Consider the following 40421-nt stretch of genomic DNA (forward strand, 5'->3'; position numbering starts at 1 on the left):
GATTGACCAGATACGATTTGCTGCCCGAGATATCGGAGCGAAACACCTCGCGTGGCCGATCGAGCGCGTCCTCGTTCAGCTCGGTGCTGACGGGCAAGGCCGTCTGGTCACCATCGACCGGAAAGGCCATCGCGACGCGTCCATGCGAGGAGACAACAACGAGGCCGAATGCGGCCGCGGTGATGCAAAGACGAAGGAAATTCATCGCGATTGAGCCTCCAGCGTCGGCCGCTGCAATCCCAGCTTCAGCGACGCGGCCTGCAGCGCGACCACCAGCTCTTCGCTGGCGCGTCGCAGCGCGCGAACATCGACATGCGGCAGATCGGGGGCCGCGACAATGATCTTGAGCTGCTCGATGCGCTCCGTCACCTGCTTCGCGACCCTCGCGTCTGTTACCTTGAGGGCATCGGCAAAGATGGTCCGATAGGCAAAGTCGATGCCCACGACATTGTTGCGCATGTCGCCAAGCGAGGTGCCGCTGATCCGGGATTCACCGCCATCCGCCTTGCTCTCCCCCACCTCGTAGGCAAGTCGCACGGTACCGTCGAGCAGCCCTTGCGGCGTCAACGGTATGGTGGCCAGCTTCCGGTGGAGCTCGCCGAGATTCTTGATCAGAACATCGGTATCGTTCTCGACATCGGTCCGGCCGGCACCGAACAATTTAGCCTCGATGGCGTGGAACCCGCTATCAGCATTGGGCCAGGCATCAATCAGCGTATCGAGCTCAGGAACAAAGCCGGCCGTGAAGACCTCCGAGCGCTCCCAGCCGCCACGGGCCGAGAGCCAGGCCTTCTTTGCTCCCGCCAGATCCTTCGCGGAGACATGCTCCCGCAATTCCTTGATGCCAGCCAGCGCCGACCCGATTCCCGCGATCATGTACGGGCGATAGCGCTCGGCCGCATCGTCGAGCGGAGTGCCACTTGCCCGCCCCATGCCACTCGCAATGGCGAACGCAACAAGGCACGGCACCACGCTTTTCTTCATCGATACCCCCAAGGTCGCGGAGTGCAGCGTCGTCCGCGACGCCGCGTCCAACGGTCGCAGCAATATTGTCGGCGTGTTATGCCGTTTTGTGACGGTATCGCTTTGCTTCCGGACTTCTCCGTAAATAACAACATTTTTCTGCCGAGCAATCTTCTCAAGCGCCATCAGGAGAAACACGCACGCGCGTCGATGACAAAATAATTTCTTCAAGCAAAATTCATACTCTCGCGATGACGCCAGATGTGGTTGATCGGCGCCGGGCTTCCACCCTTCTTCAGAGAACGATATGACGGCCGACACCACACCGCCTCTGTTCGCAGCATTCTTCGCAGCGCTGAGCCTGCTATGCGGCAGCCTTGCGCTGATCGATCTTCGCCGCGGCATTATTCCGGATGCGCTCAACCTTGCGGTCGGCGCCCTTGGTCTGGCCAAGACCGTCATCGCAAGCGGCGCCATGGCAGGCGTCGAGACCGCCGCAGAGGCGATCGTCGTCGGAGCTATTTTTTGGCTATTTCGTCAGCTCTATTTCGCTGTGAGGAAGATTCAAGGACTCGGGCTCGGCGACGTCAAATTTCTCGCGGCAGCCACGCCGTGGGTCGGCCTCACAGGCATTCCCGTGCTGATCCTGATCGCCGCGCTCTCGGCGCTGATCGCGATCGGCGGCGCGCGACTGGCCGGACAAAACCTGACGCGGCAGACCTCGCTGCCGTTCGGTCCATTCCTCGCCCTTGGCCTGCTGTCGGCCGTAGCCGCACAGCAATGGTTTGGCTTCAACTAAAAGTCCGCCGACTCTTGGCCGGCGGACTCGTCATGTCACCAATGAAGGTTGTCAGTGATCCCAGCCACCGCCGTCGCCGTCATGACCGTGATGGCCACCATGGCCACCGTCGTCGAAGTCGAAGAAGTCGAACAGGTCGCTGAGCGCCGGGCTATTTACCGGAACGTAGGGATTGTTCGGCGCGGCAAACGGGTTCGGGTAATTGTCACGGCTGCGGTTGGTGATCGGCTGCAGACGCCAGTTCCGCTCGATGAATTTGATGATCGAGACGTGATCAGCATATTCATGCGAGATATGGCCCTGCCTGGCATAAGGAGAGACCACGATCAGCGGGATACGGGTGCCGTCGCCGAAATAATCGAGTGGCTGCACATAGCCCGAGTCGAAGTAGCCGCCACCTTCATCGAAGGTGATGAAGATTGCCGTATCCTTGGCATAATCAGAGGCCTCGACCTGGTCGACGATCTTCTTTGCGAAGCCCTCGAACAGATTGAGCTTGGAGGACGACGGGTGACCGTCGGTGAAGCCGCTCGGCTTGACGATCGAGACGGCCGGCAGGCTGTGCTTGGAGATGTCCGTGTACAGGTCGACCGAATCCTTGATATGGGCAGCGACCTGCTCCGGATGCGACATGATTGACGTGTCGTACTGGAACGGATTGCAGATGTTGCAGTATTCGTCAGCGGTGGGACCAGCTACGCCCCAGTTGAGCTGGTACGGATCGTTGACGTAGTTGTTCCACTGGTCGCCATAGTACTTCCACGAGATGCTCTTCTCGTTCAGGCTGTCGCCGATGCTCTTGCGGGTCGACGGCGGGATCGTGAACGGCGTGTTGGACGGGTTGGTGTCGGTGTAGGCATTCTTGCCGTTGCCGAAATAGCCCGGGTTGTAGTTGTTCAACAGATAGTAATGGCCCGGTTCGCAGTTCGGATTGATCCGCAGCGTCTTCAGATAATTGACGATCGGCTTGACGCCGGGCTGGTTCGTATCCGAGCAGTCGCTGTAGGAGCCGCCGCCGGAGACCGGGTTCGTGGAAAAGGGCGGCGGATAGCCGCCATTGCCGCCGGCGCCGTAACCGTCCTCGGTGTACCAGTTGTTGGTGCCCATCGCCGGGTTCGGGTTCTCAATCGTATGGACGATGCCGGCATCGGGTGTGCCGCCAAACACCTGCACACCATTCGGCGGCGCAATCGCGTTGCCGTAGTGGTCGCTGAAATAGATCATGTCGGCATGGCCGAACATGATGTGGTTGGCTCCCGTGCCGCCGTTGACGGACTGGTGGAAATTGTCGCTCATCGCATATTGCTTCACCAGGCTCGTGAAGTAAGGCACGTCGCCCTTCTGCACATTGTAGAAGCCAAGTGCGGTCGACCCCTCGCCCGTGGTCGTCGCGGTCGGCGAATATTCGGTCGAGAAATTGGAAGGCTGCGCCGTGCCATTGGTGCCGGCGCCGACGGTCACTTCGACCCAGGCGAACAAATTGCCGTTGCAGCCCGACGGATTGTCGCGGCTGGCGGCCGAGGTATTGCAGTTCAGCTGCTGCCACATCTGATAGAAGCGATGCACCGGGCTTGCCGCGTAGGCGTCATAGGGCATGACGTCGCCGTTGGTGAGCTGGAACGGGCCGGCCGGCAGCGCACTGACATTGCTGATGCGCTGGTCGGGGGTCTTCGACGACTGACCGGTGCCGCCGGTCAAGAGATACTGGTAGTAATCGGCGGGCAGCCCGGATTCGGACTGCTGCGCCAATGCAAGAGACGCCTCACAGGTCGTGATCGGCGAACTGCCGCATTGGTTCGGGATGTAGGAGACCTTGGGGCCGCCGACCAGCGGGGCCGGCAACTGATCCTTGGGAAAGCTCTGCTTCGGCGGACTCAGCAGGAACGCATCGTTTGAACCGGTATCGGTGGCCGAGAGCTGATGAGCCTTCTCGAAATTCGGACCTGGGACGGCGTTCTTTTCGTGATCGAGCTTGACGATGCCCTGCGAGAGCAGGTTCATCACGCTCTCGCCCGGCCGGTCAGGCACGTAGGTGGCGAACACGTGATCGAAGCTGCGGTTCTCGCCGATGATGACGATCACGTGCTTGATCGGCGTCCTGGTCTCCTCCCCGCCGTGATGTCCCCACTCCTGCGCGAGGGCGGGACCGGCGATGAATTGACCCAGCGCCAGCGCGCTGAGCGTTAGGCGGCAACCGTGCAGCCAACGTGATTTGTGCCTGTTGTGCATCAAAGCTCTCCTTTGGTCTTCTGGTTAGGCGGCGTAGTCGAAGTCGCAGTATTCCCTGGCACTACCGTGATCCGCCCCATCATGCCGCCGTCCTCATGTTCGAGGACGTGACAGTGGTAGACGAAGGTGCCGACGATGCCGGGATCGCGAAAATCCATCCGCAGGCGCACGCTGGGATATTTCAGCATCCGGCCGTTGTAGTAGGGAACGTTGACGGTATCGCGCAGGAAGGGCTCGTTGACCGCGATGCCGGACCAGTCGAGTAACTGGAAGTGAAGCTGATGGATGTGAAAATCATGCAGCTCCATCGAGTGGTTCTCGATGATCCAGTCCTCGACATCGCCTTGCTTCACCACAATGTCCGGGACATCCGATTGCGGATCGAACGGCTTTGGCGTGTTTCCGTCGATGGTCATGAAGAATTTGGTCGGACTGTTCGGGTCATCGGGATTTTCCGGCTGCTCGGAAAAGAACAGTTTCCTTGCGCGCACCGGTGCAACGTCGCCGACCCACGGCCTCTCCGGCGGCGGCAACGGCTCGGCACGCGTGGACAGTGCAGCCTGCGGCTCGCCGGCATCGGCTGCGCTCGTGATCGCCATCAGCGCACGGTTCGGATCGTTCTCGCCGGCAGGCCCGGTGTCGACGGCACGCGTCACCAGCAGTGCCGGCACTCCGGCCGGCGGGCCCTCAACGATGAATTCGGCGCGCGAGCCGGGCGGCAGGCCGATATGCTTGACCCATTGTACCGGCGGGGACGGGCTGCCTTGGAACCGTAACGGTACGCCATCGATGCCGACGACGCCGATCGGTTGCGGCGCGCGGCCGACCAGCAAAGCCAAATCGAGATACGTGATCGCGGAAGCGTTCAGCACCCGCCAAAGCTGCCGCTCGCCCGGCTTCATCGACAGCGCCGCCGGTGGATAGTTCGGATACGGCACCGGCACAAAATTGATCGACAGGTCTTTCGACGGCTTGCCGAAGCCAGTGCCGGAGTTGGCGACGTCACCGTCATTGTCGAGCTGGCTCTTCGTCATCACGGGCTCGGATTTCGATGGCGACGCGTCGGGATTGACGAGATCCTGGTCGCGGATCACGAGCACGCGCTCAGGTAACCCGGCGAGCGACGGATCGGCGCGTTCGATGCCTTCGATGATCAGGGCGCCAGAGGCACCGCCGAGCACTTGGGTCTTGCTGAAGCCGTGAAGGTGCGGGTGATACCAATAGAGGCCGGGCGGCGCGTCGTCCGGAACGCGCAGGCGATATTCGAACGGCTTGTCGTCCGGCTGGATCGAGGTCTTCAGCACATCGTCCTGGTGGCAGACCGGCGGCACGTTCAGTCCGTGGAAGTGCAGATTGGTCGAAACCGGTGTCATCGCGCCGCTATCGCAGGGGTCCGCTTTCACTTTTGTCGTGCAGATCGGCGCGCCGGCGAGCGCCCGGTCGATCGCAGGCGTCGCGGTATCGAGGTCAACAAGGTCGTTCTTGAAATGGATGACCAATTGCTCGCCTGGCTTCAGGCGCAGGGTCGGCGATGGTTTGCCGTCCGACGTCAAATAGCAGTAACGGACCGTTCCGTCGGGCAGCTTCTCATCGTGGACGCTGAGATCGGTTTCGAGCACGCCGTCACGGCTGCGCAATTCCGCCGGTTCCACGACAGCGCTTCCAGGCTGGGGTCGGGTGCAAACGTCCTGCGGCGTGCGTTGCAGCTCCGGCAAGCCGGTTGCGCCAAGCCAAGCGGTCATGGCACTCGCTGCAAGCCCGAGGCACGCGGCGACGATGACACAAGAGATAGTCGAATAACGTCGAAGCACGCCGTCCCGCCAATGCGCTGCCGTCAGCCGTGCGAGACCGCGCTGACGCCAACCACGGCTCCAACCCGAATTCTTGCGACTGCGGTCGTTGACAAGTGTTTTTGTCTGACGAGGTCAACGCTACATGCGCGTTGTTGCGGTATTCTGGCAGGTTTCTAACAACCAAATGACAGTGGATTGCGACATATCGGCACGGAACTTTTCTCAACGCAGCTGACGAGTATCTCGCGCCCCTCAGCGAGGACCAGCTGCAATTCAAGACGCAGTTCGAAGTCTCAATGCCGCCTCAACTCGGCCTGCGGCGTCGAGCCGTCGGCATTGACGGGTGTCAGCACCACCTGATCGCTCGCTCGTCCGCCGGGTGGCGGCAATGTCAGCGTCGCCGCCTGCCGATCCATCTCCATTATGACCTCGCGGCCGCCGATCGTGCGCAGCTTCCATCCCTGATAGTCTTCGCCGAGCTTCAATCGAAGCGGCTGCTTGGTCGACTGATCGAGAAAAATGCCAAAGCTCTCTTCGTCGCTCGCGATGGTTCCGACCAGCGACAATGGCGGCGGCTGGACTGCCTTGCTCCGGGGCGGCGGGGGTGGCGGCGCAGGGGCCGGCTCCGAGGCGGCCACCGGAGGCGGCGGCCGGCGCGACGGGGAGAACACCGGACGATCGCGCGTGCCCGGCAATCGCGTGAGCGGAATCGCCCACAGCGGGTTGGCGCTCAACGGACGTTCCGGCTCCGGCGGCGGCGTGACAACGCGAACGGATGTCACCGGTGCGCTCGACGACGGCGTGAGCGGTCCGCCCAACCGCGTCTCCTCAGCGATCCCGGCGTCGAGGGCATCGGTCGTGATCGCAGCGGCCGCTGCCGCGTGAAGCGATAGCACGAGCGCCACGGAAACGATCACCACGGAACGCATCATTTGGCGCCTCGCCATTGTCCTGATACGCCGAGCAGAACCCGCAATTTGCCGGGCTGCGCGCCGGACGCGGAGGTTGCGCTCTGGACCACCAACTGGTCGATGAACAAGAACGGCATCCCCGCCTCGAGATCGTAGAGCAGTTGCTGCAACTGAGCCTGCTGGACCTCGCAGCTCGCGATCATGCTGAGGAATCCGGGCTTGCTCGACGGACTCTGGACGTCTAGCTGCGTGGAAAGCACATTGCCGCCGTATTTCGTCACCGCGCTCGCCACCCGCTGCAACAGCGTCGCGCCAGCGACCGTGACGGTCGCGCCCTCCAGATAGGCCGAGCCTGGCGGCATCGCCTCGCCGGGCGCGGTGGCAGCCGCGCCGTGGCCGTCGAGCTGTTCGAGCATGCTTGCCGAAGCCGTGACCTCGCCGCGCCGCTCGATGAGGTCGGCGATCGACGTCACGACGGTGACGAGCAACACGATGACGAGACTGGCATAGGCCGCCCCCGCCAGGACCGGCGAGGACGTGACGAGCCTTGCTGGCGCGGACAGGATGCTCATGTGCCGGATCCGAAATAGGCGGTGAGATGAGCTTCGATGTGGAAGCGCTCACCGGGCTCGTTGGTCGCATGCGTGGTCGGCGCGAAGAAGGTGACGCGGGTGAACTGTGGCGACTGTTCCATCAATCGGACCAGCGAGGGCGCATCCTGGGTCATCCCGGCGACCTGGACCTTGTCGCCTTCGATGCGAAGTTCGGTGACGTAAGTGGAGTCGGGCAACGCCTTCGAGATCGCCTCCAGCACCATCACGCTGGATGGCGTGGTCTGCTTGCGCTTGGCGAGCAGACCGAGCCCTGAGACGGAGCCGTTGGCACCGAGCCGCAGCGAGGCGCGTCGCTGCGAGATGCGCTGCTGCAAATCGCCGAGTTCCGATTGCAGTGAGCCACCGAAATAGGCACCAGCCAGCAGCGAGGCGCCCGCGGCGAGCGCGGTCGACAACAGGATCGCGCGCAGCAGGCGGGGCACGTTGACCGCGGCTCCAACCACGCTGCGCAGCGGCTTGTCGACGAGCTTGATCGGTGCGGAGGCATCGGCCGGCGCCAGGATCGCAACTGACGCGGCGTCGACCTTCTCGGCGAACTCGATCACGGGAGCGATTTTCAGCTTCGAGGTCGCCGCAACGATCACATCGATCCGGTCGTTCGCAACTGATACCGGCGAACTCCAGCCGAACACGGCATCATCGACAGACCACGGCGTCAGGCGATCGACCTGCGCCCGGATCATGCCGTCGAGGAAATCGGCAGCCTTGCTCGGGAAATCGAGCGGATGCGTCATGACGTGGGCCGGCTGCAACAGCACTTCTATGCGACCTCCCCGGAGCGCCGCGTTCCACTCCGCCGACAGCGACGGCTGCGGCTTGCCGCTGTCGAGGCGGAAGGAAACATCGGACAGGCCAGCTCCGCCCTTCGTGGCGATCAGGCTCGCCGTGAGCGCGCCGTCATCCGCTTCGACAAGTCGTATCCGCTGCGCGCGCACGAAACGGTCGGCCACGATGTCGACGGCACGGCTTACCGCATCGATCCACCCGACGAGAAACTGCTTTGCGTCCGACATCAACGCCATCAGGACCTCCGGCGCACGGGCCGCGCCTCGGCCGGCTCGACATCGTCCTGCCACGACAGCAGGCGGTAGGGCTCGCGCTTGTCGCCGAGCGCGATCACGACTTCGGAGGTGGAGCGGCGGCCGTTGGCAAAATCGATCGTCGCCGCGATGCGGTAGCACGGGCTCTTTGCTGCCGGTGCAGCGCTTTTTGGGGAAGCGGACGGGTCGGCAGCGGCGAGCGAGCCGCCCGGCGAGGCGATCCCCCCGCCGAACGGAGCCATGTTCGCATGAGAATTCTTTGCGAAGGCCGCGACCACTTCCGGTGCCGCGATGGTGGCATCGATATCCGACGACCCGTTGAAAACGGTCACAAACGGCAAAGCGCGATCGACCAGAACAGGCGAAAGGCCGGCGACCAGCGCCAGCTCATTGACATGCGTGAACAACGACTGGCGCGGCGAATAACCCAATGCCGCGTAGCGCGCCCCCTCTTCATCGGTGCTGTCCGGCGTGGGCCGGCTGCGCCAGCCGACGACACGCTCCGCAACCTCATTGGCCGCATCCTTGCTGGCACCAAGTCCCGCGAAGAGGGCGGCGAGCACGTCCTTCGACGCGAAATTCAGATCGATCCGGGCTGCCTCGGACGTGAAGGTGACATCGACATTGGCGTCGTCCATCCGGAAATGAAACGTCCCCTGCGCCGGCCTGGTATCGCTACCCGCCAGGGTTAGCTGATAGGCGGTGAGCTCGACGCTAGCCGACACCAATGCTTCATTCTGCAAGGCGGTGTCGCTGATCGCCATCGCGCGCGCGGATTGCGACAGATAGAGCCCAAAAATCATCGCCAGCGACGCCAGCGCGATGAGAAGCCAGAGCACCGCGACAATCACGAAGCCGCGCTGCGGATCCTCGCCGGAAGACCGCCTCATGGCTAACCTCCCTGCCCGGCAGCGACGGTCCGGGCGGCGATGTCGGCTGCATTCGGCTGGTCGGCCTTGTCGTTGCAGTTGCCATCCGGCCGCGTACAGTCGCTTGGAACCTGAGCGTGGATCGATGCGATGGTCGACACCTGCAGCACGCGCTGGCTCCCTGCATCGCGGACAGTCACCTTGATCATGATCGGCAATCGCCCGGCGTCGCGCCAAGTGCTTTTCCAGTCCCGATCCGGTCCCGCATAGGCAAAGGACAGCCGAAACGGCGCGCGCAGCAGCACCACCGGATCACCAAAATGCAACTGCTCGGACAGTGTCGAACCGATCGGCAGCGGCGCAAATCGCGTGCGCGAGCGGATCGTGGCGAATCCGAGCCGGTCGGTCGTTTCGCCAAGTCGCACGACATCGAGTCCCTGCCCGATATTCGGACCAATCGCCGCACGCACGAAGGTGACCGACAGCTCCGATCCGACGAACAGCGGACGGCGAGACTCACGATTGGCGGGGACATATTCGGCGGCGGCAAGGTCGGCCGCGATGTGTTGCAACGCGGTCCCGATCGCTTCGTCGCGCTGGATCCGGCCGAGGCCGCGATTCCAGTTCGGCAACCATTGTGCCGCGACGCTGACAAGCGCCGACAGCACAAGACTCATCAGGGCGAGCGCGACGATGGCTTCGATCAGCGTGAAGCCGCGTTCCCCTGCGCGCGAGCCGGTCTCCGCCACGGTCATTCGGACGCCCTCTTCATCAGGCGGACCGTACGAATGTCCGAGGTCACCCCGCTGGGCGACTTGACGCGAACCCTGACGAGCTCGGGTACCCAAGCCACGACGGAATCGGGAACCGTCCAGTCGCCGCCAAGCGGAGTGACGTCGACCGTCCAGCGATAGCCATCCACTTGCCCCGACGATGTTCCCTGCTGAAGCTCCTCGCGCGGCGGCATCGCCGCGGCCATCGCCGTGCGCATCGCCTGCGTCAACGCGACATGCGCCCCGATGGCGCGGACACCGCGCACATTGCTCGCCATCACCGATCCGATCGCGACGATCACGACGGCCACCAGCGCCAGCGCCACCAGCACCTCGAGGAGCGTGAAGCCGGCGTCGCGCCGCTCAGTTGATGCCGATGTCGCGGGATACAATCTCGACCCTCCCGGTCAGCCAGTTGACGCGAACTTCATAGGCCGCATCGAAGCGCGCCAGCGCGATGGTGCCGCCGCACGACATGCCATCTGCGAAGAAGCGAATGGTCGATAGCGCCGCCTGCCGGTGACAGGTCTGCGGCAGCACCGCCTCGAAATGCACGTCATCCGGAATGCGGATCGCCGCCTGCGAGGCGCCGGACCTGATCGTGCGCCCGCCCGCATCGACCAGCGCAGCAATGCTGATGTGGCGCTGGATCGCAGCATCGCGGTCCGCCATCAACAATGTCGCCGCCTGCAAGGCATAGGCCTGCAGGCGCGAGCGCGACGTTTCATGCGGAATGAACGGCAGAAAGACGGCCGAAAGCAGCGCGATGATCGCGAGCACGCAAACCATCTCGAGCAACGTGAAGCCTTGTTCTGCCGACTCATTCATTTTTGGCGGACAGATTTTCGAGCGAGATGTCGGCGGCAGTCCCGCTGCCGCCTTCCTGGCCGTCAGATCCGTAGGAGACGATGTCATAGGGGCCACGCTCGCCCGGCGAGCGATAGACGTAGACATGGCTCCAGGGATCGTTCGGAACGCCGCCGCCCTTCAGGTAAGGCCCATTCCAGGCGGCCACGCCCGAAGTCGGCCGTACCAGCGCGGTCAATCCCTCCGCGCTCGACGGATACCGGCCGGCGTCGAGATAGTAGAGATCGAGGGCGGTGACAAAGCTCTGCAGCTGGATCCGCGCGGCCTTGACCTTGGATTCGCTGAGATAGTTGAGGACGCGCGGGCCGATCAGCCCCATGATCAGGCCGATAATCGCGATCACCACCAGCATTTCGACCAGGGTGAAGCCGGCCTGGCTTTCAAGCCGCCTGCCTCCGAGCTCGAGCCGGCTCTGCCCCCTGCTTGCGATGATGTACCGGCCGATGCCCTTGAGCGATATCATGATGTACCAACCTTTGGTCTAACCGACCAGTTGAGTGACCGACAGCAGCGCGGTCATGACCGACACGATCAGGCCCCCCACGACCGTGCTGATACAGATGATGGCGAGCGGTCCGACGATGCCGACGACGCGATCGAGACTGCGCTGCAGCTTGGCTTCATAGAATTCTGCGACGCGGCCAGCCAGTGTCGGCAACTGGCCGGTCTCCTCGCCGAGCCGCAGCATACGCACTGCCATCGGCGGCAGGCTGTTGGCGACCGCAAGTGCATCAGACAGCTTTCCGCCGTGGCGGACACGATCAGCCGCCGCGCTCCAGCCTTGCTCATTTCCGGTCACGGCCATGATGTCGACCAGGATGCGCAACGTCTCGGTCAGATTGACGCCGCTGCCGAGCAGGACGCCGAGATTCCGGCAAAACAGGCTGCTCCGATGGAACTGGAAAATGCCGCCGACGCCGGGCAGACTCGACAATCCGCTCAAGATCGCAGCCCGCACGCCAGGCCGCCGCAACAGCCACCAGCCGCCGGCGATGATCGCCGCGGTCGCCAGCAATGCCGGCGTCGCATTTGCATGCAGGAACTCCGACAGCTTGATAAAGCTGCTCAGCGTCGTATCCGACTTGCTTCCGAAATCCTGCAGCACCGACGAGAATTGCGGCAGCACGAACAGGATAAAAAACAGCATGACCCCGGCCGAGGCGACCAGCACAAAAGCCGGATATTGCATCGCATCCGTGAGCTTGCGCCGCATCTGCTCCGATCGTGCCCGCTCTGCGCCGAGCATTTCCAGAACCTGATCCAGCGTGCCGGAAATCTCACCAACGCGGACCAGCGCGGCATACATCGGCGGAAACAACGCCGCGTGGCCGGCGATGGCATCGGCCAGGCTTTCGCCCGAGAGCAGCGAGGCCCGGATCTTGCTGACCACCGGACGTAACCGCCCGACATCGGCATCGCCTGTCATCAGCTCAAGTGCATCGTCGAGCCGGGCGCCAGCCTTCAGCAACAGCGCGAGGTCCCGGGTGAAAGTGGTGATCTCGGCAGCGCTCGGGCGGCCGAACAGACCGTAGGCAGCCAAACTCGAGGGCGAGCGCTTGTTCTCGACGGTCTCGATCGGCAACAGCCGTAGATATTCGATGCGACGCGCAACCTCGGCTGCGGTCGTCGCCGAGATCGTGCCATTCACAATCTCGCCGTTCTGTGTCAGGGCCCGGTAGCGGAACTCAGGCACGCGATCACCGCAAGGTTGTGACACGGAGGATTTCGGCAGGCGACGTCAATCCCGCGCGGCATTTGGCGATACCGTCGTCGAGCATCGTGGTCATGCCGCCGCGGATCGCCAATGTGTCGATCTTCAGACCATCGGTCTTCTCGCCGATCAGCTCGCGAAGCTCGTCGGTCAGCTCCAGAACCTCGAAGACGCCGAGACGGCCACGATAGCCGGTGCCCGCGCAACGGTCGCAGCCGCAGGGCTCGTGGATCACGTCGCCGCAGTGGAAGCCGAACGCGGTCAATCGAGGATCCTCGGTGAAGTCGGCATCGGCAAGGACGCGCGTCGTTTTGCACCGCTCGCATAGTTGACGCACCAGGCGCTGCGCAACGACCGCGCGCAAGACCGAGCGCAGGAGATAACCTTCGACGCCAAGATCGAGCAGGCGCGGCACCGCAGCCGCAGCAGTTTCGGTATGCAGCGTGGTGAGCACCAAATGTCCGGTCAGCGCGGCATGTACCGCCACATGCGCGGTCTCGGAATCGCGGACTTCGCCGACCATGATCACATCAGGGTCCTGGCGAACGAAGGAACGCAGCGCCGCCGCGAAGGTCAGTCCGATCGCCGGCTTGACCTGCGCCTGGTTGATGCCGGGGATCTCGTATTCGACGGGATCTTCCACGGTGAGGATTTTCCGGATCGGCTCGTTGAGAATCGACAGCACGGTGGCAAGGGTCGTGGTCTTTCCGCTACCGGTCGGGCCGGTGACGATGATCATGCCGTGCGGCAGTTTCAACAGCCGGCGCAGCCGCGCTTCGTCAGGCGGCGAAAATCCCAGCTTCTCGACGACCAGGAGGCCACGATCCTTGGGCAGGATGCGGATCACGGCCGCCTCCCCGTGCTGCATCGGCATGATCGCAACGCGGATATCGACGTCGACGCGGCCGACCCTCAAGCGCGCGGCACCATCCTGCGGCAGGCGGCGTTCGGCGATGTTGAGATTGGCTACAATCTTGATGCGGGAAATCACCGCCTGCGGCAACACATTCGCCGGTGCCGAGACCTGCCGCAGCAAACCATCGATGCGCATGCGTACCGCGAAGCCCTTGTGAAACGGTTCGATGTGAATGTCGCTGGCACGCAATTCGACCGCCTTTTCAAGCAGATCGTTGACAGCCCGCACCACCGGCGCGCCGCTTGCGAGATCGCGAAGACTTTCGATGTCGTCTTCGCGGAACTGCGCCGGCAAAGCATCGCCCGGAACCGCCTCGTGCTGGTCCAGACGCTGGTCGAGAACGACCGCAAGGTCCTCGAAGGTTGCAACCTTGATCGCAACTCCCTTGCCGAGCACGATCTGCGCCGCGCGCTGTGCGGATTGATTGGTCGGGTCGGCGACTGCGAGCACGACGTCGCCCTGTGGCGACCGATAGGGGAACACCAGGGTCTCCCGCAGGAAGCGCGGCGAGAATGATGCCGCCAGCGACACGGCAGACATCATGTCCTGCAGTGCGACCCGGTCGAGACCGTGGAACCGCGCAGCCTGCTCGGCGAATTCACCTGCCGGCAGGTCCACCAGTTCCCATAGCTTGGCCTGCCGCTGGTCGGCATCACCTTGACCGGTGGAATCGTCGCGTCCGTCAACCGCCGTCAAATGCCTGCCCTGACGGAGATACTCCACGAACTCCGAGGACAAGTCGCTGGCCATCCGTTGTTCCGGTCGCAAAAACTTTCAACCGGCTCGTCACGAGATCGCTGAAGGCGATGCGCGCGGGGCCAGCACTGCGACGTTATTGACCTGAACTATGACAGCTGTACGAAGCTGCTCGTGCAACAGCCGCTCAAAAAAGTTCAGCGGATAGATGTGTCGGACGAGCGTGTTCTGGAATCAACGCACGCCGACGGACTGTCATCTAATCAAGCGACCAATTTATTTCTGTCATGTTCGATCGCTAAGTATTCATTCTCGGACGGGTGACACAAGCAGATCGACGCAACGATCTGCGAGCACCGGCGGTCGGAATGGCGAAGTCTTATGGTACGCGTCGACAGGCTTGGCCATCATCGAATCACGCGCCGCAGCGTCGGTGCCGCCTTTGTTCTGTCGTCGCTGGTTCTATTGGCGTCGTGCAATTCCGCGACCGTCGGTTCGAGCGTCGACAATTCGCAGCTCGATATCGCGGACAAGGTCCGTTCGATCGATCTCATGCCGCGCCAACCGCAACCGGTCGGCCCCGTGGCCGCTGCATCCGGCAGCAATCGCGCTGGCACCGGCGCGATCTACGAAGGGGCTGAAGTCACCGCGGTATCCGATAGTCGCCCGCAGCCATCGTCGAGCGGCAACGGCTTCGACCTGAACTTCGAGAACGCGCCGGTTGCGACGGTCGCGAAGGTCGTGCTCGGGGACATCCTGGGCGTCGGCTACACCATTGATCCGCGGGTGCAGGGCACGGTCAGCCTGGTTTCCGTCCGGCCCGTGCCGAAATCCGACATTATATTTGTGCTGGAGGGCGCATTGCGGCTGAGCGGCGTCGTGCTGCTGCACGATGCGTCCGGCTACCGGCTCACGCCGCTTGGCGATGCGGTCGGCGCCGGCCGGGTCGATGCCGCCGCCGCCAACCCCGAGCCCGGATACGGCGTGTCGGTTGTGCCGTTGCAATATGTCTCGGCGTCGACCCTGTTGAAGCTGATGGACAGCTTTGCCACCCGCGCCGGAACGGTGCGGGCGGACACCACGCGCAATTTGCTTCTGATCCAGGGCACCGGCGCCGAGCGACGTACCGCGGTCGACACGGCGCTGAGCTTCGATGTCGACTGGATGCGCGGCCAATCGGTCGGCATCTTCCCGGTCGCGAGCGGTCCGCCGGCGCCGATCATTGCGGAACTGGAGAAGATCGTGGATTCCGGCGAGAACGGTCTCAGTCAGAACGTGATCAAATTCGAGCCGATCACCCGCCTCAACGCCGTCATGGTGGTCAGCAAGCGCCCGGACATGTTGCGCACCGCCGAGACCTGGATCAAGCGGCTGGATCGCGCCGACACTGCGCGGACCACTGTTCATGTCTATCGTGTCAAATACGGCGATGCCCGCCAGATCGCACGCGTCTTGACCGACATGTTCCTCGGCGGCTCGGGCGCATCGAGCCTGCTCGACAGCGCTGACAATCAGGTCGCACCGGGATCGGGCACGTCGGCCACGTCGAGCGCCGATCGCCTGTCGCTGACCGCAGGCAATTCCGCCTCAACGAACGGCTTCGCCGGACGCGGCACGACCGGGAGCGGAACCACATCTGGTTTGGGCTCGCAAGGCACGAACGGCGCGCAGGGCACCCAGGGCGCAAATCCCGGCGGCGGCGGCAACAGCGGAGCGCTCGACGCCGGCCGTGGTGCGACGTCCGGCAATGGCCAATCCATGCTGCAGGATGTCAGGATCACCCCCGACACCACCAACAACAAGCTGTTGATCTACGCCGATCAGGCCAACTACCGCATTATCGAATCGACCCTGCTGCAGCTCGATCAACCGCAGCTGCAGGTCGCGATCGACGCCACCATCGCCGAAGTGACGCTCAACAATTCGCTGTCCTACGGCGTCCAGGCCTACATCACCGGGCAAAATCTGGGATTGAAGCCAAACTCCGGATCGATCCTCAACACCCAGGCGACAACGGCGCCCGCGACCACTACCGACGCCACCACGGGCCTCGCCTCGGTCGCGGGCTCGCTCACCAACGCCTTCATCAACCAGAGTTTTCCGGGTTTCAATTTCCTGGTCGGTAACGCGACGCAGCCGAGCCTCATCCTCGATGCGCTGCATGCCGTGACCAGTGTGAAGGTATTGTCAAACCCGTCGCTGGTCGTGGTCGACAACCAGGTGGCGACGCTGCAGGTCGGCGACGTCGTGCCGGTTTCCACCGGCAGCGCCACCGTGCTGACGACCAGCAACACCGTGGTCAACACCATCGACTATCGCAACACCGGCATCATCCTGCGTGTCGCGCCACGCGTCAGCGCCAATGGCACGGTGCGACTCGATATCGAGCAGGAGATCAGCAACGTACCTCAGACGTCGTCCAGCACACCCAATTTGACGCCGACCATCTCGGAGCGGCGGGTCAAGAGCCAGGTCTCGGTCGCCAACGGCCAGACCGTGCTGCTCGCCGGCCTGATCAGCGAGCAGCAGAGCGGCGTGCGCAATACGATCCCCGTACTCGACCAGATTCCCGGCCTTGGTGATGCCTTCGGTCACCAGTCCAACAGCACCCAGCGAACCGAGCTGATCATCTTCATCCGGCCGCAAATCATCCGAGACGGCACGGACGCGCATCTCGTCTCCGAAGAGCTTCGGTCCAAACTGCGCGGAACCATCGCCACCACGACGAGCAATGCCCCGGTCACGACCAGCTTCCATTGAGGCCGGTGTCGTGGCCTCGCTCCGCTCCACCGTCTGGCGCAATCTGCCAGCTGCGGCGACGGTCGTGCTCGCTATCATCAGCGGCCCATCGGCGCACGCCGATGCGCTGAGCCGCGGCACGGCGGCGTTCGACCGCGGCGAATATGTCCGCGCCGCGCAGGATCTGTCACCGCTGGCCGCGCGGGGAAATCCAGGAGCGCTCGGCCGGCTCGGCTTCATGTACGAGCACGGTTTTGGTGTCCCGCAGGCCTATCAGGCCGCTTTCGATCTCTATTGCCGGGGCGCCGCCCGGGGCGATCCATTCGCCCAAGCCATGCTGGGACTGATGTACGACAAAGGTCACGGCGTGCATCAGGACGTAATCCAGGCCTACAAATGGCTCAACCTGGCAGCGGCACGGTCGCAAGGCCGCGCGCGGGAGGCCTATTTGAGGTTTCGCGATGCGGTCGCCTCAAAGATGACGCGCGATGAAATCGTCGTCGGACAGCGCCTCGCCGGCCGCCTAAGCGGACAATGACCTTCAGACGCTGCGCCTGTCGGAATGGCTCTCTCGAGGGGATCCCAAGCTGTTAAAAAGCTTGGTGGGCGCACCAGGGCTCGAACCTGGGACCCGCTGATTAAGAGACAGCTACGGATCGAGAACAATCAATGGCTTAGCGGTCGCATCCCGGGTCTTATCCGGCACCGCATGGGCATTCGTCGCACTATGGTCCTTGCACTGCCTGACATCTGAACACCTGCTCTATCGGCTCAGTCGCCGACATCTCGAACTCGGCCTAGAAAGACACTTGAATCGGCTCAAAAGATGCTCGCGCCGCCCGCCTGAATCAGTTTCTCCGCTGGCCTGCATCTCCTGTCACGTTGGCTCGCGGCGCTCGGCGCCGATCTTCTTTGCTCAGGCTCTGCCGCTTGACGCTGGCGGACGAGGCGACCGGGCGGCTAAGGAGATTCCGCTGACCGCCTACGCGCCGCTCGCGCAAGGCCAGGCAGCAAACGACGCCACGCTCGCCGCCATCGGTCGCAAACATGGTGCGACCGCGGCGCAGATAGCGATCGCCTGGCTGTTGGACCAGCAGGATGTCATCGCGATCCCCAAGGCGGCCCGGCCGGAAAGCCAGAAAGCCAATCTCGGCGCGCTCGCCATTGCCCTGGGCGACGAAGATCGCGCCGCGATCGCGGCGCTGCCGAAAGACCAGCGCTTCGTCCGGCCGCCGGTTCGCGCCGGAATGGGATGCCGTCGCGTGAGTGCTCCAAAATACTCCGCGCTCAGTTGGTCTGCGTGGAAACCGCGGTCTTGGCATGCAAGTTGACCATGAGCAGGGCCGCGGCGAACGTTCCGAAAGCGATGAGTCCCCACTGAAGGATCGTCGGACTTTCGCGGCTGATCAACAATGTAATGAGCGCCGCCACCGCGGGTGTCACGGCGGGCATAAAGGACGCAGTCACAAGTCCGAGGATCCTGGCCGCATAGAGGAAGCCGATCCACGAAAACACGCCCGCGATGAAACCTTGGCAAGCTATTTGCTCCAGAAGGAGCGTCCAAGGGATGGCGCTTAAGCGGCTAAGGCCGCCGGCGAGGACGTAGTAGGGTCCGAAAGTCGCCAGCGAGGCGGAAGAGACGATCGTCATGGCCGTGATCGGATCGACGTGCCACCTGCACGAAAGGGCAGCGAAGGTCGCCGCCGCAAATCCGCCCGCAGCGAACAGCGCTATCCCTACGGCCGCCTCGGGCGAACCGTCGACCAGAGACGTGAACGCCAGTACGGCGAGGCGCGCAGTCAAAGCCAGCATCGCGACCGTCCGCAACAAGCCGAGTCTCTCGGAAAGCACGAGCCGAGCGAGTACGATACTGCAGACGGTCAGCGCGGCAACTTCGATAAGGATTCCGCTGGAGAAAGGCGCTTTTCGGCCGCCGCTGATGACGCAAATGCCGAGCAAGGGGCCGCCGACCAATGCCAGCGTCACGGCGACGGACGCTTTTGTCTTAGCTATGCGCCCGGATCGCTTGGTCGCGTAATAAAGAACGAGAAGGATCGGAGCGGCGACGGCATACCTGATGAAAAGCAGGTCGAACGGCTCGAAGCCGACGGAGAAGCCATGATGGGCTGCCGCCAATCCGACGCCCCAACCAAGCGCTGCCAATGCTCCATAGAGAAGTCCGAAGGGAACGGCGGCGCTGCGCTGCGGCTCGTGATAGCAACTGGCTAGGACGGAAGCTAACGATGGCATTCCGAGCCGCCTAAACTTGCTCGCGCTGTACGCCGTGACCGGCGCGCAGCTTACCAGGGCAGGATTTCGCCGTGGCGATCGGTAAAGCGAAGCCCCGGGACCCCTGCATTGCGCTCGACCATGTCGACCACCAGCGGGATGCTATCCGAGATACCGAGAGTTGCTTCATCGCCGCCCATGTCCGTCCGCACCCAGCCGGGCGCGACCAGCAAAAGAGCGCGCGGATCGTTCGGATGCCGCGCGGAGAAGGCCTTCATTAGCATGTTTAGCGCGGCTTTGCTGGAACTGTAGAGTTCCCAAAAGCCGACGCAGTTACCGATACTGCCAATCTCGGACGACAACGCCGCGATCACGCCGTTCTCGGGGACCAGGTTCTCCAAGGCTTCGATCACACGCATGGGACTCAGCGCGTTGGTCAGCATCATATCGAGGAAATCGTGATCGCTGACTGCGATCGGCGTCAATTCGTTCGCTTTGCAGATGCCGGCATTGACAAATAGCGTGTCCAGCCTTCGACCAGCGAGTCGCTTCTTCAGCGCCCTTATTGAGGCAAGTTGGACAATGTCGACATTCTCGATTTCGAGTGACGCGGGATAGAGCTGGTGCAATTCATCGAGTCCTGCGGACTTGCCCCGCGAAGTGGCGATGACATGCCAGCCTCGGGCGCAGTATTCATCAGCCAAGGCTAAACCGAGGCCGCGTGAAGCGGCAATGATAGCGACGGTTTTCTTGGCGGCCATTTTAAGTGTCCTGTTCGTTGTTACTCTTCCGGTTCCGACGCCGAATTGAGGGAGACCCCGCCGCCGACAAGATCAGGAACCGGGTAAACGGAAGCCTGATCGCCGTTGCGACGACAGCCGACGCCTCGATAGATGCGAGGCCGAAGGCAGTTTTGCCATCGAGCCAAGCTTCTTCTGTCTAGGCCGCCAGGATTTTCTCCGGTGTGATCGGAAGATCGCGGATACGGAGGCCGATCGCGTCGTAAACGGCATTGCCGACCGCGGCTGCCACGCCCGTCGCACCGAGTTCACCGATGCCCTTGGCGCCGAGCGGGCCCGAGTTGGCGTCAAATTCATCGACGAATCCCACATCGATGTCAGGCGGGATGTCGGCGTTGACCGGGAGTGCAACGCCCGCCAGATCCTTCGCGAGCCAGCGACCGAGTGTAGGCTCGAAGTGGCTCGCCTCCATGGCCGCCATGCCCCAGCCCCACACAATGCCGCCGATCATCTGGGAGCGCGCTGTCCTTGGGTTGATAATCCGTCCGGCGCTGTAGACGCCGGTTGCCCGGCGCAACCGCAACAGACCGAGCTCCTGATCGACGCCGACCTCGACGAAGATCGCACCGAAGGTGCGAGCCGGAAACGCCGACGAGCCCATATCGACGAATGCGCCGCCCGGAAGATCGAAAGCGCCGTCGGATGTGAGCTCCGATACGCCGGCCTCGCCGAGTACTTCCCGAATGGTGCGGGCTTCGTTGCCACGCATGATCCGGGCATCCCGCATGGTGACGTCCTCGGCCGGCCAGCCTGTGAGCCGCGCGAGCTTGGCGCGCACCCCAAGGGCCGCGTGCTGGACGGCTGCGCCCGTGCTGATGGTGGTTCCTGAACCGTAGGTCGGACCCGAATAGGGCAGATCGGAGTCACCCGCGACCGCTAAGATCTGCTTCGGGTCGAGCCCGAGAACCTCTGCGGCTATTTGCGGGAAGATGGTCGCAGGACCGGTGCCGATGTCGCAGAAGCTTGACTCGATCCGCGCTGTGCCGTCCGCTTTCAGGCAGACGCGTGCGGTCGAATGGAAACGCGCCTGACCTTGGCTGCAATCGGCCATCCCGCAGCCAATTCGCCAATGGCCGTCCCGCGTGCCACCCTTAACCCGCGTCCGCCAACCGAAGCGACGAGCACCTTCTTCATATGCCTCCCGCAGTTTCTTGGATGACCAGGGCTTGCCGCTTTCCGGATCAGTCTCGGCGTAGTTGATGAGACGCAAGTCGAGCGGATCCATGTTCAACGTGCGCGCCAGTTCGTCCATGGCTGAACCGAGCGCCCAAGAACCTGGGCCGTCCCAAGGGGAGCGCATGAAAGTGGGCAAAGTAATGTTGCCACGGCGGATGCGTTGGCTGGTGGCAATGTTGTCGCAGGCATAGAAAGTACGTCCGGGAACTGCGCCGAACTCGACATAATCCTCCGTGACGCCGGTGATGTTGGTGGCGGCGTGGCTGACACCGAGCAGCTTGCCGTCGGCGCCGGCGCCCAAACGCACGTCATGCACCATCTGGGGCTGCGGTCCCACCATGCCGTACATTTGCTGCCGCGAGAGCACGAGCTTCACCGGTCGACGCACGACCTTCGCGGCCATCGCCGCCAGGATTTCATGCGGCCAGACAAACGCTTTGGCGCCGAAGCCACCACCGGTATGCGGAGAGACAACGCGGACCGATGTCGCCGGCAGACCAAATACGGCGGCCATGACATTCTGTACCGCCGGCAGATGCTGAACGGCGTCGTAAACAGTGAGATGATCTCCTTTCCAGGCTGCGATAGTGGCGGAAGGCTCCATCGGGTTGGCGTGTCGGGAGGGCTGCGTGTAAGCCGCGCCAGCCTTGACGGGGGCTGCAGCTATGGCTGCCGGCGCGTCACCCTTGTTGAACTCGAGCGCATTCGACATCGAATAGCTGCCCTTCTTCGGGTCGGCCGACACGACGGCAGCCGTCTCGGGCACGATGAATGCGGCGCGCTCATAGCTAACCCTCACGATCGTGGCTGCGGCCTCCGCTGCTTCGAGGCTCTCGCTTACGACGATCGCAACTGGCTGCCCCTCATGGACGATAGTGTCGCTCTGCATCGGTATGAAGCGGGTGGCGAGCGGCGGCACCGTGATCTTGTCGAGATCGGCATGAATCCGCGGCATGTCGGCGGCGACCAGAACACGGGTTACGCCCGGAATGGCAAGCGCCGCCCGTGTGTCGATCGCGCTGACGCGCCCGGCTGGAACGGTAGATGCCACCAAAACGGCATAGAGCTGTCCGACCTGATTCTGATCGCCGGCATAGCGCGCGGTGCCTGTGACCTTCACGAAGCCGTCGGCACGCGCGATCGGTTGTCCCAAGTTACCCATCATGCCCTCGCTGCGAGTTCGATCGTGCGCAGCGCGGCGTTGCGCGCCAGCTTGATCTTGTAGGTGTTGGAGGAGAGCGGCCGCGCATCGGCGAAGCCCGCGTCGACGGCCGCCTCAATAGCAGGAGATCCGAGTTTCTGACCGGCGAGACGTCGCTCCGTCTCTTCGAGGCGCCACGGCTGCATGGCCACTGAGCCGAGCGCGATGCGTGCCCGCCGGATCACGTCACCTTCGAGATCCAGGGCGACGGCCGCCGAAACGGTGGCGTATTCGTAGCTTTCCCGTTCTCGTATCTTGAGATAGGCGGATTTCGGCGCCGGTCGACCGATTTCGATTCCGACGATCAGCTCGCCGTGGTGCAGGACGCTGTGCGCCGTCGGATCCTCACCCGGCAACACATTGAATTTGCGAGCCGCGAGCCTCCGCCCGCCGTTCTTATCTTCCGTGATAAAGTCGGCGTCCAACACAGCAAGCGCGACTGGTGGATCGGCCGGGTGGACCGCAACGCAATCCTTGGTCCATCCGAAAATCGCGTGTTTCTCGTTGAAGCCGTGTAGCGCACCACAGCCCGAGCCCGGAGCGCGCTTGTTGCAAGGCGTCGGCTCGTCGGCGCGGAAATAAGGACAGCGGACGCGCTGCAGCGGATTGCCGCCGACCGTGGCCAGATTGCGGATCTGCGCCGACGCGGATTTGAGGATGGCTTCCGAAAGGACCGGATAGGAGGCGCGGATGAGTGGGTGCTGGGCGGCGTCATTCAGCTTCGTCAACGCGCCGATGCGGACGCCGCCATTCGGTAAGGCTTTGACACCCTCCATGCCGGGAATGCGGGTGATATCGACGATCCGCGCCGGCTCGACGATGCCGATCCGCGTCCAGTTGAGCAGTTCGGTCCCACCGGCCAGCACCATCGTGTCCGGCAGAGCGGCAAGCGCAATCGCGTCAGCGCGCGAGGTCGCCTGCGCATAGCTAAAATCGCGCATCACGCTTTCTCCCTGGCAGCGGCTTCCACAGCAGCGGCGATCTGAGGATAGGCGGAGCAACGGCAGATGTTGCCGCTCATCCATTCGCGGATTTCCGCGTTCGAGCCGGTGTGGCCCTCGGCGATGCAGCCCACCGCCGACATGATCTGCCCGCAGGTACAGAATCCGCACTGGAACGCGTCGTGATCGATGAAAGCCTGTTGGACCGGATGGAGGCGCGGTCCGTCAGACAATCCTTCGATTGTCGTGACCTTGCGGCCGGCCGCCGCCACCGCCAGCACGAGGCAGGCGTTGACGCGCCGGCCGTCCAGCAGCACAGTGCAGGCTCCGCATTCGCCGCGGTTGCAGCCCTTCTTGGTTCCGGTGAGTTGCAGCCGCTCCCGCAGCATGTCGAGCAGCGTGACACGAGGTGGCAACTCAAGCTGATGGTCCACCCCGTTAATTTCGACATGCACCATGGCAAGTGCCTCGAACTGCTTCGAGGTGGATCCGGCCGCGCCGGCCGAGTCCACCGGAACAACGGCCGCCCCGGCCGCAGCTATGGCGCTGTTCCGCATGAGATCGCGGCGCGAGATCGTTGGTTGGTGCTTAGACATCTTGCTTTCCTATGGTGTTTGGGTCGGATCACTTCGCAACGGTTCGAGCTGCGTCGTCTTCCGCCAATGCCAGACCTGGCGGATTTCTATTGCGCCTTTTCATGTTCAGCGATGCCCACGGATTTGTAGTCATAGGTGGGATAGAATTCGGTGCGGTACGGCCCCCACGCGGTATCCTCGAGCACCCGGTTGACTTCGCGGATCCGGTTCGCTGGAAATCGCAAGATGACGATCTGGCCGACACCCATGACGACGTCCCAACTGACCACTTCGACGCCGGGCGGCGGGAATTGCTTGTAGAATCCCTGCTTGGCGAGTTGAGCGTTCAATTCCGAGAGCGGCCGTGATTGATCGTGTCGAAGGAAAACGGTCAAAAGAACCGCATTTTCCGGCATGGCCGTCGCACTGCCGGCCAGTGGCGCCGAAACGCCCTGAGCCCAGGCCGTCCGGATCACGCAGGTGGCGATGGCAGCGGCAATCGCAATGCATGCCAATGTCCGTCTCATTCATTTCTCCTTTCGAGTCGACCAGCGATGCATTGCAGAACGAGCCTCAGGGGCAAGCTCCCTCGGCCTATCCAAAGTCGTTACTTGATGGCCTGAGGATTGATCGGAGAACCGGCACCACCAGGAAGGTGAAGCGGGGGAGCCGAGAAGAAGAACTCATAGACGCGATCGGCGGCGCAATCCTCAGCGAGTTCTTTCAGATAGAAAATCTCGCCCATCGAGATGCCGATCGAAGGGATCACCACCCAGTGCCAGGGCTGGTTCGCCTCACTGGTTTCATTGGGTCTGACTTCGCAGCCCCAGGTATCGCTGCAGATCGCCGCGATGTCCTTGTTCTTCAGCCAGAAGCAGGTTTCGAAAGCAAAGCCAGGGGCTGGCCCGCCGGCATAGCCCGTCCAGTCGCCGGCAGCGATGCATCGTTCCTGATGCCCTGTGCGCAAGATCACGAAATCGCCCTTGCGGATTTCGACACCCTGTGCCGCGGCGCAGCTGTCGAGGTCGGCGCAAGTGACAGCATAGCCGTCGTCGAGCGAAGGCACGCCCTTGAAGCGCGCGACGTCGAGCAGCACGCCTCGCCCGACCATCTTGTCGCGAACATGCTCGATGCCGAGCTTCTTCGCGCCCTTCACATCGACGAGCCGCGCCTCGTACCCGTTGTACATTTTGTCGTCGAGAAAAACGTGGCAGAGCGCGTCCCATTGGGTCGATGCCTGGCAGGGCATGTTGATCGCATCGTCGGCATAGCGGAGATAGGGAAAGGGCTCGTCCTGAGTCCCCGCCGCAGCGTCGGTGCCGGTCGCCAGCATGGTGTGGATCGGATTCCACCGCCCGCCGAACAGGCCAGACTGAATCGGCTCCTTGAGCGAAAGCCCCAGAGAAAAGACCTTGCCTTTGCGAACCAGGCCCGCCGCGCCGACGATGTCGGCCGACGTGACGTTGTTCAGCGTGCCGATCTGGTCGTCATCGTCCCACCGGCCCCAATTGGAGATTTTTTTAGCTGCATCGAGGATGTCCTGGCGCGTAAGTCCGGTCTTCATGGTGCGGTCCTTTCACTAAGGCTTATTCGGCAGTCCAACCGCCGTCGATCAGCATCGAACTTCCGGTCATGAGGGATGAGGCATCGCTGGCGAGAAAGACGATAGCGCCCGTGAGGTCATCGACCTGTCCGATGCGTCCAAGCTTGATTTTGTCGAGCACCGACTGTCGGAAGGTGGCGTCGCGGAAGAAGGGCTCGGTCAGCGGCGTCTCGATATAGGTGGGGCACAGTGTGTTCACCCGGATCCCGTGCGGAGCGAGATCGATGGCCATCGCCTTCGTAAATCCCTCCATCGCCCATTTGCTGGCGCAATAAAGCGAGCGACGCGCACCACCGACGTGGCCCATCTGGGACGACATGTTGATGATCGATCCGCGGCGACCCGCATTGATCAGGCCGCGGGCGACGCTCTGCGCGACGAAATAGGTGGCACGAACATTGAGGGCCATCACAGTGTCGAAATCCGAGATCGACACGTCGGTGAAGAAATCGGGCCGATTGGTGCCCGCATTATTGACGAGAATGTCGACTGGCGGCCGTTCGGCGAGCACCTTGGCGACGGCGTCCGGATCGGTGACGTCCAGCGTCAACGCTTCCGCGGTACCGCGTGCCGCGCGGATCGCAGCGGCCGCGGCCTCGATCTCGTCGGTGGTACGGGCGCACAAGAGGACGTGCGCGCCGGCATGCGCCAAGGCGGCGGCCGCGGCTAGGCCAATCCCCCGGCCCGCTCCGGTGACGAGCGCGCGTCGCCCATCGAGCCGGAACGACGGCGGAGCCGGGAGCACGACTTGTGGGGCGGTGCTCACAGCGCGGCCACCTTTGAACCATAGAGAGATGAATTCGGAGCGGCGGGCACGGCATTGTCGTCGTCAAGGGAGAGCACCACGTCTTTCGTTTCCGGCGCGAAGAAGAAGCACACGCACAAGACCAGACCGCATCCAGCGAGAAGCAGGAATGCCGGCAGAATGGCCGCCTCCGTTGCTTTGGCGGAGACCAGATTGTTGGAACCGGCGATCAAGGCGAGGCAAAGGGGCCCAAGAATTTTGCCTAACCCATTCGCTCCTTGGGCAAACCCCGAGCCGCGCGCAGCTAAGCGCGTCGGGAAAATCTCGGCCATGTACGGGCTGAGGGTGCAGAAGCCTCCGTCGTAAAAGATGGCGCCTGCTGCGAGAGCCAAGACGAAGACGGGGACGCCCTGCACGAAAACGTCATGGAAGAGTGCCGCGCAGCTCAGAAAGACGGCGATGCCGAAGCCGAGAATGCGGCCAGACCACACCCGCCCGATCCTTGCCGGCAGATAGGAGAACATGGCGCGGCCGAGAAGGCCTGCGAGCGATATCCACACGAAGTACTTTGCGGCGGCTGCGACGTCGATCTTGAGGAGCATGGAGGTGATGGTTGGTCCCCACAGATAGACCCCATAACCGGCCGTGCTGATCGTCAGCCAGATCAAGAACGTGAACCAAAAGCGGCCTGGACGAACATAAAGCTCTGCCAGCGACGCGGAGGGCTGCCGGACACTGACGTCCACGTCGGCAGGAACGTCCGACAGGTCGCGGCCGGCGAGGATGGCAATCGACCGTCGCGCGGCGTCCGTCCGACCCCGAGCAAGCAGCCACCGCGGAGACTCTGGCATCAAGAGCGCAAACGGTACGCACAGCAGCAATGGCAGAAGACCAAAGGCGGCCACCCCGCGCCAACCCAAAACATGCATCAAGCTGGCGCTGGTCAGCGCGGCCAGCAGCGTACCGACGGACGGCAGCATGATCGGCCAGCCGAGCAGCTTCAAGCGCATCGGCGTCGGCGTGATCTCGACGATCATAACGAGTTGAAGCGCCCCGATGCCGCCCAGTCCGGCGCCCACCACCACGCGCAGCACCGAGAAGATCGGCCAGCTACCATCGGGCACGAAGGCGAGCGCTCCCGCGCCCAGCGCGCAAGTAATCGTCGCCGCGATCAATACCGGCTTGCGGCCGATCTTGTCGCCCAAGGCACCAAACAACAGCGAGCCGAAGATCGAACCCAGGCCGCCACTCAAGAGCATGATCGAGGATTCAAGGTAGGTCAGATGCCAACCGGGGCCGAGTGAGGCGACAAGGAAGCCGACGATGTAGAAATCGAAGAAGTCGAGAGACCAGCCTGCACACAACGTCGCGAAACTGGCCCAGTATCGCGATGACGGTCCGACCTCGTCATAGAATTTCAACATCGTAGGGGCGTTCATCGTACAACTCCCTTCAGGCGCCTCGCGGCATTCGCGCCTGGGCGCAACAACCTTTTTCTTTTCTATTGCCTGTCATGCGGAGCCTGCCGCTCCGCGCGTTTCGTTATCCGGAAGTGGCGGATCGCGGTTCGACCGCCTTGCCGTAGGGCACGTTCCGTCCGCCGTAACGGCGCACACGAATGTTCGCCTGCTCGCCGTGCCCGACAAATCCTTCGAGAGCGCATAGTCGGCTGCAATATTCGCCGATCATCGCCGAGGCAGCATCGGTGGTGACCCGTTGGTACGTGCAGGTCTTGAGGAACTTCCCGACCCAAAGCCCGCCGGTGTAGTTTGCGGCCTTCATGGTCGGCAGCGTATGATTGGTCCCGATCACCTTGTCGCCGAACGCAACGTTGGTGCGCGGCCCAAGAAACAGCGCGCCGTAGTTGGTCATGTTGTCGAGGAAGTAGTTGGGATCCTTCGTCATGACCTGGACGTGCTCGGAGGAGATTTCGTCCGCGATCTTCACCATCTCGTCGTAGCTGTCGGCGACGATGACTTCGCCGTAGTCTTCCCAGGACTTGCGGGCAATTTCGGCGGTCGGCAGGATCTGAAGGATTCGTTCGATCTCGGCCATCGTGTCGCGCGCCAGTGCTGCCGAATTCGTCAGCAGGATTGCCGGCGAGTTGGGGCCATGTTCCGCCTGGCCGAGCAGATCCGTGGCGCAAATCTCGCCGTCCACGCTCTCGTCCGCGATCACTAGGGTTTCGGTCGGCCCGGCGAAGAGGTCGATGCCGACGCGACCAAACAGTTGGCGCTTGGCATCCGCCACGAACGCGTTCCCCGGCCCGACCAGCATGTTTACCGACGCGATGGTCTCGGTGCCGATCGCCATCGCCCCGACGGCCTGGATGCCGCCCAGACAGTAGATCTCGTCAGCTCCAGCTAGATGTTGCGCGGCGACGATGGCCGGCGCCGGTTTGCCGTGAAATGGGGGCGCACAGGTAATGACCCGAGCGACACCGGCGACCTTGGCCGTGAGGACCGACATGTGCGCCGAAGCGAGGAGCGGATACTTGCCTCCGGGTACGTAACATCCGACGGCGTTGATGGGGATGTTTTTGTGACCCAGCACGACGCCGGGCAACGTCTCCACCTCCACGTCCTTCATGCTGTCGCGTTGAATCTGCGCGAAGTTGCGGACCTGCTCCTGCGCGAAGCGGATATCGTCGAGATCGCGCTGGGACATCTCGGAGAGGCAGTCACCGATCTCCTTTTTGGTCAGGCGGTAGTCCTTGCGGTCCCACTTGTCGAACTTTATCGAGAGCTCGCGCACGGCCGCATCGCCTTTGGTCGCGATGTCCGACAGGATGCCTTCGACCGTCGTACGTACCTTCGCGTCGTCTTCCGCGCGCAAGGCCGCGTCGCGTCCGCGCTTCAAATGTTGAGCCATGATCCGTCTCCTGCTTCGGAAATCACTTGACCGGGATGATCGGCAAGAGGAGGTAGTTTTCGCCACCTCCGCCGATATGGATGCGCGTCTCTCCGTTGAAGCGATCCATCGTGCGGTCGCGCGGATCGTCGTGCAGGAAGGGGCCGCAGCCGGTGAACTCGTTCTTCATGTTGGAGAGCCGGCCGCCGCTGCCACCGGAGTAGACGTAGTCACGACCGCGCACGCTCAAACCGACGCGGTAGCCCTTGGGGACGACGATGCAGGTCGGCCAAAGCTCGATATCGAGTTCGTAGGTCTTGCCGGGTTCGAGGGGCTGCACCTCATTATGAGGATGGTACGGCCGATAGGGCAGGCTCTTGGCCGGATCGAGCTTCCGGTGAGAGGCGCGAAGCCATCCTTGTGCGATCGGTGTATGCGGATCGAGCGCGCCCCGGAACGCGATTTCCTTCATGTCTGGCGCGAAGAGCCGCACGACCAGGAACAGATCAGCGTCTGTCGTGCTTGAAGACACCTGAAGCCGCGCTGCGATCGGCCCTGTGATCTCCGTCTCCGATTCCATCGGATCGGTCAGGAACGTGACGCCGTCGCCGAGAGCCCGGAAAGCGATGTCGATTGAGCCGCCCGGTTCTGCTTGCGCGAGGCCATAGGCTTCGCTTTGCAGGTGGAATTTCGTCCACTGCGTGCGCGGAATCGGCCACGCCTCCTCGAAACGTTGGACGAACTTCTCGCCGGGGCTGCGAACCTGCAACTGCACTTTGGGCTGCTTGTCCCAGCCGTTATCTTCGCCCTTCAGAAAATAGTCGAAGAACCGGCGTTGCAATTCGACGCCATAGTCCGTGTAGAAGTGGGTCCAGTGCTCGATGCCGTGCACCTCGAGCCACTTCTGCTCTGAGGCGGCGTTGACGAAACCCTCGAAGTTGCCGCGCGGATGGAGGCCCTGGCCTCCCCAATTACCCGCGGAAAGCAACGGCACCTTGACCTTCGACAGGTCAGCCGACCGCTCGCGGTGGTAGTCGTCGTCGAGCGGATGTTCGAACAGTTCGCGCCACATGTCGATGCGATTGGCGCCGAGTTCCTCGTCCGTCAGCGTGGGCGGGCCCGAAACCAGCTCACCATTGAGCCGGCTCTTGTGGCCGCGCGTGCCGAGCCCATGCTGCACGACTTTCAACTGCATGTCGTACCAGTTCTGGGCGAAGGTGCAGTAGATGCCGCCGTGATAGATGTAATCGCGGTAGTGGTCGGTCATCCCCTCCCACAGGCAGATGGCCGCCAGATGTTTCGGCTGAAGCCCGGCGACTTGCCATTGGTTGATCGCATAATACGAGATGCCGTTCAGTCCGACCTTGCCGTTCGACCACGGCTGCACCCCGCCCCACTCAATGCAGGCCGCGTAATCCCTGGTCTCGCGAGAGGCGCGAGGATCCATCACGCCCGGTGAACGGCCCGCGCCACGGCTGTCGACGCGCACGACCACATAACCGTGCGGCACCCATTTTTCGGGATCGACGACCTCCCAAGCTTGGTAGCGGTTGCTGCTGTTGGCGAGCACATCGGGAAACTCATCGACCATCTTTCGCCAGGCGGTGACGTAGCCGTCCTCGAAGTGAAGCAGCTTGGCATAGGGGCCGTAGCTCATGATCACCGGATAGCGCTCCTCGGCGATGGGCCGGTACACGTCGGCGCGAAGCGCCAGGCCATCGTCCATCGGAAGCGGCACATCCCAGTCGATGCGCATGCCGTCGCGGGTTTCGCTGCGGATCGGGCCGGCGAGTTCGGGCGTGGCGATGATCTGCTGGTTCATAGGAATTTCCTCCAATGCGACGCGGGCTGGCCGGGACGAGATCGGCCTCTTGCGGGCGATTTCCGCAGCATCATGAGCCAAAAATTTGGGGCGTCAACATTTATTTGGGTAAAACTATATAATTTGGAAATTATTATCAACTTTGGGAATCGAAGCCGCTGGCGTAAGGGTGAGCAATGCGCAAGTTGATGGACAACCAGAAGACCCAAGCCGAGACATTGGCGAACGCCATTCGTCAGGAAATCGTCAGAGGTGTGCTCAAACCCGGCGATCGTCTCGGCATGGTCGCGCTTCAGGAGCGGTACGAGACCGGGATTAGTCCTTTGCGCGAGGCGCTCTCGCGGCTGACCACGCTGGGATTGGTCACGGCCGAAGGACAGCGGGGATTCCGCGTCGCCCAGGTTTCCGCGACCGACCTCATGGATCTGATGAAGACGATGGTCTGGGTGGAGACCACGGCGCTGCGCGCGGCGATCGCGCACGGCGACCGCGACTGGGAAGCTGAGATCGTCGCATCCGCCCATCGGCTCGGGATCAATGATCGCGGCCAAAGCGATGCGCGCTTTTTCGATGAGAAGTGGGAGGAGAATCATCGACTGTTTCACCGATCGCTTGTCGCGGCTTGCAGGGCGCCACGTCTGTTGGACTACCGAGCCCATCTCTATGAGAACGTCGATCGCTATCGCCGGCTATCGGCCTTCTATGAGCGCGGGACGCGGGACGTTGACGGTGAACACAGGGCGATTGTCGACGCGGTCTTGCGTCGCAACGCCAGCGAAGCGGCAACTCTCGCGGAAGCACACCTTCTCGAAACGACCCGCAATCTTATGAGCAACGATCCTGAAACGGCCGACAGTGTCGACGAACAAATGGACAGACTCACCGCAGAGATTGCCGCTGGCCAAGGCGCTCTTTCGCGACCACTCCCGACAGCCGCGCAAGCGCCAAGAGCCAAGCGCGGTGCGCTCGTTACTCCGGAAACGGGCTCCTGAACAGCTTCGCGAATCCTGGGTGCAAAGGTGCGCGCCGCGGGATAGAGCTTCGCGTGTCCTCGCTCAGCTAAATCGCCCATTCCGTTCGGCACGGGATTCCCTCGCGCGGTTTGGCACCATTCTTATCGGCGAACGGTAAGTCATTCGGTGAGGCCGGCAATCTTGATTCGAACAATCAAGTTGCTCGATAAATGATCTCCCATCCGCTCGAACGAGACGTCAAGCACCTCCCGGTCTTTTCAACCCAGTGCCGAACGTGTTGGTCATGGAAACGTGATGAACAGTCCGAAGCTGGGCGACCAAGCCACGCAAACTGAAGTCCTGCTTGGTTCTCTCGCCTGAAATCGCCTTTTGCGATGGCGATCCACCGAACCTTGCCATCGGGCGAGACTCGATTGTTCGAATCAAGATTGCGAGCCTTATCGAACGGCCTACGGTTATTTGACAAGAAGGTTACAAAAATCGCTGGAGGAGCCGAGTGGCGAATGGAGTCCCCAACGGGCGATGGTATCGGATCGTCCCGATCCTGATCGTGCTGAACTGCATCTCCTACATGGACCGCTACAACATCGGCTATGCGATCGCGGGCGGCCTCGCGCCTGATCTCGGGGTCAGCGCAAACTACGGGGGAATTGCGGCCGGCGTCTTTTTCTGGGGCTATTTGGTCTTTCAATTTCCCGGCGGCCACCTGGCGGAGCGGGGCTACGCAAAGATCTTCATCGCCGTGGCGCTCGTCATCTGGAGCGTTCTGACGATCAGCACAGCATTCGTCCGCACGGGTCCTGAACTTATGGCCGTCAGATTCCTGGTCGGCCTCGCGGAAGGAGGAGTCTTCCCAGCGATCTATACCATTCTCGGGAACTGGTTTCCTGCACGGGAATCTGGCCGCGCCAGCGCCCTCTTCATTACCAATACTGCCATCGCTTCGCTGATTTCGGGACCGCTCGCCGGTTACATCCTGTCTGTCTATGACTGGCGGGCGCTCTTCGTCGTCGAGGGCTTGATGTCGCTCGCCTTCGCGATGATCTGGATTCCCTTGATGAGCGAAACACCGGCTTCCGCGCGATGGCTTTCGTCAGCAGAACGGGACTATCTCAAGACTGAATTCGCGAAGGACGAGCAACAGGCGGGCGATCGGCCCACCGCCCGTATCAATATCCTGGGACTCATACGTGATCGCAACCTGTGGATCCTGAGCGCCGCTTATCTCTGCTATCACATCGCCAATGGTGGCTATGTCGTCTGGCTACCGAGCATCATGAAGGCGGTCACGAAACAGGGAATCGGCATCGTCGGCGTTCTGACGGTCACGCCGTTCGTCCTGTCCTTCGTAGGACTCTACGTCTTCGGCACGCTGTCGGACAAGTCTCAGAACCGGCGAAGATACATCGTCGTTACGATGTTGGGATTCGCGCTGTGTTTCTCCGCGGCTGCAGCATTGTCCGACCGTGGATGGTTGTCATTCTGCCTGTTATCGGCAAGCGGGCTATTCTTGAAACCGACCATTAGCCTATTCTGGACGCTGCCGAAGGTGATCTTCGGAAAAGATACGGTGGGCGGCGCTCGCGGCATCATCAATGGGATCGGCAATCTTGGGGGCTTCTTCGGCCCTGCGATCATCGGATTCGCATCGACCTATGCCGGCGGCTTCGAGACCGGCGTCTACATCCTCTCTGGCTTTCTCTGCCTTGGGGCCGTCCTCATGTCGCTCCTGCCGGGGATCGTTTCTGGACGAAAGGAGCATGTCGTTCCGGTATCCCAAGCAATCCCCTTGCCCAACATGAAAAACGCATGATGATCGATCGATCCCATTCCCGGAAGATTCCGTACGCGGCGATCGTTTTCGTCTCTCTCGGCATCGCGCCAGCCTTAGGACAACCCATGGACTTAAACTCGGCCAGCGTCAGTGAACTTCTCGCAGAGCAGGTTGCTGGTCGCCTGACCTGTACCGAGATCGCGCAACATGTGAACGCACGGATTGCGGCTGTGAACCCAGGCCTGAAGGCCTTTATCACCGTCAATCCGAAGCTCGAAGAACAGGCAAGAGCGCTCGAGGAAGAACGGCAGCGCGGATCCCTTCGTCCCCTCCACTGCATTCCAGTGGCGATCAAGGACAATTTCAACACGAAGGATTTGCCGACGACCGGTGGTTCAGTTCTGCTGGCGAAGATGACACCGAGCGAAGACGCCGCGGCGGTTGATAAATTGCGAGCAGCAGGCGCCCTGATCGTTGGCAAAACCAATCTCGACGAGCTTGCCGTGGCAGGCAGCACGATCAGCTCGCTTGGCGGACAGACGCTTAATCCCTACGACCAATCAAGGTTCGCGGCCGGCTCCAGCGGCGGATCCGCCGTCGCGGTCGCGACAGGCATGGCGACGCTTGCAATCGGGACCGAGACAGTGAACTCGCTTCGGAATGCAGCCAACTCGGCTGGCGTCGTGGGCATTCGTCCGACGCACGGGCTGGTGAGCCGCGCGGGCGTCATTCCCTTGTCGACCACCATGGACGTCGTCGGCGGTTTTGGACGGACCGTCGCCGATGCCTCTACGCTTCTGTCGATCCTGGTCGGCCGGGATCCCGTCGATCCGGCAACGAGCGCGGTCGAGGGGCTTGCCAGCCCGATCATCTCGCATCCAGAAAAAGCGAACCTTGTTGGAAAGCGGATCGGCGTCCTTCGCAACCTGATGGGCCGCGGGCCCGAACATCAGGCGGTCAATGCCGTGTTCGACGCTGCCATCGCCAAAGCGAAGGCGGCCGGAATCGAGATCGTCGTGATCGAAGATCAGGTCTTCGATTCGGAAAAGAGTTATGCGAGCCTCAACGTCTCCAACTACGAGTTCAAGCCCCTCTTCGAACGCTATCTCGCAAGCCTGCCGGACTCGCCTATCAAAACGTTGCACGATTATGTCGCGCCCGGGAAATATCCCGCAACGATGGAGAGCTTTCTTTCGAATGCCACGAAATGGAAGGCGCCGCTCGATAGCGACAAGTATTTCGAACTCATGTCCAACATCCTGTCCTTCCGCCGCAAGACACTGGACTTGATGCGGCAGGACCGTCTCGACGCCCTCGCCTACCCGATGCAAAAGCGGGCGTCGCTCAAGCTGACGGAAGCGCCGCGGCCGGAACGCAACGGAATCTTCGCCTCGGCGCTTGGCTTCCCCGCCGTGGACTTGCCCGCAGGCTTCACGCCCCCCGACGCGGCCGCACCGATCGGCGTCCCCGTCGGCATTGATCTCATGGGTATGCCATTCCAGGACGCATCGTTGATTTCATTGGCTGCGGGACTCGAACAGATCCTTAAGGCCAACAGGGCTCCAGGACTCTAATCGCCATGCTCGACAACCAGCCTATAACGCGCCCTCGGGCGGATAAGCGCGGGAAGCGCATATTGCTCGAGGACATGAGCCATCCATCCGACGAGGCGCGAGGTCGTAAAAATGATCTCCGCGAGCTCTACGGGCAAGGCAAGGACGTGAACCATCGCGGCCATCGCGAAATCGTTCTTCGGAAGCTTTCCCGTCTCCTTGACGACCTGTGCGATCAAGTCGTCCACCACCGCCATCCTCGCCGCAAGATGCGGCCGGCTGCCGAGCCCGTCGAGAAGGGTGCGGGCCCGTGGGTCGCCCTGCGGGTAGAGCTGGTGTCCAAAGCCGGTCATTACCGCTCCGGCTTGAGGTGGTTGGTAGTGGCCGGTCACTGCGTAACGCTCGATGATGTCCAACGCCGCCCGAAAGTCGGCATGACGGCTTCCCATCGTGGCGCAGACGCCGGCCAGAACGGCGGCATACGGATTAGCACAGGTCGACGCCACGCAACGCACGGCGAAGGTCGAAGTGTTGAGCTCGTGGTCGGCGTGCAGGACAAGAGCCGCCTTAATCAGATCGACGTCGCCTTGACCAACACCGTAGCGCGCTGCCAGCCGCTCATGCACCGCGACACGGCCGTCGGGCGAACCCGTTCCGATCGCGGCCGCAGTCTGAAAAATATGCGACGCGTGATGCAGCACGTCGGAGTTGGGCCAGAATGCACGAGAGGGGTGCGCGGCCGCCTCCTGCACAAGCCATCCGCAAAACCCCGTCCTGAACGGGCCGGACGGGATCTCCGCGAGCACACCTGTTTCGAGCCTTGCAGTTGGAAGTCCCCACAACAAGGCGGCGACGGTCTCCAGATCCACCTGCGAGGCAAGCTCTGCAGCGTCGTGTCCGTGAAAGAGCAGACGTCCATCCTCAACGGTCGAAATGCCGCTTTCGAGTACGGGAAGACCAAAATCCAGGGATGCGATCGCAACCCGGTCCGGCCGTTTCCCCCGGTCGCGGCGCGAGATGAACGCTTGAATTTCTTGGACGCCAAAGAGGCTCGTGCCGGTGTCCGGATCCTCGGTGCGGCCCAGCTTTCCTCGGCTGACATAGGAGTAAAGCGACGCGATCGAAATGCCCAGCATCTCGGCCGCTTTCTTCGCGTCGACGAGTTGTGCCGGAGCTGGATGATCTGAACTGATCGGTACCTTACTGCCAGTCGCCATCAAAGGAGCATACGGCGTGTCAATCGATTTGAATACCCTAGGAGTTCCCGTGACGAACGCAAAGCCGAAGTCGGAAATCCGCATTAAAGACGTCGAATTGCACTCGATTGCGGCAACGAACGCGTCAAACTGGACCTTCATGCGCATATCGTCTGATCAAAACCTGTCCGGTTGGGGCGAGGTGACGCTTCGTTCCCACGAAGGGATTATGCTAGCGGTTCTGGATCAGCTACGAGGTCATCTCATCGGCAAGACGGGGGACGAGCTGGGTAGGCTGCGCCATGCGTTGCCATCGCTCCCCAGTGGTCGTGCCGGAAACGCGGTCCTGAGCGGGATTGACCAATGCCTCTTTGACCTCGAAGCGCAGGCTGCCGGAGTTCCGTTACATCGACTACTCTCGGACCGCCCACCTCACGCTTTGAAGGCCTACGCCACTGTCAACCGGAGCATCCGCGAGCGGACGCCTGGTGGCTTTGCTGAAGCGACGAAGGCTGCGGCAGCAGCTGGCTTTGGTGGCATCAAGATCATGCCGTTTGATCGGGTCCTGCCTCATACGGTTCGTACGGTCGAAGGACGGCAGGAATTTGCGCGAGCCGTCGAAAGGATCGCGGCCGTTCGAGATGCGCTCCCACGCACGACAGATCTCATGGTTGACTGTCACTGGCGGCTTGATGAAACCGCCGCGATTGACTTCATCAACGAAGTCGCGGCGTTCAAACTGACATGGATCGAGTGCCCCGTTCCGGAATCGGCCATGTGGCACGAAGCCATCGGCCGGCTCCGCGAGAGAGCGAATGCGAAAGATATGGCTCTTGCAGGAGGCGAGAGTGCCGTCGGGACGGCGGGCTTCGCGCCCCTGATCGAAGCGGGCCTCTACGACGTCGTCATGCCCGACATCAAATATTGCGGCGGCCACCGGGAGTTCGTTGCGATTTGCGATCAGGCGGCGCGCAGCGGCGTTACCATCTCTCCGCACAATCCCTCCGGCCCAGTCGCGCACGCCCACACCGTGCACGTATGTACGGCCGTTGGTCTCACTGCAGCTGTCGAGCAGCAGTTCGATGAATCCCCACTATTTGACGGTTGCATGGCTTCTCCGGCCCCGACGTTGTCCGGCGGCCGCTTCGAATGTTCGAAAGCGCCCGGCCTGGGCGCTGCCGTCGACCTATCGGTGGTGGAGTTGCACCCGCTGCGGCCTATACCCTTCAACGCAGCCGACCCGAGCTTCGGATAAGAGGCCTCGCAATGAACAGTAACTCAGTAGAGCCGGTCTGGCCGACAGGCTATGTCATCAATCCGCGCCAAGGATTGAACCACGACATCGTCGAGGCGTTTCGGCCTATTCCCGTGCCTGTCCTCGGTGATTGCCTCGGGCGACATGTCGGCGCGATCGGTCTGAAACCCTATCACGGCGATCTGAGCCAGGCACTCTGCGGGCCAGCGCTGACGGTACGGGTTCGCCCAGGCGACAATCTCATGCTTCACAAAGCAATGTTGATGGCCGACCCCGGTGACATCATCGTGGTCGACGATGCGGGCGATACCACGCAGGCGCTGATTGGTGTCAATCGGCGTTCAAATTTGACCCCGCATCGGCGTCCAATTTTGACCCCTTTGGGCGACGGGTTTTGGCGGTAGCGCTCGCGCCGTCGGAGCTGGTCGGGGTTGCGGAGACGGTGCGAGCGCGGGTTGCGTGATCGTCGTCGCGGCTCTTGAAGCGCCAACTGTCGTTGCCGGTCTCGACGATATCGCAATGGTGAGTCAGACGATCGAGCAGCGCGGTGGTCATCTTTGCGTCGCCAAATACGCTGGGCCATTCCCCGAAGGATAGGTTGGTGGTGACGACGATCGACGTGCGCTCGTAGAGCCGGCTGACGAGATGGAACAGTAGCTGGCCGCCGGATTGAGCAAACGGAAGGTAGCCGAGTTCGTCGAGGACAATGAAGTCCATCCGGGTCAGATGCTCGGCGATGCGACCCTGCCGTCCATTGCGGGTCTCGATCTCCAGGCGATTGACGAGGTCGACTACGTTGTAGAAGCGGCCGCGGGCACCAGATCGGATGCAGCTTCTGGCGATGGCGATGGCCATATGTGTTTTGCCGGTGCCGGTACCGCCGACCAGGACGGCGTTACGTTGCTGGGCGATGAAGCCGCCGCCGGCGAGATCATTGACCAGCGTCTGGTTGATAGGAGTGCCCTCGAACTGGAAGTCCTCAAGGTCCTTGGCCAGCGGCAGTTTGGCGATGGTGAGCTGGTACTTGATCGAGCGCGCCTGCTTCTCGTTGATCTCGGCGTTGAGCAGGTCGCCGACAATGCGTTGAGGTTCGTGCTGGCGTTTGACAGCGGTCGCCATGATCTCATCGAAGGCGGCCTTCATGCCGTAGAGCTTGAGCTCGCTCATGAGGTCGAACAGTTGAGTACGTTCCATCAGATGGTTCTCCTGAGGTTGTCGTAACGGGCACAGTCGGCGATCGGGGCATGGCGCAATGTCAGCGCAGCCGGGGTGAGGATGTTGGCCGGTGGCGCAGGATCACGCTGGCGGGCCAGGATGTTGAGCACGACATCGGCGGAATGAACGCCGTGAGTGATCGCCTCGGCGCAGGCGGCTTCGACGGCCGGCAAGCCGTCGGTCAGAACTGCGTTGAGGATGTCGACCATCTGCCGATTGCCATCGTCGGCGCTGGCGAGCTTGCGCCGTACACGTTCGATCGCGGCCGGCAGTACCCAGTCCTTGAAGGGAGCGCCGTTGCGCAAGGCACCGGGTTTGCGAGCCAGCACCGGCACGTAATGCCAGGGATCGTAGACGGTATCGCCGCGGCCGAACGAGCGAGCATGCTCGGCAACGATGCGCCCGTCCTGGCGGATCACAATGCGGTCGGCGTAGGCGTGAACCTCGACAGGCCGCCCGACAGCGCTGGCCGTGACCGAGTATTTGTTGTTGTCGAAACGCACCAGACAGGTCTTCGAGACCGACGCCGGCACCGCGTGGAATCCGTCGAACCGGCCGGCATAGGGAACGAGCTTCGGTCGCTCAGCTTCGAACACCTCCCAGACCGTCTGTTCGATCAGTTCCGGATGCCGGTGCGCTTTGGCGTAGGCGATGCACTTGTCCAACAGCCACGCGTTCAACTCGTTGAGGGTTTTGAACCGCAGCCGTGGCGTGAAGAAGCGCTCCCGGACAAGTCCGACCTGGTTCTCGACCTGACCCTTCTCCCAGCCCGACGCTGGCGTGCAGGCAACCGGATCGACCAGGTAGTGGCTGCACATCTGCATGAAGCGGCGATTGTAGAGACGCCCTTTGCCGACGAAGATGGTCTCCACCGCCGTCTTCATGTTGTCGTAGATGCCGCGTCCGCAGGTGCCCTTGAACAGAGCAAATGCCCGGTCGTGGGCGTCGAACACCATCTCCTGTGTCTCGCGCGGATAGCACCGCACAAACAGCATCCGGCTGTGACAGAGCCGGACATGGGCGGCCTTCACGATCACCGTTACGCCATTGAGCAGGACGACCTCGTGGCTCCAGTCGAACTGATAGGCTTCCCCAGGCGCAAAGCTCAGCGGGACATAGGCTGCAGCCGTCGATTGCCCACGCTCTTGGCTCCACCGCCTGGCGTAACGCCGAACGGTATCGTAACCGCCATCATAGCCGCGCCCGCGCAGCTCTTCGAAGATCCGGATCAACGTCAACTGTTCGCGAGCAGCCTTAGCTGCGTTCCCCGCAAGCAATCCGTCGAGCTCCGCTGCCCATCGTCCCAGCTTCGGCCGCGGTTGGACAACACGCTCGTACTCGAATGAGGTCTCTCCCGACCTCAGCACCTTCCGGACCGTGTTCCGCGACACCTTCAGGTCCCGGGCGATCTCCTTGATCGTCTTGCCCTTGATGAAGTGTTCGCGCCGTATCCGGGCAATTGTCTCCACGACCAGCATCCCCGACCACCTGCTTCATTACAAAGCAGGCAGCGCAACAGACCAACCTGTAGGGGGTCAATTTTGGACGCCGATCCCCCGGCTTAGGGGGTCAATATTGCAGGCCGAATGACA

35 protein-coding genes and 2 pseudogenes (1 of these 37 running past the window's edge) are annotated in these 40421 nt (G+C 62.4%); 9 read left to right on the top strand and 28 right to left on the bottom strand.

Annotated elements, in window-relative coordinates; translation table 11 throughout:
* Both UP09_RS22385 and UP09_RS22390 read right to left on the bottom strand, forming a co-directional pair.
* A protein-coding gene (locus UP09_RS22385) for a cytochrome c peroxidase (protein WP_044540430.1) crosses the window boundary here: on the bottom strand, positions 1-205 show its beginning. The gene continues 1175 nt to the left of window position 1, outside the view; the window shows 205 of its 1380 coding nt (coding positions 1-205); the start codon lies at positions 203-205; its stop codon lies beyond the left edge, outside the window.
* A complete protein-coding gene (locus UP09_RS22390; RefSeq protein ID WP_245302126.1) occupies positions 202-1194 on the bottom strand; it encodes an EfeM/EfeO family lipoprotein in 993 nt (330 codons plus the stop codon). The genes UP09_RS22385 and UP09_RS22390 overlap by 4 nt, the downstream gene beginning before the upstream one ends.
* A gap of 76 nt (positions 1195-1270) precedes the next feature.
* On the opposite strand from UP09_RS22390, the gene UP09_RS22395 reads away from it, so the two are divergent.
* Complete coding sequence (locus UP09_RS22395; protein WP_044540431.1) at positions 1271-1762, top strand: prepilin peptidase; 492 nt, start codon at positions 1271-1273, stop codon at positions 1760-1762.
* Between the two features lie 51 nt (positions 1763-1813).
* On the opposite strand, the gene UP09_RS22400 is transcribed toward UP09_RS22395, so the two are convergent.
* The 12 genes from UP09_RS22400 to UP09_RS22455 all read right to left on the bottom strand — a co-directional run bounded on the left by UP09_RS22400 (position 1814) and on the right by UP09_RS22455 (position 14235).
* A complete protein-coding gene (locus UP09_RS22400) occupies positions 1814-3991 on the bottom strand; it encodes an alkaline phosphatase family protein (RefSeq protein ID WP_044540432.1) in 2178 nt (725 codons plus the stop codon).
* On the bottom strand, positions 3991-5733 hold the full coding sequence (locus tag UP09_RS22405) for a multicopper oxidase family protein (RefSeq protein ID WP_044540433.1): 1743 nt from the start codon (positions 5731-5733) through the stop codon (positions 3991-3993). The genes UP09_RS22400 and UP09_RS22405 overlap by 1 nt, the downstream gene beginning before the upstream one ends.
* 344 nt (positions 5734-6077) lie before the next feature.
* Complete coding sequence (locus tag UP09_RS22410; protein WP_044540434.1) at positions 6078-6716, bottom strand: hypothetical protein; 639 nt, start codon at positions 6714-6716, stop codon at positions 6078-6080.
* Positions 6713-7267, bottom strand: coding sequence for a type II secretion system protein GspM (gspM, locus tag UP09_RS22415; RefSeq protein ID WP_044540435.1), 555 nt, complete (start codon positions 7265-7267; stop codon positions 6713-6715). The genes UP09_RS22410 and gspM overlap by 4 nt, the downstream gene beginning before the upstream one ends.
* The gene (locus UP09_RS22420; protein WP_044540436.1) at positions 7264-8331 is read right to left on the bottom strand and encodes a PilN domain-containing protein; all 1068 of its coding nucleotides are present in this window, start codon (positions 8329-8331) and stop codon (positions 7264-7266) included. Before UP09_RS22420 ends, gspM begins: the two co-directional genes overlap by 4 nt.
* Positions 8331-9200 (bottom strand): type II secretion system minor pseudopilin, encoded by an 870-nt coding sequence (locus tag UP09_RS22425; protein WP_245302128.1) that lies wholly within the window; start codon positions 9198-9200, stop codon positions 8331-8333. Before UP09_RS22425 ends, UP09_RS22420 begins: the two co-directional genes overlap by 1 nt.
* Before the next feature lie 41 nt (positions 9201-9241).
* Positions 9242-9973: a PulJ/GspJ family protein gene (locus UP09_RS22430; RefSeq protein WP_044540438.1), complete on the bottom strand. Its 732-nt coding sequence runs from the start codon at positions 9971-9973 to the stop codon at positions 9242-9244.
* Entirely contained in the window at positions 9970-10383 is a 414-nt protein-coding gene (locus UP09_RS22435) for a prepilin-type N-terminal cleavage/methylation domain-containing protein (protein WP_082070235.1), read from the bottom strand. Before UP09_RS22435 ends, UP09_RS22430 begins: the two co-directional genes overlap by 4 nt.
* Positions 10355-10819, bottom strand: coding sequence for a prepilin-type N-terminal cleavage/methylation domain-containing protein (locus UP09_RS22440; protein ID WP_044540439.1), 465 nt, complete (start codon positions 10817-10819; stop codon positions 10355-10357). The genes UP09_RS22435 and UP09_RS22440 overlap by 29 nt, the downstream gene beginning before the upstream one ends.
* The gene (gene gspG / locus UP09_RS22445; RefSeq protein WP_082070236.1) at positions 10812-11321 is read right to left on the bottom strand and encodes a type II secretion system major pseudopilin GspG; all 510 of its coding nucleotides are present in this window, start codon (positions 11319-11321) and stop codon (positions 10812-10814) included. Before gspG ends, UP09_RS22440 begins: the two co-directional genes overlap by 8 nt.
* A gap of 18 nt (positions 11322-11339) precedes the next feature.
* The gene (locus UP09_RS22450) at positions 11340-12551 is read right to left on the bottom strand and encodes a type II secretion system F family protein (RefSeq protein WP_044540440.1); all 1212 of its coding nucleotides are present in this window, start codon (positions 12549-12551) and stop codon (positions 11340-11342) included.
* Positions 12552-12555: 4 nt separating this feature from the next.
* Positions 12556-14235 (bottom strand): GspE/PulE family protein, encoded by a 1680-nt coding sequence (locus UP09_RS22455; protein WP_044540441.1) that lies wholly within the window; start codon positions 14233-14235, stop codon positions 12556-12558.
* A 327-nt stretch (positions 14236-14562) separates the two neighbouring features.
* Here UP09_RS22455 and gspD point away from each other — a divergent pair, with 327 nt between their 5' ends.
* From gspD to UP09_RS22470, 3 genes and pseudogenes are all read left to right on the top strand, one after another.
* Positions 14563-16941, top strand: a complete 2379-nt coding sequence (gene gspD, locus UP09_RS22460) for a type II secretion system secretin GspD (RefSeq protein ID WP_197082719.1) — start codon at positions 14563-14565, stop codon at positions 16939-16941.
* A gap of 10 nt (positions 16942-16951) precedes the next feature.
* Positions 16952-17458 (top strand): tetratricopeptide repeat protein, encoded by a 507-nt coding sequence (locus UP09_RS22465; protein WP_349643923.1) that lies wholly within the window; start codon positions 16952-16954, stop codon positions 17456-17458.
* A 424-nt stretch (positions 17459-17882) separates the two neighbouring features.
* A pseudogene (locus UP09_RS22470) lies at positions 17883-18186 on the top strand (aldo/keto reductase); the annotation flags it as partial.
* A gap of 21 nt (positions 18187-18207) precedes the next feature.
* Here UP09_RS22470 and UP09_RS22475 read toward each other — a convergent pair.
* The 11 genes from UP09_RS22475 to UP09_RS22525 all read right to left on the bottom strand — a co-directional run bounded on the left by UP09_RS22475 (position 18208) and on the right by UP09_RS22525 (position 30862).
* Positions 18208-19170, bottom strand: coding sequence for an EamA family transporter (locus UP09_RS22475; protein WP_082070237.1), 963 nt, complete (start codon positions 19168-19170; stop codon positions 18208-18210).
* Between the two features lie 50 nt (positions 19171-19220).
* Positions 19221-19910 carry an SDR family NAD(P)-dependent oxidoreductase gene (locus UP09_RS22480; protein WP_044540443.1) on the bottom strand — a complete coding sequence of 230 codons (690 nt, stop codon included), beginning with the start codon at positions 19908-19910 and terminating at the stop codon, positions 19221-19223.
* Positions 19911-20088: 178 nt separating this feature from the next.
* Positions 20089-22245, bottom strand: coding sequence for a xanthine dehydrogenase family protein molybdopterin-binding subunit (locus tag UP09_RS22485; RefSeq protein WP_197082720.1), 2157 nt, complete (start codon positions 22243-22245; stop codon positions 20089-20091).
* Positions 22246-22286: 41 nt separating this feature from the next.
* Positions 22287-23351 (bottom strand): FAD binding domain-containing protein, encoded by a 1065-nt coding sequence (locus tag UP09_RS22490; RefSeq protein WP_349643924.1) that lies wholly within the window; start codon positions 23349-23351, stop codon positions 22287-22289.
* Positions 23267-23725 (bottom strand): (2Fe-2S)-binding protein, encoded by a 459-nt coding sequence (locus tag UP09_RS22495; protein WP_502689071.1) that lies wholly within the window; start codon positions 23723-23725, stop codon positions 23267-23269. Before UP09_RS22495 ends, UP09_RS22490 begins: the two co-directional genes overlap by 85 nt.
* 224 nt (positions 23726-23949) lie before the next feature.
* On the bottom strand, positions 23950-24369 hold the full coding sequence (locus tag UP09_RS22500) for a hypothetical protein (protein ID WP_044540447.1): 420 nt from the start codon (positions 24367-24369) through the stop codon (positions 23950-23952).
* Positions 24370-24449: 80 nt separating this feature from the next.
* Positions 24450-25406 (bottom strand): cyclase family protein, encoded by a 957-nt coding sequence (locus UP09_RS22505; RefSeq protein ID WP_044540448.1) that lies wholly within the window; start codon positions 25404-25406, stop codon positions 24450-24452.
* 22 nt (positions 25407-25428) lie between these two features.
* Positions 25429-26211, bottom strand: a complete 783-nt coding sequence (locus UP09_RS22510; protein WP_245302130.1) for an SDR family NAD(P)-dependent oxidoreductase — start codon at positions 26209-26211, stop codon at positions 25429-25431.
* The gene (locus UP09_RS22515) at positions 26208-27629 is read right to left on the bottom strand and encodes an MFS transporter (RefSeq protein ID WP_082070238.1); all 1422 of its coding nucleotides are present in this window, start codon (positions 27627-27629) and stop codon (positions 26208-26210) included. Before UP09_RS22515 ends, UP09_RS22510 begins: the two co-directional genes overlap by 4 nt.
* A 103-nt stretch (positions 27630-27732) precedes the next feature.
* The gene (gene hisD, locus UP09_RS22520) at positions 27733-29061 is read right to left on the bottom strand and encodes a histidinol dehydrogenase (protein WP_044540450.1); all 1329 of its coding nucleotides are present in this window, start codon (positions 29059-29061) and stop codon (positions 27733-27735) included.
* A 22-nt stretch (positions 29062-29083) separates the two neighbouring features.
* Positions 29084-30862: a CocE/NonD family hydrolase gene (locus UP09_RS22525; protein ID WP_245302132.1), complete on the bottom strand. Its 1779-nt coding sequence runs from the start codon at positions 30860-30862 to the stop codon at positions 29084-29086.
* A 176-nt stretch (positions 30863-31038) separates the two neighbouring features.
* Here UP09_RS22525 and UP09_RS22530 point away from each other — a divergent pair, with 176 nt between their 5' ends.
* From UP09_RS22530 to UP09_RS22540, 3 genes are all read left to right on the top strand, one after another.
* Positions 31039-31854, top strand: a complete 816-nt coding sequence (locus UP09_RS22530; protein ID WP_052833178.1) for an FCD domain-containing protein — start codon at positions 31039-31041, stop codon at positions 31852-31854.
* Positions 31855-32332: 478 nt separating this feature from the next.
* Positions 32333-33649, top strand: coding sequence for an MFS transporter (locus UP09_RS22535; protein ID WP_044540451.1), 1317 nt, complete (start codon positions 32333-32335; stop codon positions 33647-33649).
* Positions 33646-35184 carry an amidase gene (locus UP09_RS22540; protein WP_082070239.1) on the top strand — a complete coding sequence of 513 codons (1539 nt, stop codon included), beginning with the start codon at positions 33646-33648 and terminating at the stop codon, positions 35182-35184. Before UP09_RS22535 ends, UP09_RS22540 begins: the two co-directional genes overlap by 4 nt.
* Here UP09_RS22540 and UP09_RS22545 read toward each other — a convergent pair.
* On the bottom strand, positions 35181-36464 hold the full coding sequence (locus tag UP09_RS22545; protein ID WP_197082721.1) for a citrate/2-methylcitrate synthase: 1284 nt from the start codon (positions 36462-36464) through the stop codon (positions 35181-35183). The two genes, UP09_RS22540 and UP09_RS22545, sit on opposite strands and share 4 nt — an antisense overlap.
* Between UP09_RS22545 and UP09_RS22550 the strand changes: the two genes are divergently transcribed.
* On the top strand, positions 36430-37614 hold the full coding sequence (locus tag UP09_RS22550) for a mandelate racemase/muconate lactonizing enzyme family protein (RefSeq protein WP_156164724.1): 1185 nt from the start codon (positions 36430-36432) through the stop codon (positions 37612-37614). The genes UP09_RS22545 and UP09_RS22550 overlap by 35 nt on opposite strands.
* An 11-nt stretch (positions 37615-37625) precedes the next feature.
* Positions 37626-38018 (top strand): RraA family protein, encoded by a 393-nt coding sequence (locus UP09_RS37085; RefSeq protein ID WP_082070240.1) that lies wholly within the window; start codon positions 37626-37628, stop codon positions 38016-38018.
* Here the strand turns inward: UP09_RS37085 and istB are convergent.
* Positions 37945-38808, bottom strand: coding sequence for an IS21-like element helper ATPase IstB (gene istB / locus UP09_RS22560; RefSeq protein WP_044536175.1), 864 nt, complete (start codon positions 38806-38808; stop codon positions 37945-37947). The genes UP09_RS37085 and istB overlap by 74 nt on opposite strands.
* A pseudogene (gene istA / locus UP09_RS22565) lies at positions 38738-40307 on the bottom strand (IS21 family transposase). Before istA ends, istB begins: the two are co-directional and overlap by 71 nt.
* Positions 40308-40421: the final 114 nt, after the last annotated feature.

This window comes from Bradyrhizobium sp. LTSP885 (genome assembly GCF_000938305.1).
Lineage (GTDB): Bacteria > Pseudomonadota > Alphaproteobacteria > Rhizobiales > Xanthobacteraceae > Bradyrhizobium.

Bases quoted from the DNA above. Each gene is read 5' to 3' on its own strand.
- UP09_RS22395 (WP_044540431.1), top strand. From the start codon at position 1,271: ATGACGGCCGACACCACACCGCCTCTGTTCGCAGCATTCTTCGCAGCG.
- UP09_RS22400 (WP_044540432.1), bottom strand. From the start codon at position 3,991: ATGCACAACAGGCACAAATCACGTTGGCTGCACGGTTGCCGCCTAACG.
- UP09_RS22405 (WP_044540433.1), bottom strand. From the start codon at position 5,733: ATGACCGCTTGGCTTGGCGCAACCGGCTTGCCGGAGCTGCAACGCACG.
- UP09_RS22410 (WP_044540434.1), bottom strand. From the start codon at position 6,716: ATGATGCGTTCCGTGGTGATCGTTTCCGTGGCGCTCGTGCTATCGCTT.
- gspM (WP_044540435.1), bottom strand. From the start codon at position 7,267: ATGAGCATCCTGTCCGCGCCAGCAAGGCTCGTCACGTCCTCGCCGGTC.
- UP09_RS22420 (WP_044540436.1), bottom strand. From the start codon at position 8,331: ATGGCGTTGATGTCGGACGCAAAGCAGTTTCTCGTCGGGTGGATCGAT.
- UP09_RS22430 (WP_044540438.1), bottom strand. From the start codon at position 9,973: ATGACCGTGGCGGAGACCGGCTCGCGCGCAGGGGAACGCGGCTTCACG.
- UP09_RS22440 (WP_044540439.1), bottom strand. From the start codon at position 10,819: ATGAATGAGTCGGCAGAACAAGGCTTCACGTTGCTCGAGATGGTTTGC.
- gspG (WP_082070236.1), bottom strand. From the start codon at position 11,321: ATGATATCGCTCAAGGGCATCGGCCGGTACATCATCGCAAGCAGGGGG.
- UP09_RS22455 (WP_044540441.1), bottom strand. From the start codon at position 14,235: ATGGCCAGCGACTTGTCCTCGGAGTTCGTGGAGTATCTCCGTCAGGGC.
- gspD (WP_197082719.1), top strand. From the start codon at position 14,563: ATGGTACGCGTCGACAGGCTTGGCCATCATCGAATCACGCGCCGCAGC.
- UP09_RS22475 (WP_082070237.1), bottom strand. From the start codon at position 19,170: ATGCCATCGTTAGCTTCCGTCCTAGCCAGTTGCTATCACGAGCCGCAG.
- UP09_RS22480 (WP_044540443.1), bottom strand. From the start codon at position 19,910: ATGGCCGCCAAGAAAACCGTCGCTATCATTGCCGCTTCACGCGGCCTC.
- UP09_RS22490 (WP_349643924.1), bottom strand. From the start codon at position 23,351: ATGGATGAGCGGCAACATCTGCCGTTGCTCCGCCTATCCTCAGATCGC.
- UP09_RS22495 (WP_502689071.1), bottom strand. From the start codon at position 23,725: ATGGTGCATGTCGAAATTAACGGGGTGGACCATCAGCTTGAGTTGCCA.
- UP09_RS22500 (WP_044540447.1), bottom strand. From the start codon at position 24,369: ATGAGACGGACATTGGCATGCATTGCGATTGCCGCTGCCATCGCCACC.
- UP09_RS22505 (WP_044540448.1), bottom strand. From the start codon at position 25,406: ATGAAGACCGGACTTACGCGCCAGGACATCCTCGATGCAGCTAAAAAA.
- UP09_RS22515 (WP_082070238.1), bottom strand. From the start codon at position 27,629: ATGAACGCCCCTACGATGTTGAAATTCTATGACGAGGTCGGACCGTCA.
- hisD (WP_044540450.1), bottom strand. From the start codon at position 29,061: ATGGCTCAACATTTGAAGCGCGGACGCGACGCGGCCTTGCGCGCGGAA.
- UP09_RS22525 (WP_245302132.1), bottom strand. From the start codon at position 30,862: ATGAACCAGCAGATCATCGCCACGCCCGAACTCGCCGGCCCGATCCGC.
- UP09_RS22530 (WP_052833178.1), top strand. From the start codon at position 31,039: ATGCGCAAGTTGATGGACAACCAGAAGACCCAAGCCGAGACATTGGCG.
- UP09_RS22540 (WP_082070239.1), top strand. From the start codon at position 33,646: ATGATGATCGATCGATCCCATTCCCGGAAGATTCCGTACGCGGCGATC.
- UP09_RS22545 (WP_197082721.1), bottom strand. From the start codon at position 36,464: ATGCGGATTTCCGACTTCGGCTTTGCGTTCGTCACGGGAACTCCTAGG.
- UP09_RS37085 (WP_082070240.1), top strand. From the start codon at position 37,626: ATGAACAGTAACTCAGTAGAGCCGGTCTGGCCGACAGGCTATGTCATC.
- istB (WP_044536175.1), bottom strand. From the start codon at position 38,808: ATGGAACGTACTCAACTGTTCGACCTCATGAGCGAGCTCAAGCTCTAC.